The organism is Jatrophihabitans fulvus, assembly GCF_054781375.1.
In genome coordinates this window covers 57,102-114,029 of the sequence record NZ_BAAGUN010000006.1, presented here as the reverse complement: position 1 = coordinate 114,029, position 56,928 = coordinate 57,102, and the positions used below count along the sequence as shown (strand labels likewise).

The window sequence follows — 56,928 nt, the reverse complement described above, 5'->3', positions numbered from 1 at the left end:
GCGAACGAGATGGAGTGCGACTCGGCGAAACCGAACGAGGCGAAGGCGCTGATGCGCTCGAAGATCTGGTCGGCGACGGAACCCTCGATGCCGTTGTTCTCCATGCCCCGGTAGAGCCGGGCGCGCATCTTCTCGATCTTGTCCTTGCCGCGCTTCGAGCCCATCGCGCGGCGCAGCGTGTCGGCCTCGGCGGGGGTGAAGTCGGCGACGCCGACGGCGATCTGCATCAGCTGCTCCTGGAACAGCGGGATGCCGTACGTCCGTTCGAGCGCCGGTTTCAGGCGAGGGTGCGGATAGGTGATCGGCTCCTCGCCGTTCTTGCGCCGGATGAACGGGTGCACCGAGTCGCCCTGGATGGGTCCGGGGCGGATGAGCGCCACCTCGCAGGCGAGGTCGTAGAAGCAGTCGGGTTTGAGGCGCGGCAGCGTGGCCATCTGCGCGCGGGACTCGACCTGGAACACGCCGACCGAGTCGGCGCGCTGCAGCATCGCGTACACGCACGGCGCTTCCTTGGGGATGGTCGCCAGCTCGTAGGTGACGCCGTGGTGCTCGGTGATCAGGTCGAAGCAGTAACGGATCGCCGAGAGCATGCCGAGGCCGAGCAGGTCGAACTTCACCAGACCGATGTCGGCGCAGTCGTCCTTGTCCCACTGCAGCACCGAGCGGCCGGCCATGCGTCCCCACTCGACGGGACACACCTCGATGACCGGACGGTCGCACATCACCATGCCGCCGGAGTGGATGCCCAGGTGGCGCGGGCTGTTCTGCAGTTCGGCGGCCAGCTGCAGCACCCGGGGTGGGATGTCGGCGGGGATCGGTTCGGACGCCGCACCCTCCCTGTCCGGCAGTGCCGTGGGTTGGGGCGCCTGCAACGGATCGGCCTGCGGGTGGCTGGGGGTGTAGGCCCAGTAGTAGCCCTGCTCGATCTCCTTGCTCCACGCGTCCTGCTGGCCCTGCGAGTACCCGAGCGCCTTCGCGACGTCGCGCACGGCGGATTTCGGCCGGTAGGTGATCACGTTCGCGACCTGGGCGGCGTGCTCGCGTCCGTGCTGCCGGTAGACGTACTGGATCGCCTCTTCGCGGCGGTCGGACTCGATGTCGATGTCGATGTCCGGCGGCTCGCCGCGTTCGGGGGCGAGGAAGCGCTCGAACATGAGGTTGTAGAAGACCGGGTCGACGGCGGTGATCTGCAGCGCGTAGCAGACGGCCGAGTTCGCGGCGCTGCCCCGGCCCTGGCAGAGGATGCCGTTCTCGCGGCAGAAGCGGGCGATGTCCCAGACGACGAGGAAGTACCCGGGGAAGTGCAGCTGCTCGATGATGTTCAGCTCGTGCTCGATGATCTCGTACGCCCGCGCCTCGTGCGGCTCGCCGCCGAACCACCGGCGCGCGCCCTCGTAGGTGAGCTTGCGCAGGTACTCCATCTCGGTGAGGCCGCCCTCGCAGGGGAACGGCGGCAGGTCGGGGGCGATGAGCCGCAGCTCGAAGCCGGTCTCCCCGGCCAGCCGGGCCGACTCGGCGACGGCGTGCGGCCACCGCGAGAACCGTTGCGTCATCTCGGCGCCGCTGCGCAGGTGCTGTCCCGACCACGAGGGCAACCACCCGTCGATGTCGTCGAGACTGCTGCGTGCGCGGACGGCCGCCAACGCGGTGGCCAGTGGTCGTCGCGGCGGACCGTGGTAGTGGGCGCCGGTGGTCGCGACCAGCGGGAGCCCGAACTCGTCGGACAGTTGCGCGAGCACCTCGTACCGCTCGTCGGCCAGCGGGTCGAGTTCGTGGATCAGCTCGACGGCGACGTTGTCGCGGCCGAACACGCCGACGAGCTCGTCGAGTGCCCGCCGGGCCGCGCGCTCCCCACCGAGGTCGAGGGCCCGGCGCACCGAGCCCTTGCGACAGCCGGTGAGCACCAGCCAGTGCCCGTCCGCCGCCGCGCCGAGCTCTTCGAGCGACGGGTAGGACGGACGGCCCTTGTCGCCGCCGGCGAGGTGCGCCTGGCCGATCGCGCGCGACAACCGGGCGTAGCCGTCGGGGTCGCGGGCCAGGGCGAGCAGATGGGTACCGGGTGGGTCGGGAATTCCTACCCGCGTGGCGATCATCGCCTCGGAGCGGGTGCGTGCAACGGGCACGTCGAGGCTCAGCTCGGCCCCGAACGACGTGCGCAGGCCGTGGGCCCTGGCGGCCTCGGCGAAGCGGACGACGCCGTACACGCCGTCGTGGTCGGACAGCGTCAGCCCCTCGAGCCCGAGCCGAACGGCCTCCTCGACCATCTCCTCCGGCGAGGACGCGCCGTCGAGGAAGCTGAACGACGAGTGCGCGTGCAGTTCGGCGTACGGGACGGCGGCATCGGGACGGTCGACGGGCGTGGCGGGTTCGTACGCTTCGCGCTTGCGGGACCACGCCGGGGAGTCGCCGCCGTCGCCGTGCACCGGCGTGCCGACCGGCAACCGGGTGGGTGGCGCCGGGCGCCCGGACAGGCGGCGTTCGAGTTCCCGCCAGGGGATCTCGGGGTTGTCCCAGCCCATCAGGACGCCAGGCGGCGCAGCCGCCGGTGGGCCTGCGGCCAGAGCAGGTCGATGCGGGGCGACCGGCGTCTCGGACGGGTGCGAGGGCCGGGTGGTCGGGGTGGGTGGCTGAGGTAGCGGTGGCCGGTGGGGGTGGTGGTGATGATCGTGCCGGTGCCGAGGGTGTCGTCGGCGCGCAGGTGCCAGCCGGGGGACTCCTTGATCTGGTTGCACGCCTGGCAGGCGGCGCGGCCGTCGGCGACCCGGGTGTCGTGGGTGGTGCTCCAGCCGGTGATGTGGTCGGCGTGGCGCATGGGGGCGTCGCAGTAGGGGGTGCGGCAGGTGGCGTGGTCGCGGGTGCGTAGGTAGTGCTGCTGGGCGGGGGTGAACAGCCGTCGGGTGGAGTCCATGGCGACGAGCTGGGCGCTGTCGGGCGTCAGGTAGAGCCGCCGGATCCAGCGGGTGGCGTTCGGGGTCGCGCGCAGCGCCAGGTCGCGGGCGAGGGGTGCGGGGACGGGGCCGTAGCCGAGCAGGATCGCCGGCTCGTCGGCGTCACCACCGTCGGCGTCGGAGTCGCCGTTGTCGGCGGTGTCGTGGCGGAAGAGGGCGCGGTCGGTCATGACGAGCTGGATCTCGACCGGGGTGTCGCCGGCGGATGCCTGGCCGGTGAGGCGTTCGACGGCGGTGTCGGCCATGACCTGTGCGCGCCCGCGTGGGCTGCCGTCGGCGTTCTCGCCCTGCTCGCCGGTGCCGATGAGGGTGTCGCTGTGGCGGCGCAGGGCGGCGTAGGCGGCGATGCCCTGCGCAGCGGGCGCGACGATCGACAGCCGGCACATCGTGTCGGGCAGCAGGCGGATCGACACGTGCCGGGCGGTGATCGCGACGCGGGCACGGGCGGTCGCGCCGGACGGGTCGAGGCGTTGGGCAAGTCGCCGGGTCTCGGACTCGGCCTGCCGGTCCGACCAGCCCGCCAGGCGTGGCGCCACGATCGTGTCGACCTCGGCGCGCTGCTCGCGGGTCAGGAACACCGTCTCCTTCGCCACCGCCAGCGCGCGGATCTCACCGACGCGCCCGGCGGCCAACTGCGCGAACGTGGCCGGCAGCTCGGCGCGCAGGATGTGGGCGTTGCCCAGCCAGCGGGCCGCCGAGACCGGGGAGCACTGCCGCGCCAACGCGATCTCCGCCGCCGCGCTGCGGGTCTGCTGCCGCGCGGGCAGTTCGCGCACCGCGGCCTGCCGGGCGCGCAGAGCCCTCAGCCGCAGCCCGTCGGCCTGCTGTGCCGCCGCGAGCGCGCCCCGCAGCGCCTCGAACTGTCGGAGCCGCTCGACACACTCGACATCGTCCGCGTCCTCGAGCGGCCGCTCGTCCAGCGCCAGCGCCCCCAACTGCGCCACCAGCCCACGCACCGCGTCAGCGGTCAGCGGGATGGTCGGCTCCATTCGTCCATTATCGCTCTGGCGTTCGAATGCAGCAACCGGCTGTCAAGGCCTGTGGACAACTCACCACGGCACACTCGCAGGGTGACACAGTCGACCGACGACGAGATCCGCGGTCTTGACCCGGCCGGCGGACGGGCTCGTGCTGGTCACCTACCGCATCGTCCGACCGGACGGCTCCGCGAGCCGCCACGCCTCGCTCTGGGACGTCGGTGCCCGCCCGTTCCGCATACGGTTCCACCAGGGCACGCCGATCACCGGTGAGCGTGACGACGTGCAGCTCCACACGCGCATGCGCTGACGGCGGACGCTGGGCTTCCACCCGATCCCTATCGTCGGGTACCTGCGCCGCATCCGAGGGGTAGGCACCTCGATGACCGAGAGAGGAGACCCGCATGTCCGAGCCCGATCACCTGAGTGACGAAGCGCCCGAGGCGGACGTCGCCGAGCAGGCCCGTCCCGCGGTCCACGACGACACGACCTCGCCCCGCACCGACCTGCCGCTCGAGGCCGATCCCGCCGACGCCGCGGAGCAGGACGTGGCCGTCCCGCTGGACGACGACGACCACGACCGGTAGCTACTCCGACGGCTCGTCGGCGTCGTCCGGCTCCGGCGCGGGCTGCGGCGGCTGCTGGGCGGCGCGGTAGACCCGCGGCCGGAACGCGATGCGCTGCATGCGCGGCCGGTCGGACGGAGGGTCGGCCGCCGGCGTCGTCCCGTCGCCGTGGGCCGCGCGGAAGATGCGCGGCCGGAAGCGCAACTGCTGCATCCGCTCCCGCGGCGGCTGCTCGTCCTGCGATTCCTCCGGTGGACGCAGCGGGCGGGGCGCGAACGCCACCGGCATGAAGGCGTCCTTGTCGGCCGGGACGTCGGCGACGGACGGGCGGCGCTGGTCCGCTTCGGGGTCGTACACCGGGCCGGTCGAGGGCCGCATGTCGGCCCATGGCGGCGGCGATGCCGGCGCCGCCGTCGGCGCCGCTACCCCCGGCGAAGCCGCCGATGCCGCCGATGCCGCCGATGTCGGCGATGCCGCCGATGCCGGCGATGCCGCCGATGTGTGCGAGGTGGGAGCGGACCCCCTGTCAGCGACCCGGAAGGCGTCCGCGCCCATGTGCCCGTCGAGGAAGTCGAGGTGGACGTTGAGGCCCGGGTCGACCTCGACCCAGCTCGTCGCGTCCTTGCCCAGCGGTGACGTGCTCAGCACCCGCACCGGCTCGTCGACGAACACGCTGAGCCAGTTGCCGGACGGGTAGTGCGCGACGATGCGGCCCTCGGCCAGCACCTCGAGCGCGGAGTTCTTGATCACGTACCGGTCGGCCGCGGCCAGCACGTCACGACTGGTGGGCGCGCCGACGTCGTCGCGATGGGTCACGACGGTGATCGGCACGCGCGCAGACTACCTGCGGAGGAGAGCCCCTGCTCAGAATCGGATGACCTCGAACGGGACGCCGAACGTCGTTCCGAGGCGCGCTCCGACGGGGCGTGCCTGCGCCTCGAGAAATTCGCGCGGGTCGCTCATGGCGTCTTCGCCGAGCCCGCGCAGGTAGGCCGCGTGCGCCGCCAGCGACGCGACGCCGGCGTCCAGATGGTCGGAGACGTCGACGGCACGGTCGGCGTACGGGCTGGCGCCGACGAGCACGGTCGACACCGTCACCGGTTCGAGTCCCTCGTCGAGCAGGTCCCGGAACACCCACCGGTTGCCGGCGTCGCGCACGCCGTCGAGCACGGCGCGGCCGAGCGCGATGTGGTCGGCCTGGTTCGGCGCGCCCGGACCCCAGTGGTCGTGGTGGTTGCTCGTGATCACGACGTCCGGACGGTGCCGCCGCACCGCCGCCGCGATCGCGCGGCGCAGGGGCAGTCCGTACTCGAGCACGCCGTCCGGGAAGCCCAGGAACTCGACGCTGTCGACGCCGACCACCGCGGCCGACGCGCGCTCCTCGGCCTCGCGCAGCGGACCGCACTCGGCCGGGTCGATCGCGTCGATGCCCGCCTCGCCGCTCGTGGCGAGGACGTAGGCGACGCGCTTGCCCTGCGACGTCCACCGCGCGATCGCCGCCGCGGTGCCGTACTCGAGGTCGTCCGGGTGGGCCACGACCGCGAGGGCGGACGTCCACGACTCGTCGACCGGGGCGAGTGACTCCTGGGTCATCGTTGCCCCTCAGCAGCTGCAGTCGCAGCCGCAGTCGCAGCAGTCGCCACAGCCGCCGTCGCAGCAATCGCAGCAGTCGCAGCAGTCGCAGCAGTCACCCAGTCCGCCGCAGCGTTCCTTCTGCTGCCCGTCCTCCGCGTTCTGGTTGCGGCAGGCCTGGCAGGTGCCACAGGCGACGAGCGAGGCGAAGCACCCTGCGATCGCGCCCTTCTTGGTGTCGTCGCCGCCGCCGGGCAGGGTCGGGTCCCACCCGGGCGGACGCTGACCCGGCGGGTGCTGGCCGGGCGGCGTGTGACCCGGGGGCGGGCCGGGCGGCGGCCCGCCCGGCGCGCCCGGGGGCTGCGCGGGCGGAGGTCCCGGTGGCGGCCCGGCCGGACGGTTCGGCTGCCCCGCGCGGACGAAGCCGCGGCGCACCGCGTTCTCGAGCTCGTGGCCGAGCAGCTTGTGCACCAGCCGGTCGTCGTCGAACGTCACGTCCTTCAGCGCCAGCCGCACGCCGAGGACGGCGTCGTCGCAGTGGGCGCGTACCTCGTCCGGGGTGAGCCCGAACGCCGCGATGGGATTGAGCACGCCGGCGGCGAGATCGGCCTCGAGGTCCTCGACGGCGTCGAGCAGGTGGGCGACCCGGCCGAACAGGCGGCCCGCCTCGGCCAGCGGCTCCTCGTTCTCCGGCCGTCCGGCCAGCACCGCGGTGTGCCGGAACGCCAGGGACGCGGCCGCCTCGGTCGGGGCGGTCATGTCGAGGATCGTCCGCGCGCCGGCCTCGGCGTCGCGCTGGCCCGCGGCCGCGTCGAGCAGTGCGACCGTGTCGAGCGAGAGCGTCGAGCCGGTGGCGGTGCCGGCGTGCGCCAGCCGGGACGCGACCCGTCCGGCCAGACGGCTGCGGACGGCACCGTGCACGTCCCCGTCCGCGACGTTGTCCGACAGCTTCGCCGACGCCAGCAGCAGCGAGGTCGCCGCCGCGAGCCGCGCACCGTCGCCGGTGGCCACGGGCGCCGGCTTCATGCCCCGCAGCGCGCACGGCCCGGCGTGGCGGCGACCGGGCGCGGACGCCCGCTGCGCCTCGACGAGCGCGGACACGACGATCGCGTCGTAGTTGGTGACGAGGCGGGCCGCATGGCCGTGCTCGTCGCGCAGGGCGAGGCACATGCCGCACAGGTGCGCCATCCACGTGGTGCGCAACTCGTCGCCGAGCAGGTTGCGGCACGGCTTGATGATCCCGAACACCCGGCGAATCTAGCGGCGCGTGACGAGGTACGCAGCACTTCCTGCGATCGCCACGCCCGCCCCGGTGACCACCGAGGTCAGGGGCAGATTCGCTGCGAGCGTCAGACATCCCGCCAAGCCGACGACCGGCACCCAGCCGCCCGTCCGCCCTGACCCGAGCCTCGCCGCGCTCGCGTTGGCGAGCGCGTAGTAGAGCAGCACGCCGAACGACGAGAATCCGATCGCCGAGCGCAGGTCGACGAACAGCACCAGGACGATCACCGCGCAGCCGACCGCCACCTCCGCGTGCCGGGGCACGGAGCGTGCCTCGTCGACCGCGGCGAGCAGCCGCGGCAGGTGCCGGTCGCGGGCCATCGCGAGGGTCGTGCGCGAGACCCCGAGCAGCAGGGCGAGCAGCGCTCCGAACGCGGCGATGACCGCGCCGCCCCGGACGGCCGGCTCGAGCCAGCCGGCGCCCACCGCGCGGACGGCGGTGCGCAGCGGCGCGGGTGAGGCGGCCAGCGCCGACGGGCCCGCGGCCGCCAGCGCGGCGACCGCCACGCACGCGTAGGTCACCAGGGTGATGCCGAGCGCCGTCCGGACGGCGCGGGGGATCGTCACCGCGGGCTCGCGCACCTCCTCGCCCAGCGTGGCGATGCGCGCGTACCCGGCGAACGCGAAGAACAGCAGACCCGCTGCCTGCAGCACGCCGTGCGCGTCGGCGTGCACCCCGGCGCCGCCGATGCGCTCGACGCCCGGGGCGCCGGCGAACGCCGCGACCACCACCGCGGCCAGCACGAGCAGCACCAGCACGACGACGACCCTCGTGACGGCGGTGGTCCGCTGCACCCCGGCGAGCGCGAGCGCCGTCGCCCCCGCCGCCGCGACCGCCGCGACGGGGCGGGCGTGGTCCGGGCTGACGTAGCTGCCGATCGTCAGGGCCATCGCCGCGCAGCTCGCGGTCTTGCCGACCACGAACGACCAGCCGGCGAGATGGCCCCAGAACGGCCCGAGCCGCTCGCCCGCGTAGACGTACGTGCCGCCGGCGCGCGGGTGGCGGGCGGCGAGCCGTGCCGACGACGTCGCGTTGCAGTACGCGACGAGCGCGGCGGCGGCGAGCCCGAGCAGCAGCCACGACCCGGCGGCCCGCGCGGCCGGTGCGACCGCCACGAACACCCCCGCGCCGAGCATCGCCCCGAGCCCGACGACGGTGGCGTCCGACGTGCCCAGGCTGCGGCGCAGCGAGCCGGAGGCGGGGGCGGTCACGCGCGCAGTGTGCCGTCCGCAGGTGAACGGCGGGCGCCGCGTGGATCGGACGCAGGCGACGAACATGATCGAAATGCGCGATTCATGACGTCATGCCAGTCACCGTCGTCGGTGGCGCGCACGGCCGTCCGGCGATGATGGACGGATGGCCGTGCTGCTCGTCGTCCACCACACGCCGTCGCCGGCGACGCACGAGCTGCTCGACGCCGTGCTCGCCGGCACCCGGGCGGACGGCATCGAGGGCGTCGAGGTCCGCACCCGGGCGGCGCTCGTCGCGTCGCCGGTCGACGTGCTCGAGGCGGACGGGTTCCTGCTCGGCACCCCGGTCAACATCGGGTACCTGTCCGGCGCGCTCAAGCACTTCTTCGACGGCGTCTACTACCCGACGCTGACCGAGAAACCCGGTGCGCCGTACGGGCTGTGGGTGCACGGCAACAACGATGCGCAGGGCGCGGTGCGCGCGGCCGAGTCGATCACCCAGGGCATGGGCTGGCGCAAGGCGGTCGAGCCGCTGGTGGTCACCGGGCCGGTCGACAAGGACGTCCGCGAGGCCGCCTTCGAACTGGGCGGGACGCTGGCCGCCTCGCTGATGTCGTGACCGTGCGCCCATGACCGTCCACATCGTCGTCGAGCAGGACCTGCCCGCGTCGTGCGAGCGGGTGTTCGACACCGTGCACGACTACGAGCACCGCCTCGAGTGGGACACCCTGTTGCGCAGGGCGTGCACCGTCGACGGCGCCGCCCCCGCGAAGGGGGTCGTCGCGGTGTGCACCGCGAAGTGGTGGCTGGGCGGGTACGCGTTCCGCACCCGCTACGTGAGCTTCGACCGGCCGCGCGTGGCGGCGATCAAGCTCGAGTCCAGGCCGCCGTTCTTCGCGTCGTGGGCGGCGTCGATCCGCCACGAGCCGCTCGGCGAGCACCGGTCGAGGGCGACGTACACGATGACGTTCACGGTGAAGCCGCGATGGCTCGCGTTCGCGATCGAACCCGTCGCGCGGTTCCTCTTCCGGCAGGAGACCCGCCGCCGGCTGCGGGCCCTGGCCGGCCACCTCTCCGCTCAGTCGTAGACCGCCTCGACCTGCCAGCTGGGCGCGGTGTCCGCCATCTCGCCGGTGACCAGGTAGGCCCGGCCGTGGACGTCGACGACCTGGCAGCGCACCACCCGCCGCGGCCCGCCGTCGCCGGTGTCGGGTGCCCACCAGCGTTCGTCGACCGGCCAGGGGCCGGCCCACGAGCTGATGGCCGACACCTCCCGTCCGAGGCCGAAGTACGCCGGGGCGGACGGCACCGCGCCGCGCTCGGTGACCACCACCGGACGGCGCGCGGCGTCGAGGAACTGCGCCGGCCGGGGCGGGTCGAGCAGCACCGTGGGGGCGGGCGCGGGCAGCTGCCCCGGCCACGGCTGCTCGGGCGAGCGCAACGGCAGCGGCTCGTCGCCCCACGGCACCAGCCGGGTGCGCTGCCCCGGGTCGCGGCCGCCTTCGACCACCGGCGCCAGCACCGAGCCGTGACCGAGCAGCGTCTGCACCCGGGCCAGCGCGCGCGCGGCGCGCTCGTCGTCGTCGCCCTGCCCGCCCCACAGTGCCTGCTGATGGGCACCGGTGGGCACGACCTCGACGGGCACGAGCACGACCCGGATCACCCCGGCGGACGGCCGGTTGGGCCCGGACAGCCACCCCTCCAACTGCCAGCGCACCCGGTCGAGGACGTCGGCGGCGCCCAGCACCCCGGCGTGCCGCCAGCGGCGCACGGTCTCCTCGCCGTTCTCGCTGAGCGCCTGCAGCTCGAGGCAGGTGCAGGCGAGCCCGTGCGCGGCGAGGTCGCCGACGAACTGCTCGGCCAGCCCGCGCGCGGAGAACGCGACGGTGTCGACCCGGTCGACGGGCGGTTCGAGGTCGAGGGTGGCGGTGAACTCGACCGGTGGCCGCCGTCCACTGACCGGGTGGTCGTCGGTGCCGGACGCCTGCCGGTGCGCCCACGCGCCGTCGGGGCCGAAGCGGGCCAGCACGTCGCGGGCGGGCAGGGCGGCGAACGCGCCGAGGGTGCGGATGCCCAGCCGCTTCAGCAGGTCGACCAGCGGGGACGTGCCCGCCGGGTCGAGCACCTCGATGGGCAGGCTCTCGAGGAACGCCCCCGAGTCACCGGGCTCGATCACCATGCCGCGGCGGGCCGCCTGCTCGGCAGCGAACGAACCGTCGGCGATGCCGATGAGCAGGTCGGCACCGTGCAGGACGGGGATGTCGGCCACCCCGCGCGACAGCGCCTGCAGCACCCCCGTCTCGCCGCCGAAGTAGCGCGTCGGCCCGCGCACCCCGATCGCCGCCAGCCCCGGACGGGCGATCTCGACGCCGGGCGCGATCGCCTCGAGCGCCGCCACCACCGGTTCGAACACCCGCGCCTCGGCCGCCTCGTCGCGGCCCAGCACGACCAGCGACGGGCAGCGGCCCTGCGCCTCGCGCCGCCGCAACCCGCGGCGGACGCCGTGGTCGCGCGCCGTCTGCGAACACGCCACCACCCGGTTGGCGGTGACGACGGCGATCGGCTCGTCCGCGGCGTGACCGGCCTCGACACGGGCGGTCGTCACCGGCCAGTCGGGGCACCAGACGCTGATGCGGCGCGGGGCGTCGGCGAGCTTCACCGCCTCAGCCCGCTTCGGCGACGGAGCCGTAGGCGGGCCCGTTCTCGTACTCGACCACGGGGGCGAGGTCGGTGATCGCGCTCGAGTACGGCTCGACGCCGCCACCGGCGGCGGGCAGCCACAGCGTGGTCGAGCGGGGCCGGGCGGCCGCGCCCTTGCCGCCCGCGGCGACCTCGACGCGGCGCGCGCGCAGCCGTCCGCTGCCGAGACCGATGCCGGTCCACTCGCCGGGACGGGCGGTGAGCCGGACGTCGGCATTCGGCCAGTCGGACGCTGCCGTCGTGGCGGTGCCGGTCGCGAAGGGGACGAGCACGGCGTCCTTGCTGCGGGCGCGCGCAGCCAGCCGGCGGACGTCGCCGGGCACCAGCCGCTGGCGGCCCGCGGGCGGGCGGACGGCCACGACGTCGACGGCGTCGAGCAGGGCGCCGACCGCCGTCGTCCACCCCGTGCCGGGCTCGGGCACGAGCGCGAGCCGCCGCAGGTCGACGCCGTACTCCTGCGCCGACTCGGCGCTCAGGCGCGGGAAGCCGACCAGCGCGCACCACGCCCCGTCGGCCGAGGCCGCGCCGAGCAGGGCGAACAGCAGCGACAGCGACCCCGTGACCGACACGGTGCTGCCGCGGCGCAGCCCGTCGGGCAGGATCGGGTGCAGCGCCTCCGCGACCGGCAGCGGGGGAGCGGTGCGGACGCCGACGTGCTGCCAGTCGACGGCGGAGGTGCCGTCGGCTTTGCGGATGGCGACGTCGAGCATGCCTCGATTCTCGAACGCCAGTTCGATTTAAGTCAATCCGGGTCCGGCGCGTCGCCCAGCCGGGTTACGCTCCCGGCATGGCAGCACGTCGCACCTGGTGGCCGTCCTGACGGACGGCCCGACCCGACGCATCCCAGCCTCGACCACAGCCGCCCGTCCGGGCGGCTGTCGTGTTCCTGCGGGCGGCCCGTGCGGGCCCGACCCGGAAGGGCACCACCATGACCACCACCGAGACCACCACCGAGACCACCACCCGCGAGATCGAACTGTCCGGCATCACCCCGTCCGGACCGCTGACGCTGGGCAACCACCTCGGTGCGCTGCGCAGGTTCGGTGACCACCAGGAGCACTGCTTCTACTTCGTCGCGAACCTGCACGCGCTGACCACGCACCACGACCCGGACCGGCTGCGACGGCTCACGCTGTCGACGGCGGCGCTGTTCCTCGCCGCCGGTGTCGACCCCGACCGCGCGACCGTCTTCGTGCAGTCGGCCGTGCCGGCGCACGTCGAGCTCAACTACCTGCTCGAGTCGACCGCCCACGTCGGCGAGCTCGGCCGCATGATCCAGTTCAAGGAGAAGGGCGGACGGCCCGGCACCCGCGCCTCGCTGTTCACCTACCCGTGCCTCATGGCCGCGGACATCCTGCTCTACGACGCCCGCACGGTGCCGGTCGGCGGTGACCAGTCGCAGCACGTCGAGCTCGCCCGCGACCTCGCGGAGCGGTTCAACACCACCTACGGACCCACGTTCACGGTGCCGCGACTCGCGCCCGCCGCGCTGGCCTCGCGGGTGCGCGACCTGGCCGACCCCGCGCGCAAGATGAGCAAGTCGGCACCGGACGACGCGTCCGGCGTGATCCGCATGCTCGACGACCCGGACACCATCCGCCGCAAGCTGCGCCGCGCGGTCACCGACGGCGAGAACGTCGTGCGCCACGACCCCGTCCGGCAGCCGGGCGTGGCCAACCTGCTCGAGATCCTGGCCGCGCTCCAGGGTTCGACCCCCGAGCAGGTCGCCGACCGGCACAGCAGCTACGGCGCGCTCAAGTCGGCCTGCGCCGACGCCGTCGTCGCCGAACTCGACCCGATCCGTCGCCGGCACGACGAACTGCTCGCCGACCCGGCCGAGCTGCAGCGGGTGCTGGCGCGCGGGGCCGAGCGGGCCTCGGCCGTGGCCGGCCGGGTGGTGCGGCGGGCCCGCGAGGCCATGGGCGTGCTGACGGGCGGGGCCGGTGCCTCGGGCTGATCGGGGGAAGGCTGCACGTATGCGCGTCGCCGTCGTCTCGGACACCCACTCGCCCCGGCGGTGGAAGGGGTGCCCGCCCGCGGTCGCCCGGGTGCTCGACGGCGCGGACGCGATCCTGCACGCCGGCGACGTGTGCACCGCCGACACCCTCGACGAGCTCGCAACGTTCGCGCCGCTGCACGTCGTGCTCGGCAACAACGACGGCCCGGACGTCGCGCGCTGGGGCGCCCCCGAACGGCTCGAGATCGACCTCGGCGGGCTGCCGGTCGGCATGGTCCACGACAGCGGGCCCGCGGGCGGACGGGCCGGCCGGTTGCGCCGGATGTTCCCGTCGGCCCGGCTCGTCGTCTTCGGCCACTCGCACATCCCGTGGGACGAGACCGTGGACGGTCAGCGGGCCTTAAATCCCGGCTCGCCCACCGACCGGCGTCGGCAACCGCGGGGGACGGTCGGCGAGCTCGAGATCGTGGACGGCGACCTCGTCACCGCCCGGATCGTGCCGGTCACTTGACGCCTACCTGGCGTCCGACCTGCGTCGTGGTGCCGCCCGGCGGGTAGGGCCTGTGTCGTGACCGAGCCGACCGACCAGGACATCCCGCGCGAGCCGCACGACGGCATCGACGCCTTCGCCAACCCCGACGCCCAGGCGGCCGAGGACCGCATCCAGCCGCTGCAGCGCGCCAGCGGCGAAGGGGCGCCGCCCACCGACGCCCCGCCCGCGAACACCGCGCCCGAGGTGGCGGGCACCGGAGCCGGCGACCCGCTCGCCGGCGTCCGCATCGACGACGAGGACGCGGCCCACGCCGTCCAGCCCGAGGACGGGTCCGGGCGCGCCTGAACCCGCTGGTGGCACCTCACTAGCCTGGACGGAGTGTCCGCCCCGCCGTCCGTCGCCGAGCTGAGCGACCGTCTCGGCGACGGCGGCGGGCTGACCCTCCGCGACGCCGACCGGCTGCGGGGCCGGCTGCGGCAACTGCGCCGCAGCGCGAGGCCGACCAACCTCGAACAGGTCGCCGCCCAGTTGACCCGCGCCGAGGCGCTGGTCGAGACCCGGCGGCTCGCCGTCCCCGAGATCACGTATCCCGACCTTCCGGTCAGCGCGAAGCGCGACGACATCGCCGCCGCGATCCGCGACCACCAGGTGGTGGTCGTGGCGGGCGAGACCGGGTCGGGCAAGACCACCCAGCTGCCCAAGATCTGCCTCGAGCTCGGCCGCGGGGTGCGCGGCACCATCGGCCACACCCAGCCGCGGCGGCTCGCCGCCCGCACCGTCGCGCAACGCATCGCCGACGAGGTGAAGTCGCCGCTCGGCGACGTCGTCGGCTACACCGTCCGCTTCACCGACGAGGTCAGCGACCGCACGCTGGTCAAGCTGATGACCGACGGCATCCTGCTCGCCGAGATGCAGCGCGACCGCCGCCTGCTGCGCTACGACACGCTCATCCTCGACGAGGCGCACGAGCGCAGCCTCAACATCGACTTCCTGCTCGGCTACCTCAAGCAGCTGCTGCCCAGGCGTCCCGACCTCAAGATCGTGGTCACCAGCGCCACCATCGAGCCCGAGCGGTTCGCCGCCCACTTCGCCGACGCGGCAGGCACGCCCGCGCCGATCGTCGAGGTCTCGGGACGCACCTACCCGGTCGAGATCCGCTACCGCCCGCTCGAGGTGCCGGTCGAAGGCGACGGCGATGATCCGGACGATCCGGATCACGACGTCATCCGCACCGAGACCCGCGACGTCACCGAGGCCATCGTCGACGCGGTGAACGAGCTCGAGCACGAGAAGCCGGGCGACGTGCTCGTGTTCCTCAGTGGCGAGCGCGAGATCCGCGACACCGCCGACGCGTTGAGCGGGCTGCGCAACACCGAGGTGCTGCCGCTGTACGCGCGGCTGTCGACGGCCGAGCAGCAGAAGGTCTTCCAACCTCACACCGGACGCCGGGTGGTGCTCGCGACCAACGTCGCCGAGACGTCGCTGACCGTGCCCGGCATCCGCTACGTCGTCGACCCCGGCACCGCCCGCATCTCGCGGTACAGCAGGCGGACGAAGGTGCAGCGGTTGCCCATCGAGCCGGTCTCGCAGGCCTCGGCGGCGCAGCGCGCCGGCCGGTGCGGACGTGTCGCCGACGGCATCTGCATCCGGCTCTACGGCGAGGACGACTTCGACACCCGCCCGCGCTACACCGACCCCGAGATCCTGCGCACCAACCTGGCGTCGGTGATGCTGCAGATGTCGGCGCTGCAGCTCGGCGACATGGTCGACTTCCCGTTCCTCGACCCGCCCGACCGTCGCAGCGTGCGCGACGGCGCGCAGCTGCTGCAGGAACTCGGCGCGTTCGACGCCGAGGGCCGCATCACCCCTCTGGGACGGCGCCTCGCGCAGCTGCCGCTCGACCCCCGCATCGGACGGATGATCCTGGCCGCGGCGGACGAGGGCTGCGTGCGCGAGGTCCTCGTGCTCGCTGCGGCGCTGTCGATCCCCGACCCGCGCGAGCGTCCCGCCGACCGTGAGGACGCCGCGCGCCAGAAGCACAGCCGTTTCGCCGACGAGCACAGCGACTTCGTGTCGTTCCTCAACCTGTGGCGCTACCTGCGCGAGCAGCGGCAGGAACGCTCGGGCAACGCGTTCCGGCGCATGTGCCGCGAGGAGTTCCTGCACTACCTGCGCATCCGCGAGTGGCAGGACCTCGTCGGACAATTGCGCACTATCGCGAAAACACTCGACATCGTGGAGCAGGACGAGCCCGCACCGCCGGACCGCGTGCACGCGGCGCTGCTCGCCGGGCTGCTCGGCCACGTCGGCGTCCGCGAGGGGGACGGTCGCGACTACCAGGGCGCGCGCAACTCCCGGTTCGTGCTCGCGCCCGGCTCGGTGCTGACGAAGAAGCCGCCGCGCTGGATCGTCGTCGCCGACCTCGTCGAGACGTCGCGCCTCTTCGGACGGGTCGCGGCCCGTATCGACCCCGACACCGTCGAGCGGGTCGCCGGCCCGCTCGTGCAGCGCACGTACAGCGAACCGCACTGGGACGCGCAGCGCGGTGCCGTGATGGCCTACGAGCGGGTCACCCTCTACGGCCTGCCGCTCGTGCCGCGCCGGCGCGTCGGCTACTCGACCGTCGACCCCGAGGAGGCGCGCGAGCTGTTCCTCCGGCACGCGCTCGTCGAGGGCGACTGGACGACCCGCCACCACTTCTTCCGCGACAACCAGGCGCTGCGCGAGGAGCTGGCCGAGTTCGAGGAACGCGCCCGCCGCCGCGACCTGCTCATCACCGAGGACGAGCTGTTCGCCTGGTACGACCAGCGGGTGCCCGCGAGCGCGGTGTCGCAGCGTCACTTCGACGCGTGGTGGAAGAAGCAGCGCCACACGACGCCTGACCTGCTGACGCTCACCCGCGACGACCTGCTGCGCCGCGAGGACGAGCCCGAGACGATCGACAGCTGGCACGCGGGCGACCTCGAACTGCCGGTGACGTACCGCTTCGAGCCCGGAGCGGACGACGACGGCGTCACCGTGCACGTGCCCGTCGACGTGCTCGCCCGGCTCGGTGGGGAGGACTTCGCCTGGCAGGTGCCCGCCCTGCGCGAGGAACTCGTCGTCGCCCTGCTGCGCTCGCTGCCGAAGGACATCCGCCGCACCTTCGTGCCGGTGCCCGACACCGCCCGCGCGGTGCTCGCCGCGCTCGATCCGGGCCAGGACGCGCTGCTGCCCGGCATCCAGCGCGAGCTGCAGCGCCGCACCGGTGTGCTCGTGCCGCTCGACGCGTTCGACCTCGACAAGCTGCCGTCGCACCTGCGGGTCACGTTCGCCGTCGAGAACGCGGACGGCGAGGTCGTCGCCACCGGCAAGGACCTGACCGTGCTGCAGGAGCAGCTGGCCGCCCCGGTGCGCGCGGCGGTCGCCGCCGCGGTCGCCGGGGAGCTCGAGCGGACGGGCCTCACGGACTGGCCGGACGACCTCGACGAGCTACCCGTGTCCGTCGAGCGGCGAAGCGGCGCGCACACGGTGCGCGGCTTCCCCGCCCTCGTGGACGAGGGCGGCGCGGTCGCCGTCCGGGTGTTGCCCACTGCCGCCGAGGCCGACGCCGCCACCCCGCTCGGGCTGCGCCGGCTGCTGCGGCTGTCGTCGCCGTCGCCGGTCAAGCACGTCGAACGCGCTCTCGGCACGCGCGACCGGTTGGTGCTGGGCACCAATCCGGACGGCTCGCTGGCCGCGTTGATCGAGGACGCCGCCGACGCCGCGGTCGACGCGCTCGCCTCCCCGGTGCGGCGCCGCGACGACTTCGCGCGGTTGCGCGACACCGTGTCGACGCAGCTGGTCGCGGCCACGCTGGACGCCGTCCGCAGGGTCACCCCGGTGCTCGCCGCGGCCCACGAGGTGCGGCTGGCGCTGCCGTCCGACCCGCCCAGGGTGCAGGCGGACGCGGTCGCCGACGTGCGGGAGCAGTTCCGGCGCCTGTTGCCCGCGGGCTTCGTGGCCCGCATCGGCATCGCGCACCTGGCCGACGCCGCCCGCTACGTCACCGCCATCGGGCGCCGTCTCGAGGTCCTGGCCCGCGACCTCGACGTCGATCGCGGACGCATGGCGCGGGTGCACGCCGTGCAGGACGCCTACGACGAGCTCGTCCGTGCCCTGCCCGCGACCCGGGCCGCGGCGGCCGACGTCCGGGACATCGCGCTGCTGATCGAGGAACTGCGGGTCAGTCTCTGGGCGCAGCAGCTGGGCACCGCCCGTCCGGTCAGCGAGAAGCGCATCTACCGCGCGATCGACGCCGTCGAACTCTGACCGGAAGTTTTTTCCACCGGCTGTCGATACGGTGTCGGCTCGTTCGACGCAGGGGTGAGGCAGGGCAGCAGGCCCCGCCCGAGGAGAGGACCTTCAGATGCGCGTGATGGTGATCGTCAAGGCCAGCGACGACAGCGAGGCCGGCCGCATGCCCACGACCGACGAACTGAACGAGATGGGCCGCTTCAACTCCGAGCTCGTCGAGGCCGGCATCATGCTGGCCGGCGAGGGCATCACCCCGAGCTCGAAGGGCAAGCGGGTGCGCTTCAACGACCGCAAGGCCACCGTCGTCGACGGCCCGTTCGCCGAGACCAAGGAGCTGGTCTCCGGGTTCTGGATCTGGCAGGTCGCGTCGATGGACGAGGCCATGGAGTGGGCCTCGCGGGTGCCGTTCGTCGAGGGCGAGGTCGAGGTCCGTCCCGTCTTCGAGCTGGAGGACTTCGGCGACGCGGCCACGCCCGAGATCCAGGAGCACGAGCAGAAGCTGCGCGACCGCATCGAGTCGCAGCACCAGTGACGGTCGGTGCGGGGAGTCTCGAGCGCCGGATCGCCGCGATCTGGCGGATCGAGGCCGCCCGCATCGTGGCCGGGCTCGCCCGCACCGTCCGCGACGTCGCGCTCGCGGAGGACCTCGCCCAGGACGCGCTCGTCGCCGCGCTCGAGCAGTGGCCGGCGACGGGCGTGCCCGACAACCCGGGCGCGTGGCTGACGTCGGTCGCCCGCCGCCGCTGGGTCGACGGGGTGCGCCGCGACGTCACGTACCAGCGCAAGCTCGCCGAGATCGGACGTGACCTCGACGAGGCCACCGACCCGATCGGGGAGCTCGACATGACACCTGTGGTGCAGGACGACGTGCTGCGGTTGATGTTCACCGCCTGCCACCCGGTGCTCGCGCCGGAGGCCCGCGTGGCGCTGACGCTGCGCATGGTCGGCGGCCTGACCACCGAGGAGATCGCCCGCGCGTTCCTCGTGCCGACGGCGACGATGGCGGCGCGCATCACGCGGGCGAAGAAGGCCGTCGCCGCCGCCGGGGTGCCGTTCGAGACCCCCGAGGGCGACGAGCTGCGGGAGCGCCTCGCGTCCGTGCTCGAGGTCGTCTATCTCGTGTTCAACGAGGGGTACGCGGCGTCGTCGGGCACCGCCTGGACCCGTCCGGTGCTGTGCGAGGAGGCGATGCGGCTCGGCCGCATGCTCGCCGCGCTCGCCCCCGACGAACCGGAGGCGTCCGGTCTCGTCGCGCTCATGGAGCTGCAGGCGTCGCGGCTGCGCGCCCGCGTCGCCGCCGACGGCACACCGGTGCAGCTGCTCGACCAGGACCGCGGACGCTGGGACCGCACGCTCGTCGCCCACGCCCTCGGCGCGCTGGCCCGGGCCGAGGAACTGGCAGGCGACGGCCCGTACGTGCTGCAGGCGGCGATCGCCGCGTGCCACGCCCGCGCGGGCCGGGCGTCCGACACCGACTGGGCGCGCATCGCCGCGCTCTACGACCGGCTCGTCGACGCCACCGGCTCGCCCGTCGTCGAACTCAACCGGGCCGTCGCCGTCGCGATGGCCGGCGACCCGCACGAGGCGCTGGCCATCGTCGACGATCTCGTCGCCGAGGACCTGCCCGCGCTGCGCGGCTACCACCTGGTCGCCGCCGTCCGCGGTGACGTGCTCGCGCGCCTGGGACGGCGCGGCGAGGCGGCGGTCGAGTTCCGCCGGGCGGCCGCCGAGTGCGACAACGACGTCGAACGGGCGGTCCTGCTGGGCCGGGCGGAAGGCATGGCAGCCGCGACCGGTTGAGGTGGCACCACCCCCGTCCCGGGGGACGATCCGGGTGAGGGTTCTCGTCATGACCACCACACCCGCCCCCGTCTCCGCCCGGAAGGGCCCGCGCCCCACCGGCACCACCGGGCAGGTGCTGCAGATCGTCGGCGCCAAGCTGTCGATCGCCGCCCTGCTGCTGCCGATCGGCTGGTACGGCGGGCTCAGCTACGACGACATCGGCGACACCCTGGCCGACGCTTACCACCGCGACGTCACGGCGCTCTGGTTCTCCGGGCTCGCCTTCGTCGGGGTGGCGCTCGCCGTGTTCGCGGGCCTCGGCGCGACGATCCCGTCCAGGTTCACGCGGATGTTCCAGGCGCTGGGGGTCCTGCTCGTGTCGGCTTCCACCGCCCTGACGGTCCTGATGACGACCCGGCTCGAGGACGTGACCGGCGGGTTCGGACCTGCCCTCTACCTCGCGCTGGCCGGCCACCTCGTACTGTTCGCCGGCGTCGTCGTCGGGCCCTGGCGCAAGGACGGCTACCGCGGCCCCGAACAGGAGTGGACGGACGAGGAGATCGCGCGCGAGAAGGGGTGGGCCCGCGGCCTCGCCGGGCTGTGACCCGCCGCGGGCGACGCGGCGGTGAATTCTTCGGGTCGCGTTCCGTCCGAAGGCTGGACGGGAGCGGCCCGGCGCGTCACCCTGGCACTCCCGCAAGGACTCCGGCAGGAGGTGCCCCGTGGAACCCAGTGGCAGCACCGAGAACGCCCGCACCGCGACCGAGAACGCCGAGCTGGAGGCCGTCCGCCTCAGACGGGCCGAACTGCGCGGCACCCTGAACTACCTCGAGATCACCCTGGCCGCGCCGGCCTACGGGCGCTCGGTCGTGTGGGGCGAGAACGTCCACGACGCGCTCGTCATCCTCGCCGGCGACTTCGCCGCGCACGTCGAGGTCACCGAGGGCGCCGACGGGCTGCACCTGGCGATCCTCGTCGCGGACGCCCGCCTGGCGAACGCCGTCGACCGGCTCACCGCCGAACACGTCGAGCTGGCCGCCGAGATCGCGGGGCTCGTCGCCGCGAGTGACGAGCCGTGCACCGAGGAGCGCGTCGGTGAGCTCCGCGAGGCGGCGACGCGGCTGCTCGGCCACCTGATCCGGCACCGGCAGCGCGGCGCCGACCTGGTGTACGAGGCCTATCAGACCGACATCGGCGGCGCCGGGTAGCTATTCGGCCAGTTCCTCGTCGAGGTCGACGTTCTTGGCGTGCACGCGGTCCGGGTGCAGGAAGACGAACCGCTTGTAGGCCCAGAAGCGGAACAGCGTGCCCAGCCCGATGGTCGCGATGTTCACCGCCAGCACGGTGCCGCTCTCGTGGTCGAACCCGAGCGGGTAGACGAACAGCGCGATGACCAGAAGCGAGAACGCCAGCGTCAGCAGGTTGATGCCGAAGAAGTACGCGGTCTCGCGGCCCAGACCCGTCCGGGCCCGGTGCGAGAACGACAGGTGCCGGTTGCCGAAGTAGGCGAACGTGGTCGACACGAGCGTCGACACCGTCTTCGCCTTCAACGCCCCGTACGAGGCGAGGGCGGCGAACAGGCCGATGTCGATGACGAAGGCGACGGCGCCGATGACGCCGAAGGCGGCCAGTTCCTTGGCCAGCACCCGGTACGACCCGCGCAGGCGGTCGCGCAGGGACGGGGGCCGGGTGGTCGTCATGGTCCCCGCAGGTTACGCGTCACGGGCCCCGGACGGCGCTACCGTCCCCAGCCGCCGCCCAGGCTCGACCGGACGTCCGCCTAAGCTTCGGGACGTGGACGAGCGCACCGGCCTGCCCGTGGTCGGCATGGTCGGGGCGGGCCAGCTGGCCCGCATGACGCACCAGGCGGCGATACCGCTGGGACAGTCGCTGCGGTTGCTGGCCGACTCACCGGACGACGGGGCGGCGCTGGTGGCGCCCTCGGTGACCGGCGACTACCGCTCCCTCGACGACCTGCGCGCGTTCGCCGCCGGCTGCGACGTCGTCACCTTCGACCACGAGCACGTGCCCAACGAGCACCTGCAGGCGCTCGAGGCCGAGGGCGTGAACGTGCAGCCCGGGCCGTCCGCCCTGCGTTTCGCCCAGGACAAGCTCGCCATGCGCACCCGGCTCACCGAGCTGGGGGTGCCGTGCCCGCGGTGGTCGGCCATCGACGACCAGGACGCCCTGCGCGCGTTCGGCGACGAGGTCGGCTGGCCGCTCGTGCTCAAGGCCGCCAGCGGCGGGTACGACGGCAAGGGCGTGTGGGTGGTCGACTCGCTCGACGACGCCGCCGAGGTGCTCGGCTCCGGCATCCGCCTGCTCGCCGAGGAGAAGGTGGCGATCGTGCGCGAGCTCGCGGCCGACGTCGCCCGCTCGCCGTTCGGGCAGGGCGCCGCGTGGCCCGTCGTCGAGACCGTGCAGCGCGACGGCATCTGCGTCGAGGTCATCGCTCCCGCGCCGCGCCTGGACGAGGAGACGGCCGAGGGCGCTCAGGCCCTCGCGTTGCGCATCGCGCGGGAACTCGGCGTCACCGGCGTGCTCGCCGTCGAACTCTTCGACACCGGCCACGGCCTGCTCGTCAACGAGCTGGCGATGCGGCCGCACAACTCGGCGCACTGGACGATCGAGGGGTCGCTGACCTCGCAGTTCGAGCAGCACGTGCGCGCGGTGCTCGACTACCCGCTCGGTGCGACCACCCCCACCGCCCCGTGGACGGTGATGGTCAACCTGCTCGGCGGCCCCGCGGACGTCCGCCCGTCCGGTCTCGACGAGCGGGTCCACCACCTCATGGCCCACTGGCCCGACGTCAAGCTGCACCTCTACGGCAAGCAGTTCCGTCCGGGTCGCAAGGTCGGGCACGTGACCACCGTCGGCGACGACCTCGCCGCGCTGCGCGAGCGGGCCGGTGCCGCGGCCGACTACCTGATGTACGGAGGCGACCTGTGACGACCGTCGGCGTGATCATGGGGTCCGACTCGGACTTCGACGTCATGGGTGCGGCCGCCGAGGCGCTCGCCGAGTTCGGCGTCGCGCACGAGGTGCGGGTCGTGTCGGCGCACCGCACGCCGACCGGCATGGTCGAGTACGCCCAGCAGGCCGCCGGGCGCGGCCTGAAGGTGATCATCGCCGGCGCCGGGGGAGCGGCCCACCTGCCCGGCATGGTCGCCTCGCTCACCACGCTGCCGGTCATCGGCGTCCCGGTGCCGCTGAAGTACCTCGACGGCATGGACTCGCTGCTGTCGATCGTCCAGATGCCGGCGGGCGTTCCCGTCGCCACCGTGTCGATCGGCGGGGCGCGGAATGCGGGGCTGCTGGCCGTCCGCATGCTCGCCGCCCACGACCTGGAACTCGCGGGCAGGATGGCCGCGTTCCAGGACGACCTCGCCGCCACCGCCCGGGCCAAGGACGCCGCGCTGCACGAGCGACTTCACGGCTGACCGCACCGGGTGAGCTTCGGGGTCGCAACCCGGGTTCACCCCGACGTCACCACACATGTTCCGTCCGTACGCTGACCGGATGAAGCTGGGAGCACTTCCCGAGCGGATGCGTTCCCGGACCACAGCGGTAGTCCTGGTGATCGTGCTCGCTGCCGCGGGACTGATCGTGGGCCTGTCCGTGGCCAACTCCGAACCGTCCGTGTCGAGCCGGTCGCAGTTCCTCACCGGCACGCCCGAGCCGGGCGGGCAGAAGGTCCGGCTCGACACCACGCTCTACCTGCCCGAGACGACGCCGGCGCCCGCGGTCCTGCTGACGCAGGGCTTCGGCGGCGACAAGGACGGCCTGCGGGCCGACGCCGAGCGCTTCGCCCGGGCCGGCTACGTGGCGCTGGCCTACAGCGCCCGCGGGTTCGGCGACTCGGGCGGCAAGATCCACTTCGCGTCGCCGCGCTACGAGGTCAACGACGCCAAGCTGCTGGTCTCCTACCTCGCCGGGCTCGACCAGGTCGAGAAGAAGGACGGCGCCCCGCAGGTCGCGGCAGCCGGGTCGTCCTACGGCGGCGGCATCTCGCTGCTGCTGTCGGCCTACGACCAGCGCATCAAGGCCGTCAGCGCCGACATCACGTGGAACGACATCGCGAACGACTTCTTCCCCAACGGCGCGGGCAGCGCGCCCGGGCCGTTCAAGAAGCTCTGGGTCGGGCTGCTGTTCGGCAACGCATTCGACGACCGCGGCGCGCTGGAGCGGCTGCTGCGCGACCAGCGCGAGGGGCCCACGCCCGGCACCCCCAGCTGCGGACGCTTCGCCGCCGACGTGTGCGCCGCCTACCAGGCGTCCGCGGCCAAGGGGTCGCCCACCGCGGCGATGACGAAGCTCATGCGCGAGGCCAGCCCGGCGTCCGTCATCACGCGCATCAAGGCGCCGACCCAGCTGACGCAGGGTGTGCAGGACTCGCTCTTCCCGCTGAGCGAGGCCGACGCCAACGCTCGCGGCATCTCGGCCAACGGCACCCCGGTGTCGGTGTCGTGGCGGCCCGGTGGTCACGACAACTCCGCCGCCGGTGGCGGTGTGGCGGTGGGCAACGCGATCACGTGGTTCGGCAAGGTGTTCGCCGGTGACGACCTGAAGGGCGCGCAGCCGTTCACGTTCGCGTCGCAGGCGACGACCGTGTCCGCCGACTCCGGCGACGTCGACCAGGAGGTGCAGCGCGCCGACGCGTACCCCGGCATCCAGGGCACCGACCGGGCTCGTCAGCGCATCCCGCTGAACACTCCGCCGCAGACGATCGGCTCGCCCGCCGGCGGCGTCCCGTCGGTCATCACGAGCATCCCGGGCCTCGGCGGCATCAGCGGCCGCTTCGACCGCGCGCTGTCGGTGCTGCCGAGCGCGCCGGGGCAGACGGCCCTGTTCGTCTCCGAGCCGCTCGACGACGCGGTGTCGATCGTGGGTCAGCCGACCGTCCGCGTGAGCGTGCAGTCGAACAAGTCCGGTGACGCCGTCCTGTTCGCCGGGCTGCGCGACGTCAGCTCCGACGGGTCGTACACGCTGCCGTCGCAGCTCGTGTCGCCGCTGCGCATCACCGGCCTGCGGGCGGGTGAGGCGCGCACGGTCACCGTCCGGCTGCCGACGATCGTCCAGGACGTCGCCGCCGGCCACCGGGTCGCGCTGTCGCTCAGCGCGTCCGACTTCGCCTACGCCGGGCCGGCGGACGCCCGCACCTACCGCATCTCGCTGCCGTCCGGGGCGGCCGTCGCCGCGCCCACCCTCGACGGTTCGACCGTCTCGGGCGGGTTCCCGCTCGGCTGGCTGCTCGCCGGCTTCGCGGCCTGCCTGCTCGTCGCCGCTGCCGTCGGCGCCGTGTTCGTGCGCCGCCGCCGCACGCTCAAGCCGGACCCGTCGCTGAAGGACGTCCCCGTCAGCGTCCGCGGTCTGGTGAAGGAGTACGCGGGCGGTTACCGCGCCGTCGACGGCATCAGCTTCCGGGTCGAGAAGGGGCAGGTCGTCGGCCTGCTCGGACCCAACGGCGCCGGCAAGACTACCGCGCTGCGCGTGCTGGTCGGGCTCATCACGCCGACCGAGGGCGAGCTGCACGTGTTCGGCGAGCCCATCTACCCGGGTGCGCCGGTGCTGTCGCGACTCGGCTCGTTCATCGAGGGTCCCGGCTTCCTGCCGCACCTCACCGGACGGGAGAACCTGCGGCTGTACTGGGCGAGCACCGGCCGTCCGGACTCCGAGGCGGAGTTCCAGGTCGCGCTCGACATCGCCGGGCTCGGCGGGTCCGTCGACCGGCGGGTGCGCACCTACAGCCAGGGCATGCGACAGCGGCTCGGCATCGCGCAGGCGATGCTGGGCCTGCCGGAACTGCTCGTGCTCGACGAACCGACCAACGGACTCGACCCGCCCCAGATCGCCGAGATGCGTGAGGTCATGAAGCAGTACGCCGAGACCGGGCGGACGGTCGTGGTGTCCAGCCACCTGCTGTCCGAGGTCGAGCAGACCTGCACGCACGTCGTCGTGATGCACAAGGGACGGGTCGTGTCGGCCGGGTCGGTCGACGAGATCTCGGGGACGGACGGCGCGCAGCTGGCCGTGTCCGACCCGGTGCGCGCGGCCGAGATCCTGGCCGCGGCCGGGATGGAGGCCGACCTGGTGCCCGCGCGGCGCTCGCTCGAGGACGTCTTCCTCGAACTGATCGGCGAGGAGGTGGACGTCCGTGGCTGAGTCCGAGACGTCGACGGCGAACGGACGGGCCAACGGGCATGCACCCGCGGGGCTCGGCAGGGCCGGACGGGTCGACGACCGCGAACTGTCGAAGTCGGCGGCCACGTCCCGAGGCGTGCACGACCGGCTGGCCGAGCTCGACCCCGAGCGTCCGCACAGCTACAACCCGCGACGAACGTTGCGGTTCCGGGTCGAGTTCGTCCGCCAGGTGAAGCGGCGGCGCACGCAGATCGCCTTCGGGCTGCTCATCGTGCTGCCGATCGTGATCGCGCTGGCCTTCCAGCTCGGCGGCGCCGACGCGACCGAGGGCGGCGACTCGCCGCAGCTGGTCAGCCTCGCCACGGCGGGCGGCATCAACTTCGCGCTGTTCACGCTGTTCGCGTCCGTCGGGTTCCTGCTCGTGGTGGTGGTGTCGCTGTTCGCCGGCGACACGGTGGCCAGCGAGGCCAGCTGGTCGTCGCTGCGCTACCTGCTCGCCCAGCCGGTGCCTCGGGCGCGCATGCTGCGGCAGAAGCTCGCCGTGGCCGCGGTGCTGTGCCTGGCGGCGAACATCGTGCTGCCCGTGTGGGCGTTCCTCGTCGGGGGCGTGTTCTTCGGCTGGGGCCCGGCGGTGTCCCCGCTGGGCGGGTCCATCGGCGACGGCGGCAACACGCTGCTCTCGATGGTCGTCGTGATCGGGTACGTGACGATCCAGCTGTTCGCGGTCGCCGCGCTCGCGTTCTTCTTCAGCGTGCTGGTCGACAACCCGCTCGGCGCCGTCGGCGGGGCGGTGATGATCACGGTCATCGGCAACATCATCGACCAGATCACCGCCCTGGGCAGCTTCCGCGACTACCTGCTCGCCCACTGGGACTACTCGTGGGTCGACGCGCTGTCGTCCCCGATCGTCTACGACGACATGATGCGGGGGACGGGCGTCGCGCTGGTCTACATCGCGGTCTTCCTCGGCCTGGCGTTCCTGCGTTTCGACCGCAAGGACATCACCAGCTGAGGCGGACGGTCACGGTACGACCGTGACCGTCCGCGCCCGGTTGCCGCGCACGAGACGCAGCTCGAAGGACTCGTGCGCGGCCTCGGCCCGCTCGGCCAGCTCGACGGTCGAACGCAGTGGGTGCCCGTCCCACGCGACGAGGACGTCGCCGCGCTCCACCCCCGCACGGGCAGCCGGGCCGTCCGGCTCGACGCCCGCCACGAGCAGCCCGGGGACGTCGGACAGGCCGACCGCACTGCGCCGCGCGCGTGTCAGGTGCGCGGGCTCCACGCGCAGGCCGAGACGCTCACCGGCGTCGCTGGCCGCGCGTTCGAAGTCGAGATTCAGTCTGCGGAGCAGGTCGGCCAGCTGCAGCCGTTGATCGGATGTGAGGGCCGACAGCAAGCGCTCCTCGTTGGCCAGGTGCGTCGGGGCGATCTCGTCGAACAGCCGCTGACCCTCCTCGGTCAGGGCGATCAGCGAGACCCGGGCGTTCGCGGGGTCCGCCGAGCGCCGCACCACCCCTCGGCGCAACAGCCGCTCGACCCGCACCGACACCGTTCCGCTGGTCAGCGCGAGGGCCTCCATGAGCCGCGCCTGCGGCAGCTCGAACGGCTCGCCCGCGCGACGCAGCGTCACGATGACCGTGAAGTCGGCGGGCGTCAGGTCGTAGCGGGCGAACACGGCGCTCAGCTCGGCGTCCAGCCGGGCCCGAACCCGGCCCATGCGGGTGACGATGCCGACCGGTGAGACGTCGAGGTCGGGCCGCAGCCTCGCCCAGTCGAGCAGCAGATCGTCGACGCTGTCGCGGGCGTGCGCACAGGCGGGAACGCCGTAGGCCCGTCGCGCTCGTCCGTCCGGATGTTCACCCACAGCGGAAGGTTACGCACAGAAGGTGCTTGCACCAATGCTTGATATCAAGCATCGTTATCGAGCAACATTCCATCCCTCGTTCCGGAAGGACTCGCGATGACCGAGCACGAAGCGCACGTCGCCGGTGACACGACCGGTCACCACATGGCCGTCGACCTCGTGAGCAGCACGCCCAAGCGGGTGCTCATGGTCGTCGCGAACCCCACCGTGAGCAGCAACAACGGCTGGCCGGTCGGGTTCTGGGCCGCCGAGCTCACGCACCCCTACTACGAATTCACCCAGCGCGGCGTCGAGGTGACCGTCGCGTCCCCCGACGGCGGGCGGGTGGAGTTCGACAACCTGTCCGACCCCCGGGACCCGTCACGCTGGTCGGCCGACGATCTGATCTCGCTCGGTTTCGTCCACACGCCCGAGCTCCTCGCGTTGCTCGCGGACACGCCGCGCCTGGCCGGCCTCGACCTCGACACGTTCGACGCCCTGTTGATCTGCGGCGGGCAGTCCCCGATGTTCACGTTCCGCGACCACCCCGACCTGCAGGCGACGGTGCGGCACTTCTACGAGGCCGAGAGGATCACCGGCGCGCTGTGTCACGGTGTCTCCGCTCTGGTCGACGTGCGGCTGTCCGACGGCCGGTACCTCGTCGAGGGGCGGACGGTGACCGGCTTCGCGAACGTCGAGGAGGACTACGGCAACGCCGCCGCCGGCGTCGAGATCATGCCGTGGCGGCTCGAGGACGTCCTGCGCGAGCGGGGGGCCAACTACCTTCAGGCGGGGCTGTTCAAGGCGTTCGCCGTGCGCGACGGGCGGCTCGTGACGGGGCAACAGCAGTACTCCGGACGGGCCGTCGCCGAGCAGGTCATCGCCATGCTGGGCCTCTGATCCGCCATGACCACCGGTGAACCCGCGCCGGCCGGTGACCTGCTCACCCTCTCGACCACGCGCGTCGAGGCCTTCAGCGACGGCGTGATCGCCATCGCGGCCACCCTGCTCGTGCTCGAGATCGAGACGCCGAAGGAGGGCGACGACGTCTGGGGCTTCCTCGGCCGGCAGCTGCCGTCGCTCGGCGCCTACGTCGTCTCGTTCCTCACCATCCTGATCCTCTGGGTGAACCACCACGCGCTGTTCCACGCCGTGCGTCGCGTCAGCCGGCCGATGCTGTTCGTGAACGGGGCCCTGCTGCTGGTCATCGCGGTCATCTCCTACGCCACCGCGGTGCTCGACCACGCGTTGCAGGCCGCGCACTACGAACGCTCCGCCGCGGTGTTCTACGCGCTCGTGCTCGGCGCGGCGTCGTGCTGCTTCGTCGCGCTGTGGTGGGCGCTGGACCGCAGCCCCGAACTGCTGACGCCCGAGGCGCGCCCGCGCGTCGCCGCCGCACTGCGGCGATCCGTCGTCGGACCGGCGCTGTACGCCGTGGCCGCGCTCGCCGCGCTCGTGGACGCGCGCGTGTCGGTGGGGATCGCGGCGGCTGTCGCGGTGTACTTCGCGGTCCTGCCCCGCCACCTGCGGCGCGGACGGGTGGGCCCGACCTAGCGGCTGCGCTGCCGGGCGCGGTAGGCGGCGACGTTCGCCTTGTTGCCGCAGCCGAACTCGCAGTAGCGGCGCGACCGGTTCTTCGACAGGTCGACGAGCACGCTCTCGCAGTCGTCGGCGACGCAGACGCGCAGCCGCTCGAGCTCGTCCATGCGGATCACGTCGACGAACGCCATCGCCGCCTCGACGGCCATGCGGGCGGCCAGCGGGGCGTCGGCGTCGGTGGCGTGCAGGTGGTAGTCCCAGTCGTCGTGCGCGACGAGCTGCGGCAGCGCGCGGAACTCGCGCAGCAACTCGTTGGTGATCGCGACGGCCTCGTCCCGCCCGGCGTTCCACACGCCCCGCAACCGCGGACGCAGCGCCTGCACCTGCTCGAGCTCGATCGCCGTGCGCCGGTGCCGGCCGGTCCAGCCCCAGTGCGAGACGAAGCCGGCGAGCTCGGCGACGGAGTCGAGCCCGCCGTTCTCCTCGGTGTTCACCAGCGCGGCGGCGGCCGCGAGCGCGACCTCGGTGTCATGGGCAAAGACCACCTTGACCCCTTTCAGGCCGTCCGGATACTGTCACGAGCATAAGGCGTTGTTACTCATGACGGAGGGGTGACGTGACCGATCGTCGATCAGGGTCGGTGGGGCTCGGCATCGCGCTGTTCTCCGCCGCCACCTTCGGCACCTCCGGGTCGTTCGCCGACTCGCTGCTGCACGCGGGCTGGACGCCGGGCGGCGCGGTCACGGTGCGCATCGCGATCGCGGCCCTCGTGCTCGCCGTCCCCGCAATCGTGCTGCTGCGCGGCCGGTGGACGCTGCTGCGCCGCAGCGGTCGGGCCGTCGCCGCGTACGGGCTGGTCGCGGTCGCCGGCTGCCAGCTGTGCTTCTTCTACGCCGTGCAGTACCTGTCGGTCGGCGTCGCGCTGCTGCTCGAGTACTCGGGCACGTTGCTGGTCGTGCTGTGGATGTGGCTGCGGCACCACCAGCGACCGTCCCGGCTGACGGTCGTCGGGGGCCTCGTCGCCCTCGCGGGCCTCGTGCTCGTGCTCGATCTCACCGGCCCGCAGCGGGTCGAGCCGCTCGGCGTGCTGTGGGGGCTGGGGGCCGCGGCGGGTCTGGCCACCTACTTCGTGGTGTCCGCCCACGCCGAGGACCACCTGCCCCCGGTCGCCATGGCCTGGGCGGGGATGACCCTCGGGGCCGGCGCGCTCGGCCTGGCCGCGCTCGTCGGTGCGATCCCGTTCCGCACCACCGCCGCGGACGTCGAACTCGCCGGGCACACGATGAGTTGGCTGGTGCCGGCGCTCGGCGTGGGGCTGGTCGCGACCGTGCTCGCCTACACCAGCGGAATCGCCGCCGCCCGGCGGCTCGGGGCGCGGGTCGCCTCGTTCGTCGGCCTCGCCGAGGTGCTGTTCGCGGTGCTGTTCGCCTGGCTGCTGCTCGCGCAGCAACCGGGCACGATCCAGCTGGTCGGGGGCGTTGTCGTGGTCGCGGGCATCGCCCTGGTGCGTCTCGGCGAGCGTCCCGAGGCCGACGAGCCCGGCGCGGCGACGCTCGAGATCCCGCTGGCGGGGGCATCCTCCTGACGTGCCGCCGCCGTCCGACGCCCGCCGGGTGACGGTCGCCGCCGAGCGGTTGGCCCGCTGGCTGGCGGGCTTCGACGAACGCCACGGCGGCTCGTCGTCCGTCGTGGCGGACGGGTGGGTCGAGCTCACCGGTGCGGACGGCGACCGCGCCTGGATCGAGGTGCCGTTCCCGCCGCTGTCGGGTGACCTCGTCGACCACGTCACCCGCAGCCGCCGCATCGGGGTGCTCCTCGTGCGCCGCGGCGGGTACGCGGCCGGATTCTTCGACGGCACGACCCTCGTCGCGTCCAAGACGGGGTCCAGCTACGTGCAGGGCACCACCAAGAAGGGCGGCTGGTCGCAGCAGCGCTACGCGCGTCGCCGCGCGAACCAGGCGGACGCCGCCTTCGCGTCCGCCGCCGACGGGGCCGCACGCGTTCTCGCCGACGCCGAGCTGGACGGGTTCGTCGCCGGGGGTGACCGTGACGGCGTGCGTGCGGTGCTCGCCGACCGACGGCTCGCCCATCTCGAGCCGACCGGCCCCTGGCTCGAGGTCAAGGACCCGCGGCTGCGGGTGCTGCAGGCGACGCCGGATCAGTTCCGCGCGGTGCGCATCGGCCTCGTCCCGTAAGCCCGACCCCACTCCGATCCCGGGTTTGGCGTGTTCCCCCGGCATGCCGGGGAAACACGCCAAACGTAGGTGTCAGGGGCGGCCGAGCGCGCGGTACTGCCAGCCGGCGGCCCGCCACTGCTTCGGGTCGAGCACGTTGCGGCCGTCGACGATCTTGCGCTGGCCGACCAGCTTGCCGACCACACCCGGGTGCATGTAGCGGAACTCGTCCCACTCGGTCAGCAGGAACACGATGTCGGCGCCGTCGAGGGCGTCCTCGAGCGACGTCGCGTATTTGAGCTCCGGATGCTTGGCCTTCGCGGTGTGCAGCGCCTGCGGGTCGTAGATCATCACGTCGCCCTCGCGCCGGCCGATGGCGGCGGCGACGTCGAGCGCGGGAGAGTCACGGATGTCGTCCGAGTTCGGCTTGAACGCCGCGCCCAGGGCGGCCACGCGGCGGCCGCGGTACGACCCGTCGAGCAGGTCCAGGCCGAGTTCGACCGTGCGGGCCCGGCGCCGCTGGTTGATGCTGTCGACCTCGTGCAGGAACGACACCGCCTGGTCGACGCCGAGCTCGCCGGCGCGCGCGATGAACGCGCGGATGTCCTTCGGCAGGCAGCCGCCGCCGAAACCGAGGCCCGCGCTGAGGAACCGGCGGCCGATGCGGGCGTCGTAGCCGATGGCGTCGGCCAGCTGGGTGACGTCCGCCCCCGTCGTCTCGCAGATCTCGGCCATGGCGTTGATGAACGAGATCTTGGTGGCCAGGAACGAGTTGGCCGCGACCTTGACCAGCTCGGCGGTCGCGAAGTCGGTGACGACGACCGGCGTGCCCGCCTTGATGACCGGCTCGAACGCCGCCCGCAGCTGCTTCTCGGCCCATTCGCTGTTCACGCCGAGCACGAGCCGGTCGGGACGCAGCGTGTCCTGCACGGCGAAGCCCTCGCGCAGGAACTCGGGGTTCCACGCCAGCTCGGCGCCGGTGTCGGGCGACAGCTCGTGCAGCAGCGTCTCCATCCGCGCCGCCGTGCCCGCCGGGACGGTCGACTTGCCCACGACCAGTGCCTTGCGGGTCAGGTGCGGAGCCAGCGAGCTGAAGGCGGCCTCGACGTAGCTGACGTCGGCGGCCAGCTCGCCCTTGCGCTGCGGCGTGCCGACGCAGACGAAGTGGACGTCCGCGAAGTCGGCAACCTCGCGGTAGTCGGTGGTGAAGTGCAGGCGGCCGCTCTCGAGATGTTTCGTGAGCAGCTCGGGCAGTTCGGGTTCGAAGAAGGGCACCTCGCCGGCGCGCAGCTTGTCGATCTTGGACTGGTCGACGTCGAGGCCGATCACCTCGAACCCGAGCTCGACCATGCACACCGCGTGGGTGGCGCCCAGGTATCCCGTGCCGATGACCGACAGCCTCGGCCGGTCCCCGTGTCGTTCCGTCACCGGCACAGGCTAGCTGCCGCCGGCCGGGCCCGGGTCGGGTGCGGGCGGGTCTGGTACGCATGGGCTATGGCGATTCCCACAGCGGGCAAGCTGACCCCGTGGCTCCTACCGTGACCGACCCGAACCCCCTTCCCGACCGCCCCGCCTGGCAGGCGCTGCGTGACCACCACGCCGCCGTCGCCGGCACCCACCTGCGCGACCTGTTCGCCGAGGACGCCGACCGCGGCGAGCGCCTGGCCGCCGAGGCGTGCGGCATCTACCTCGACTACTCCAAGAACCGCGTCACCGACGAGACCGTCCGGCTGCTGCTGCAGCTCGCCGACGAGTCGGCGTTGCGCGAGCGCATCGACGCGATGTTCGCCGGCGAGAAGATCAACATCACCGAGGACCGCGCCGTGCTGCACGTGGCGCTGCGCGCCCCGTCCGGCGAGCGCATCCGGGTCGACGGCGTCGACGTCGTGCCCGCGGTCCACGAGGTGCTCGGACGCATGGCCGAGTTCGCCGAGAAGGTGCGCTCCGGCCGCTGGCTCGGCCACACCGGGCAGCCGATCCGCAACATCGTCAACATCGGTATCGGCGGGTCGGACCTCGGCCCGGTCATGGCCTACGAGGCGCTGCGGCACTACTCGCAGCGCGACCTGACGTTCCGGTTCGTGTCCAACGTCGACGGCACCGACTTCGCGGAGGCCACCCGCGACCTCGACCCCGCCGAGACCCTGTTCGTCGTCTCGTCCAAGACGTTCACGACGCTCGAGACGATGACGAACGCGACGACGGCCCGCGAGTGGACCCTCGCCGCCCTCGAGGACGAGTCCGCGATCGCCAAGCACTTCGTCGCGGTGTCGACGAACTCGAAGGCCGTCGGCGAGTTCGGCATCGACGTCATGAACATGTTCGGGTTCTGGGACTGGGTCGGCGGCCGCTACTCGATGGACTCCGCCATCGGGCTGTCGACGATGATCGCGATCGGTCCGGACGGCTTCCGCGAGCTGCTCGCCGGCTTCCACGAGATGGACGAGCACTTCCGCACCGCGCCGTTCGAGCGGAACCTGCCGGTGCTGCTGGGCCTGCTCACCGTCTGGTACGCCGACTTCTTCGGCGCGCAGACGCAGGCGGTGCTGCCGTACGACCAGTACCTCAAGCGGTTCCCGGCCTACCTGCAGCAATTGACGATGGAGTCGAACGGCAAGCACGTCACCCTCGACGGCCGCACCGTCGACTACGCCACCAGCCCGGTCTACTGGGGCGAGCCCGGCACGAACGGTCAGCACAGCTTCTACCAGCTGATCCACCAGGGCACCGAGCTCATCCCCGTCGACTTCATCGGGTTCGCGCACTCGCTCAACCCGCTCGGCGACCACCACGACCTGCTCAACGCGAACGTCTTCGCGCAGGGCGAGGCGCTCGCGTTCGGCAAGACCGCCGAACAGGTGCGTGACGAGGGCACGGACGACTGGCTCGTGCCGCACCGGGTGTTCGAGGGCAACCGTCCGTCGAACACGCTGCTGCTCGACCGGCTCACCCCCCACACGCTCGGCCTGCTGGTCGCGCTGTACGAGCACAGCGTGTTCACCCAGGGGACGATCTGGTCGATCAACAGCTTCGACCAGTGGGGTGTCGAACTGGGCAAGGTGCTGGCCAAGAAGGTCGCGGGTGAGCTCTCGTCCGACGACGAGCCCGACCTCGCGCACGACAGCTCGACCAACGCGCTGATCCGCCGCTACCGCGCGGCACGGGACAACCGGAAGGATGCCTGACATGCAGCTCGGAATGATCGGCCTCGGACGCATGGGCGCCAACATCGTGCGGCGCATCATGCGCGACGGCCACACCGCCGTCGCCTTCGACACCAACCCCGACACGGTGAAGCAGCTCGCGGACGAGGGCGCCATCGGTTCGGACTCGCTCGAGGACTTCGTCCAGAAGCTCGACAAGCCCCGGGTCGCCTGGGTGATGATCCCGGCCGGCATCACCGACAAGGTGGTGGAGCAGCTCGCCGACCTCATGGACGAGGGCGACATCATCATCAACGGCGGCAACTCGAACTACCGCGAGGACTACGACCGCGCGGCCGCGCTCGCCGGGCGCGGCATCCACTACCTCGACGTCGGCACGAGCGGTGGCGTCTGGGGCCTGGAGCGCGGCTACTGCCTGATGATCGGCGGCAACACCGAGGCCTTCGAGCACTGCGAGCCGGTCTTCGCCTCGATCGCCCCGGGCGTCGGCGACATCGAACGGACGCCCGGACGCGAGGGCGACCCGGCCCCGGAGGAGCAGGGCTACCTGCACTGCGGTCCCGCCGGTGCCGGCCACTTCGTCAAGATGGTCCACAACGGCATCGAGTACGGGATGATGGCCGCCTACGCCGAGGGCCTCAACGTCCTGCACAAGGCGAACGCGGGCAAGACCGAGAAGACCCACTCGGCCGAGGAGACCCCGCTCGACCAGCCGCAGTACTACCAGTACGACCTCGACATACCCGCCATCACCGAGGTGTGGCGCCGCGGGTCGGTCGTCGCGTCCTGGTTGCTCGACCTCACCGCAGGCGCGCTGCACGGCGACCGCGATCTCGAGCAGGTCGCCGGCCGCGTCAGCGACTCCGGCGAGGGCCGCTGGACGATCAAGGCCGGCATCGACGAGGGCGTGCCCACCCCGGTGCTCGCGGCGTCGTTGTTCGCCCGCTTCTCCTCCCGCGGCGAGGCGGTCTACGCCGACAAGCTGCTGTCGGCGATGCGCAAGGCGTTCGGCGGCCACAACGAGCTGCCCACAGGCGAGTGAGCCGAGCGGAGCCGAGCTTGCTCGAGCTCCCGAGGCGATCGAGCCTGTCGTAGCGGCGAAGCCGCGAACACAGGCGAGTGAGCCGAGCGGAGCCGAGCTTGCTTGAGCTCCCGAGGCGATCGAGCCTGTCGTAGCGGCGAAGTCGCGAACACCGAGGAGTAGCCGTTACACCGGGTCGGTCCACTCGGCCCGGTTGATCACGTAGTCGGCGAAGCCGGGGATGGTGAACTCCAACCGTCCCCGGCCGGCGGGCTGCACGAGCCCCTTGTCGATCAGCCGCGCGCGGGGCACCGACAGCTCGGCCGTGGTCGCCGACAGCCGGGTGGCGATGTCGGCCCGTTGTGCCGGACCGTCGCCACCGAGTTCGGCGACGGCGCGCAGCATGCGCCGTTCGCCCGGGGTGGCGTTCTGCCATCGCGAGCGGAACAGCGCGTCGAGGTCGGCCCGCATCGCCACGTCGCCGGCGCGGACGTGCTCGACGGTGAGGGTGGCGCCCCGGTCGGGACGCCCGGCGGCCGTCCACGTGGTGTCGCCGATGAGCTGCACCGAGTACGGGTAGCCCTGCGCGATCGGGTGCGCGGCGGCGAGCGCGTCCGGGTGCCACTCGACCCCGAGTTCGCGGGCCGGCCCGACGAGGGCGAGGGCGGACGCGTCGGCGTCGAGCCGGTCGAGGGAGCGGTAGGCGAACCGCTCGCTGAAGGTGACGACCTGCGCGATGGTCTCCGGGGTGGTGGCCAGGCCCGCCGCGAACACACCGGCGGGCAGGCCGACGCCTTCGCTCTGCAGGTGCTGCCACGCGTAGGCGAGGGTGCGCAGGCCGTCGGGGTCGGCGGCCTGGATCTCGTCGACGAACAGCACGAACCCGCTGTGCTCGTGCTTGAGCGCGCCCGCGACGGTGTCGCGGACGAGCTGTTCGAACTCCCGCACGCCGTGGGCGGACGGCGGCCGCCGCGCCGCCGCGCTCGCCTCGACCTGGGCGACCCCGGGCACGCCGAGGGTGAGCGTCAGCCGGCCGAGGGTCTCGCGCAGCCGCTTGCGGGCCGCGCCGTGCCAGGTCGCGCTGGCCCGTTCGAGCTCGGCGGCCACGGCGGCCAGCAGGCCGCCGGTCTCGCCCGCCGTCACCCACGCGGTGAGGGCGCCGCGCTCCTCGGCGCGACGCTGCACCGCCCGCAGCAGCGAGGTCTTGCCGATGCCGCGCGCGGCGACGTCGATGTGGATGCGTCCGAGCAAGCGGCGCAGGTCGACGAGGTACGCCAGGCGCTCGTCGGCCTCGGCGAGCTGGACGTTGCGACCGACGACGACCCGGGCCACCTCGCCCGGCGTGTAGGGACTCGGCTGCATGCCGCACCCACCTTGTTATAGATCCGAAGTTCTATAGCAAAGCGTATCGAGAGGGTCCGACAGTTCCGTCCGTACCGGACCGGGCGCTCAGAACGTCGGGCGCTGCTCCGGCGGACGGGGCGAGGGATACGGCGCGGGAGACGGCGACGGGTAGGGCGACGGCGACCCCGCGGGCGGCACGGCTGCGTGGGGAGCCGCCGGCGGCGCCGCGTACGGGCTCGTCGGGTACGGCGAGGCGTAGGGCGTCGACGAGTGGTGGTCGTCGACCGGCGCGCTCGGACCCGCGGCGGCGGGGGCCGTGCTGTGGGAGTACGGCTCGGGATACCGCTCGGCCCGGGGCTCCGGAAGCGGGTCGGCGTAGCCGTACGGTTCCGGCTGCGGTTCGGCCGGCGCTAAGGCCTGCGGTTCGGTCCGGGCGGACGGCGCGTAGGGGTCGACGACCGGCAGCGGGTCGGGCTCGACCTGCGGCGGACGCAGGTACGCCGGCGGCTGGTGCGGCGGCGCGCCGGGCGGCTGGGACAGGTGCGCCGGCGGCAGCGCGGCGCGGTGACGGGCGTCGCCGTCCGGGGTGCGTTCGGTGATGCGGTTGCGGACCGGCCCGGAGTCGCCGTCGAGCCGGGACGTCGAGACCGGCGTGGGCGGGAAGACGACCGGCTCGGCCTGGCGCGCCGACCGCTGCGCCAGCACGAGCACCTGGTCGTTGGGACCGAAGCGCAACGGCGTCGACTTGGGCGGGTTCAGCACGACCGGCGCGTTGCCGATGCGGTAGCCGAGGGCGCTCGCACCGCGGGCGGCCGCCGTCGCCACGACGTGCGCGAACGTGGTCTCGGCGGTGCTCGTGTACCCGTGAGCGGGGTGCAGCGACACGAACGAACCCTCCGGGGCGAACAGCTCCCCGAACACGTCCTGCAGGTCGAGGCGCTCGGACAGCTGCGCCATCATCAGGCTCGACAGCTCGTCGCTGATGACGAAGTCGTCGATGCTGGTCGTCTGCGCGATCGGCACGCTGGAGCGGTCGAGCATCTCGGCGACGACGCGCGGCCGGTTGCTGCTGCCGGCCCACGCCCGCTGCATGGCCAGCAGCGTGAGCATCGAGCGGGCGTCCGCCTCGCCGGCGGACATGCGGTCGCGGTAGCCGAGCACGATCGCCTGGTCGTAGTCGGCGCGGTCGAGCGCGCGGATGAGCGGGATCGCGCCGGGCGAGACGCCGTGGACGGCCAGCCGGCAGCGGGTCGGCGGCAGGCTCACGGCCCCGCTGTCGAACAGGGCGCGGTCGACGAGGATGTCGATGAGCGAGTCGGCGGTGAGGAAGCGGTCGAGCTCCTCGATGACGGTGACGCCCAGCCCGCTCCAGCCGATGATCGCGATGCGCTGGCGGCGCTCGGCGAACTCGCGGTCGCGGGCGGTGAAGTCGGGGCGGACGTCCGACCGGAACCCGGTGAACAGCACCGTGTCGTCGTCCTGGGCCACGGCGATGATCTCGTCGTCGGCCTCGACGACGGTGTGCGGCGGCGGGTTGAGCCGGGTGACGCCGTTGCGGCAGATGCCGATGACGCTGGCGTTCTCGAACGCGAGCTGCACGTGTGCGTACGCGACGCCGGCCGTCTCGGGCACCCGGGTGAAGTAGATCTCGTCGCCGTCGAAGTCGAGCAGGTCGCGGAAGACGGCGGCCAGACCGCCCTGGTGGCACGCCTGCGCCGTGACCTGCGCGATGACGTCGTCGGCGCGGACGGTGGCCACGCGGTGGTTCGTGACCTCGCGCAGCGTGATGGCTGTGTCCTCGCCGGACATCTCCGCGACGACCCGGATGCGGGAGAACTCGGGGTCGATGCTGCGCAGGGCGAGGACGGTCTTGATGACCCCGGCGTCGCCGCTCTCGGTGGCGAGCACGATGACCGAGCGGGCGTCCTCGACGTTGACCAGCTTGAGGTCGTTGACGTCGCCGACGTCGCCGGTGCGGCACACCACGCGGGTCGTCCTCGTGTCGGGGACGAGCCGCTTGAGCTCGTCCTCCATCTGCTCCTTGGGGCAGTCGGCGAGGACGACGAAGTTGCGGCCCTTGTGGTTCGAGTTGGCCTCGACGATCTCGGCGAGGATGGACGGCAGCCGCGGCGACCAGCCGAGCACCAGGGTGTGGTTGTGCTCGAGCACCAGGCTGCGGCCCTTGCCCAGCCGCTCGATGCGCTGGTCGACGGCGTTGGCGATCAGACCGATGAGCGAGCCGGCCAGGAAGATGCCCGACAGGGTGACGACGAGGCTGAGCACACGGGTGGGCCAGTCGCGGTCGCTGGCGAAGGTGCCGGTGTCGAGCACCCGCAGCAGCGACTGCCAGAACGCCTCGTCGAAGCGCAGGCCGCCGCCGCCGTTGATGCCGCTGAGGTTCAGCACGGTGAGGATCGAGGCCGACACCACGATGACGCCGAGCATCATCAGCGCCAGCCAGCCGATGACCACGACGGGCCCGCGCGACAGCGCCAGGTCGAAGCGGTAGCGCCACCGGCGCGCGAAGCCGTCGGAGTGCCCGGCGCGGTCGCGATCGGGTCCGGTGGAGCTGCCGGAACGGCGGCTGTCGCGTGTCACGCGCGGAGACTAACCCCCGCCTTCACTCCGGCGAAACGTCCGAACGGTCCGCCAATCGTCCCGTCCTGGTCGAACTCAGGCGTCGTGTTCCCGGCCGTCGCCGGCCCACTCGACGTGGTACGAGCCCTCGGCGTCGACCCGCTTGTAGGTGTGGGCGCCGAAGTTGTCGCGCAGGCCCTGGATGAGGGCGGCCGGCAACCGGTCGCGCCGCAGGCCGTCGAAGTACGACAGCGACGACGCGAACGCCGGGACGGGCAGGCCGGCCAGCGACGCCTTCGACACCACGCGGCGCCATGCGTCGACGCCGTCCTTGACGGCATCGGCGAAGTAGGGCGCCGTGAGCAGGGACGGCAGGTCGGCGTTCTCGCCGTAGGCGTCGTGGATGCGGTTGAGGAACCGGGCCCGGATGATGCAGCCGCCGCGCCAGATCATGGCCATGGCGCCCGGGTCGACGTGCCAGTCGTACTCCTCGGACCCGGCTTTGATCTGGTCGAAACCCTGCGCGTACGCGACCACCTTGGACGCGTAGAGCGCCTTGCGGACGTCCTCGACGAACGCGTCGCGGTCGTCGACCGCGAGGTCGCCCACCTCGCTGCCGAACGCGTCCTGCGCCGGTCCGCGCTGCTCGGCGTGGCCGGACAGCGCACGCGCGAACGTGGCCTCGGCGATGCCGGTGATCGGGACGCCGAGGTCGAGCGCGCTCTGCACGGTCCAGCGGCCGGTGCCCTTCTGCTCCGCCTGGTCGAGGACGACGTCGACGAACGCGCCGCCGGTGCGGGAGTCCTGCTGGGCGAGCACCTGGGCGGTGATCTCGATGAGGAACGACTCGAGGTCGCCCTCGTTCCAGCCCCGGAAGATCTCGGCGAGCTCGGCGGGGGAGGCGTCCAGGCCGTGGCGCAGCAGGTCGTAGGCCTCGGCGATGAGCTGCATGTCGGCGTACTCGATGCCGTTGTGCACCATCTTCACGAAGTGTCCGGCGCCGTCGGGGCCGACGTGCACGCAGCACGGCTCGCCGTCGACCTCGGCGGCGATGGACCGGAAGATCGGCCCCAGCTTGTCCCAGGCGTGCTGCGAGCCGCCGGGCATGATCGACGGCCCGTTGAGGGCGCCCTCCTCGCCGCCGGAGACGCCGCAGCCGACGAAGTGCAGGCCCTGGTCCGACAGCGCGGCCTCGCGGCGGCGGGTGTCGGCGTAGTGGGCGTTGCCGCAGTCGACGATGATGTCGCCCTCGTCGAGCAGCGGGACGAGTTCGTCGATCACCGCGTCGGTCGGGTCGCCGGCCTTGACCATGATGATGATGGCGCGCGGCTTCTGCAGCGACGCGACGAAGTCCTCGAGCTTCTCGGACGGGACGAAGTCGCCCTCGTCGCCGTGCTCGGCCACCAGCTTCTCGGTGCGGGCATGGGTGCGGTTGTGCAGGGCGACGGTGTGGCCGTGCCGGGCCAGGTTGCGCGCCAGGTTGCGGCCCATGACGGCCAGTCCGGTGACGCCGATGGTGGCGGTCGCTTCACTCATGCCTTCGAACCTAGCCACCTCGCGGACGGGTCTCACCGTCCGGACCGTTCCGCGGGCGGCGTGAGGGGTGTCCAGGGACTTCCGTCCCTCCGCTGGCGCGGAACGACTTCTTGATGCTAACTTCACACCGCGGGATGTCGTTGACCGGTGGGGCCGGTCGTCGAGGCGAGAGGCACCACCCCATGGCCGCCCGCATCTACCCGACCATCGCTCAGGCCAAGGCCGCCGCGAAGCGCACGGCCGTGGCGCCCCTGGTCTGGGATCCCAACACCCACCTGCTGTCCCGCTTCTCGTTCGGGCCGACCATCGCGGGTCGCACCTGGCTGGCGAGGAACGGCCCGGACAAGTGGTACGCGATGATGGTCGAGCGGGCGCGCACCTATCCCGGCTACTCGGCAAGCAAGGCCGTCGCGGCGGCCGGTCCGCTGCTCACCAAGACGCCCTACGACGCCCGGCAGTGGCTCAAGAGCAACAACCGCGAGTACGGCTGGGACGTGATGGACCAGCTCACCCGCGTGACGCTGGGGCTGCAGGCGTGGAGCCCGTCGCAGCTGTCCGAGGTGCTGGTCGACTTCTTCAGCAACCACCTCAACGTGCCCAACCACAACGGCGACATGTGGGTGACGCGGCACGCCTACGACCGGGACGTCATCCGCAGGTACGCCACCGGCTCGTTCACCAACATGCTGCTGGCCTCGTCGAAGCACCCGGCGATGCTGACCTACCTCAGCCTGAAGGACTCGACGAAGACCGCGGTCAACGAGAACTACGGACGGGAGCTGCTCGAGCTGCATACCGTCGGGCTGAAGTACAGCGAGAGCGACGTCAAGAACGCCGCCCGGCTGCTCACCGGCCGCACCGTGACCGACAACAGCTTCCACTACGTCTTCGACGACTACATCCACCCGACCGGCAAGGTCACCGTCCTCGGCTTCACCCACGCCAACGCCAGCGCGGCCGGCGGCGAGAAGGCCGGCGACGACCTGCTGCGCTACCTGGCCTCGCACCGGTACACGGCGCTGAACCTGGCCCGGAAGATGTGCGTGCGCTTCGTCTCGGACACCCCGTCCCAGGACCTCGTGAACGCCGTGGCCCAGGCGTATCTCGACAACCGCACGCAGATCCTGCCGATGGTGTCGACGATCCTGCGCTCGGTCGAGTTCTGGCAGAGCCGCGGCAGGAAGGTGCGCCGTCCGGCGGAGAACCTGATCGCGACCGTCCGGATCCTGGGAATCGGCGTCACGAAGATGGCGGACGCGCTGAACACGCTGACCTGGACCAGCGGCGGCATGGGCAACACGCCGCTCGACTGGCCCGCCCCGAACGGCTACCCGGACGTCGCCACCGCCTGGCGTTCGGCCGGGACGTTGCTGGACACGTGGGAGGCCCACCTCGGCCTGGCCGGCGGGTGGTGGGGCGGGCTGACGAAACCCGACCCGACGACGCTCTACGCGGGCGCCAAGACCAGCGGTCAGGCGGTGGCGATGCTCGCGCAGCGCCTGACCGGCATGGCGTGGTCGGCCACGCACCTCGCGACGTTGCAGACGTTCCTCGGTGAACCGGCGTCGACGGCGCTCGACCGTTCGGTGCTGCGCTGGCAGACCGTTCCGCTCGCCGCCGTGATCCTCGACGGTCCCCACTTCGCCCTGCGCTGACCCCACCGAACGGATCCCGCGATGACCGACACGACCAGCCCCCTGGCCGATCTCGAATGCGCCCTCGAGGCGAAGGCGGCGCGCGTGAGCGCCGAGCTCGCCGCCCAGGACGCCGCCTGGTCCGGCGGATGGACCCGCCGCCGGTTCCTCGCCGGCGCCGGCATGGTCGGCGTGGCCGCGATGGGCACCCAACTGGTGACCGCCCGCGCTGCCTATGCCGCCAGCCCGTCGACGTCCGACCGGACCCTGATCGTGATCTTCCTGCGCGGCGCGGCGGACGGCCTGCGCATCCTGCAGCCCAACACGTCCGACCTCGGGCTCGACCACCTCAAGCAGGTGCGGCCCTCGCTGGTGCTCGGGCCCTCGCAGCTGGTGGCGCTCGACGGCACCGCCGGGTGGGGCCTCAACGCGAAGCTCAAGCCGTTGTACGACGCGCTGTGGTCGACGGGGGAGCTCGCCTTCGTTCCCGGCTGCTCGCAGCCCGGCGTCTCGCGCAGCCACTTCCAGGCGCAGGCGTGGCTGGAGAAGGGCGGCTCGGACACCGCGTCGAGCGGCTGGCTCGAGCGGGTCCTCGAGGGCATCGGGTCCGGCACGACGTTCCGCTCGCTCGCGCAGGGCTCGGCGCTGCCGATGTCGCTGGCCGGCCCGGTGTCGTCGCTCGCGATGAACTCGATCAACGACTTCCAGTTCCCCGGCTGGGACGGCATCCGCGCCCAGTCGGCGGCCGCGGTCAAGGCGCTGTACCGCGGGGTGGGAGGCACGCTCGGCGAGGACGTGCCCACGACGATCGCGGCGCTCGACACCGCGACGTCCATCCGGGCCATGCCGGCCACGTCGGTGCCCTACCCGAACGGCAACCTGCCCGGCCAGTTGAAGAACCTGGCCCGCATCCTGCGCGCCGAGGTCGGCCTGCAGGTCGCCACCGTCGACGTCGGCGGGTGGGACACCCACACCGACGAGGCCTCCGACCTGGACAACAACCTCGACCTGACCGCCCGCTCGCTCAAGGCGTTCATGGACGACCTGGGGCCGGAGCGCCGCAAGCGGGTCACCGTCGCGGTCATGACCGAGTTCGGACGCCGCGTGGCCATGAACGACAGCGGCGGCACGGACCACGGCCACGGCAGCGTCATGTGGCTGCTCGGCGGCGGCCTGGCCGGCAGCGGCGTCTACGGCAAGTGGACGGCGCTGTCGAACGCGACCGTCAACCAGGGCGCCTTCTCCGGCGACGTCCCCGGTGTCAACAACCCCTTCGACGTGCTCGGCGAACTCGTGCAGAAGCGGTTGAACGCGGGCTCGCTGACCCGCATCTTCAGCAACTACTCGCCTTACCAGCTCGGGGTGGCCACCAGCCTCTGAGACCGCCAGGAGCAGGCCGCCCCCTGACGGGCGCCGGGTGATCGCAGGATGGGGTCGATCACCCGGCGCCCCCCTCGTGCGCCGCGCTGCGTTCGGCGAGCGCGCGCAGCGTCCGCAGTTGCTTGCGCATCATCACGAGATCGCCGAGCACCAACGGCGTCGACAGCATCCGGCCCAGCCGTCCCCGCGTCTCGAAGGCGATGCGGCCGAGCAGCCGGCACCCGCCGTCCGTCGCGACGACGCGGTAGGTGAGGGCGACGCGACCACCGCCGAAGCGACCCGCTGCCGTGACGTGCTCGTCCGTCGCGAACGACCGGATGCGGAACACGACGCCGAAACGCTGGCCCACCTCGAGCCGGTCGAGGCCGGGCGTGAGCGTCCGCGGGCTGCGGCGGCCGAGGTTGTCGACCAGGTCGTAGCTGTAGGGCGCGACGCGCACCTGGCACACCCAGCGGAACACGACGGACGGCGGCGCGGCGACGTCGACGCCGCGGGTCGCGACGACGGGGTCGCTCAGCAGCTCGTCGCACGGGTACGTGGCGGCGTGCTCGGCGGTCGTCACGCCCCACGCCTCGCCGAGTCGCGCCATGCCCCGAACCTAGCCAACCGCCTAGTGTCGGGTTCATGCCGATTCCCCGTTCTGCCAGCGTTGCCGTCGTCCACGGCCGGGTCGTCACCGGAGACGGTGCCGTCCACGAGGACGGCACCGTCCTCGTCGAGAACGGCCTGATCACCGCCGTGGGCCCGGACGTCGCGGTTCCGGACGGGGTCGACACGGTCGACGCCACCGGACGATGGGTGCTGCCCGGTTTCGTCGAGGCGCACGCGCACGTCGGCATCGACGAGGAGTCGCAGGGCTGGGCGGGCGACGACACCAACGAGATGACCGACCCGAACGGGGCGCGGTTCCGCGCGCTCGACGCGATCAACCCGGCGGACGAGGGCTTCCGCGACGCGCTGGCCGGCGGCATCACGTCCGTCGTCGTCAAGCCCGGTAGCGGCAATCCGATCGGCGGGCAGACGGTCGCGCTCAAGACCTGGGGACGTGTCGTCGACGAGATGGTGATCAAGGCGCCCGCGTCGGTGAAGAGCGCGCTCGGCGAGAACCCGAAGCGGGTCTACGGCGAGCGCAAGCAGACGCCGTCCACCCGCCAGGGCGTCGCCGCGATCATCCGCGACGCGTTCACGCAGGCGCAGGACTACGTGGCGCGCCGCGACCACGCGGCGTCCGAGGGCAAGCCCTTCGACCACGACCCCACCTGCGAGGTGCTCGCGCAGGTGCTGGCCGGCGAGCTGTCGTGGAGCCAGCACTGTCACCGCGCCGACGACATCGCCACCGCCGTCCGGCTGTCCGAGGAGTTCGGCTACAAGCTCGTGGTCAACCACGCCACCGAGGGTTTCCTGCTCGCCGACGTGCTCGCCGAGAAGAACATCCCCTGCGTCGTCGGGCCGATGTTCACCAGCCGCTCGAAGGTCGAGCTCCGCGAGCGGACGATGGCCAACCCGGGCCGGCTGGCCGCCGCCGGCGTCGAGGTCGCGATCATCACCGACCACCCGGTGGTGCCGATCCACTTCCTCGTGCACCAGGCGACGCTGGCGGTCAAGGAGGGCATGACCCGCGACGCCGCCCTCGCCGCGATCACGATCAACCCCGCCCGCATCATGGGCATGGACGACCGGGTCGGGTCGCTCGCGCCCGGCAAGGACGGCGACGTCGTGATCTGGGACGGCGACCCGCTCGACGTGATGAGCCGCGCGCTGCGCGTGTTCGTGTCCGGTCAGCCGGTGTACCAGTGGCACGACGGGGTCGGCTCGACCCTCAGTCCCTACGCCTGAGCGCCGTCGTCCCCGATCAGCGCGGCCGGAAGAACCGGCTGCTCGGCCGCGCGAGCAGCAGCACCACGATGCCGACGGCGAGCAGCGCCCCGGCGACGTCGAGCATGCGGGTCGGCACGGGCTGATGCCGGCCGAGCCGCGAGAACGTGGTCACCAGGCTGATGCCGGCGAGCAACCAGGTCGCGAGCCGCGCCCAGTTGCGTCCCTGGGTGACGTGCCGGGCGAGCAGCGGGAACAGCAGCAGGAAGGACACGTACCCGACGACGGTGACCCGGACCGCGGTGTCGACGCTCGCTTCGGGTGGCGGCGGCGTCACGTCGCGCAGCAGCCGGCGGAACTCGTCGAGTTCGAGCAGCAGCACGACCAGTGACACCAGGCTGACGGCCGCGGCCGCCACCATGAGGCGGGCGGCGTGCACGACCGCACGGGGCCGGCCGAGGGCCCGCTGCGGTGCCGTGTCGAGCATCGTTGCGCCCCGATCGCCGCTGGTGCCGCGAGCGTAGGTGCTGCGGGGCCCCGGACGTGGGAGGCCGGACGGGCCGTAGCGTCGGCGTGGTGACCACGGGACCGGACGCCGACGACCGCCCGCGCTACCCGCGTCGCACCGTCCGGGTGTTGCTCGTCGCCGGCGACCGCCTGCTGCTCGTGCACGACAGCGACACCGGCAACGGCTACTCGTGGTGGATGACACCGGGCGGCGGCATCGACCCCGGCGAGGACGTGCCCGCCGCGGCCGTCCGCGAACTCGCCGAGGAGACGGGTCTGCGCATCACCCGCGGCGACGTGCTCGGCCCAGTGGCGCACGTGCACGTCGTGCACGGCTACAGCGACAAGATCATCGACCAGGACGACGTGGTCGTCGTCGTCCGCACCGAGGTGTTCGACGTCGACACGTCCGGGTTCACCGACGACGAGAAGAACACCGTCCTCGGCCTGCGGTGGTGGACCCGCGCCGAGCTCGCGGCGACGGAGGACCCGGTGTGGCCGGTACGGCTGCTCGGGCTCTGGGACGCCGCCGACGACCCCTCGACGTGGCCGCTCGCGCTGGCCGACGTCGAGGAGTCGAGCGTTCCGGTGCGGCCCGCCTGAGGGCTCAGCCGAGGTCGAGGCCGGGGTAGAGCGGGTTCGCGGTGAGCAGCTCGTCCGCCGCTGCCTGCGTCTTGGCCGCGACCCCGTCGGCGATCGTGTACTTGGCCTTCGACGCGCCGCCGCTCGCGGCCGCGGTCGGCTCGGTGGCCGTCAGGACGTCGACGATCAGCTCGGCGACGCGGTCGAAGTCGGCGGTGTCGAACCCGCGCGACGTCAGCGCCGGCGTGCCGATGCGGACGCCCGAGGTGTACCAGGCGCCGTTCGGGTCGCGCGGGATGGCGTTGCGGTTGGTCACGATGCCGGAGTCGAGCAACGCCGACTCCGCCTGGCGTCCGGTGATGCCGAACCCGCTGACGTCCAGCAGCACCAGGTGGTTCTCGGTGCCGCCGGTGATCAACCGGACGCCGCGCTTCGCGAGGCCCTCGGCGAGCGCGACGGCGTTGTCGGCGACGGCCTGCGCGTAGGTGCGGAACTCGGGGCGGCGGGCCTCGGCGAACGCCACCGCCTTGGCGGCCATCACGTGCCCGAGGGGACCGCCCAGCACCATCGGGCATCCGCGGTCGACGGCGTCGGCGAACTCGGGCTGGCACAGCACCATGCCGCCGCGCGGGCCGCGCAGCGACTTGTGCGTGGTGGTGGTGACGATGTGCGCGTGCGGCACCGGGTCGTAGTCGCCCGTGAAGACCTTGCCGGCGACGAGCCCCGCGAAGTGCGCCATGTCGACCATGAGCACCGCGCCGACCTCGTCGGCGATCTCGCGCATCGTGGCGAAGTTGACTTTGCGCGGGTACGCGCTATAGCCCGCGATGAGGACGAGGGGCCGGAACTCGCGGGCGGTGGCGCGGACCGCGTCGTAGTCGAGCAGGCCGGTCTCGGGGTCGGTGCCGTAGGACGCCTGCTCGAACATCTTGCCGCTGATGTTCGGACGGAAACCGTGCGTGAGGTGGCCGCCGGCGTCGAGGGACATGCCCAGCGCGCGCTGGTTGCCCATCGCCCGGCGCAGGGTCTGCCAGTCGGACTCGCTCAGGTCGTTGACGTGCTTCGCGCCGGCGTCGGCCAGCGCCGGGGCCTCGAGCCTGGTGGCCAGGATCGACCAGAAGGCGACGAGGTTGGCGTCGATGCCCGAGTGCGGCTGCACGTAGGCGTGGGGGGCGCCGAACAGGGCCTTGGCGTGGTCGGCGGCCGCCTGCTCGACGGTGTCGATGTTCTGGCAGGCCGCGTAGAAGCGGTGCCCGACGGTGCCCTCGGCGTACTTGTCGGACATCCACGTGCCCATCGTCAGCAGCGTGGCGGGCGAGGCGTAGTTCTCGCTCGCGATCAGCTTCAGTGACGAGCGCTGGTCGGCGAGCTCGCCGCGGATCGCGCCCGCGACGGTCGGCTCGACCGACTCGATGACCTGCAGGGCGGCCCGGTAGGCGCGCGAGGCGGCGTCGGCGTCGAACGGCTGGGACATGTGGGCCTCCGTCGGTCGTAGCGGTGGGCCCAGGCGCGCGGCGGTGTCGTCCGGACCGCTCCCCGGTGGTCGGCCCACCTCTGCAGCGCCAGTCACGGCCCGCCGCGAGATTACCGCACCGGCGCGGAGGCGGTGTCCCTCAGCGCGTCCCTCAGCACGTTCCTCAGCACGTCACGCTCCAGGGCCGCGGCGGTCGTGGCCTCGTCGCGGGCCGCGGACCACAGGTAGCCCTGCGCGCGGCGGCAGGACGTGCCCGCCAGCCACCGCGCCTGGTCCTCGTGCTCGACGCCCTCGGCCACCACCGTGAGGTCCACCGCCGACCCGATCGACACGACGGCGGCGGCCACGGCCGCGTCGTGCGCGTCGCGCGTGACGTTGTCGAGGAACGACTTGTCGATCTTGAGCGCGTCGACCGGCAGCGTCCGCAGGTACGACAACGAACTGAACCCGGTGCCGAAGTCGTCGATCGCGATGCGGATGCCGTGCTCCCGCAGCACCCGCAGGTGGTCGGTCACGGCCTCGATGCCCGTCGCCAGGGTGCTCTCGGTGATCTCGAGCACGAGCGACGCGGCGGGGAAGCCGGTGAGTCGCAGGACGGCGAGCACGTCGTGGGTGAAGCCCGGCCGCACCAGCTGCTGGACGGTGATGTTCACGGACATGTCCAGCGGACGTCCCGCGAGCGCGTGGAACCGCACACCCGCACGGCAGGCGTCGGTGAGGACGGCGCTGCCGAGCGCGTGCACGAGACCGGTCTGCTCGGCGACGGGCACGAAACGGGACGGGGGAACGGCGCTGCCGTCCGACCGGGTCCAGCGCGCGAGCGCCTCGTACCCGACCACGTCGCCGGAGTCGAGGTCGATCACCGGCTGGAAGTGCGGGACGACGAGCCCGTCGTCCAGTGCGGCCTGCAGCTCGGCGCGCAGCGCGAGCCGGTTGAGGGTGTCCTCCTCGAGCGTCCCGTCGTAGACCTGCACGGTGCCGCGGCCGCGGTTCTTCGCGAGGTACATCGCCACGTCCGCGGTGCGCAGCAGCTCGACGCCGTCGGAGTCGTCGGCGGCGATCGCCGCGACTCCGACGCTGACGCCGAGGCAGACCATCTGGCCGGCGACGTCGATCGGACGGCCGAAGGCCGCCAGCAGGTCCTCGGCGATGGGCAGCGCCGCCGCGGCGTCGAGGTCGTCGAGCAGCACCGCGAATTCGTCGCCACCGAGGCGCGCGACGGTGTCACCGGGGCGGACGACGTCGACGGCGCGCCGGGCGAACTCCTGCAGCACGGTGTCGCCCACCCCGTGACCGAGGCTGTCGTTGACGGCCTTGAAGTCGTCGAGATCGCAGAAGAGCACCGCCACGTGGCGCCCGGCCTCGTCGCGCCGGACCTGCAGGGCGTGGGCGAGGCGGTCGGAGAACAACCGGCGGTTGGGCAGGCCGGTGAGGGCGTCCTGGAACGCCTGCCGGGTCAGCTCGCGCTCGAGCTGCACGCGCCGCGTGACGTCGCGCAGCGTGATGACGGTGCCGCCCACCGCGGGGTCGTCGGTGCGGTTGGCCACGGTGCCCTCGACGTCGAGGGTGTTCCCGTCGGCGTGCAGCAGGCGGGCCGTCACGGTGGCATCGACCCCCGGGCGGATCAGCTCGGCCACGAGACCCAGCTCGACCCGGTCGTCGCGGACGAGCAGATCCGTCCACACCGTGCCCACCAGCTCGGCCGGAGCGACGCCGAGCAGGGCCCGCGCCGAGGGGCTGGCGTACGTCACGACACCGTCCGCGTCGGCCACCAGGATGAGATCGGCCGAGCGCTGCACGAGCGCGGCGAGCCGCTCGGCGCCGTCCGCCGTCGCCTTCTCGGCCGTCAGCAGGTGCTCGACGCGGCGGTGACGGCGGACGAGTCGCTGGAACCACAGCGTCCAGCCGATGGTCGCCAGGGCAAGCAGCCCGGCGTAGAGCACGTCCGCGATCGGCGTGGAGCGCACCTGGACGTGGATGGCGTGCAGGATCACGAACTCGCCGGACACGACGGCGGTCACCGTCGTCCACACCAGCCACGGGGCGAGGAAGCCCGTCGTCCGCCCACCCGCGCGCCGCTCCGGGGCGGACGGGGCGGACGGGGCGGACGGCGCGGGGTGCGGGGCGGCGCTCGTGGCGGTGACGGCACCCGTGCCCGCAGCGGTGCCACGCGAGCCGGCGCCGGGCCGGGATGCCGCCGGGCGCGGTAGTGGTGCGATCGCGGTCATGAGGCCCTCCGTGGCCAACTCGTTCGCATTTAGCTAACACGGATTTGACGCGATGCGCAATCGGGACGCCGCCCGAGCACCCGGAACCGGAACCGCTAGGACGTCCTACTATCTGAGGTATGAGCATCGGGAATCCGGACTTCGACCAGTACCAGCTCACCGACGAGCAGCGGATGCTGCGGCAGGCCGTCCGCGAGCTCGCCGACGACCGCATCGCGCCCCGCGCCGCGGAGATCGACGAGACCGCCGAGTTCCCGCACGACGTCAACGACGCGCTCGTCAAGGCCGGCTTTCACGCCGTGCACGTGCCCGAGGAGTACGGCGGCATGGGGGCGGACGCGATCTCGTCCGCCATCGTGATCGAGGAGGTGGCGCGTGCCTGCGCGTCGTCGTCGCTGATCCCGGCCGTCAACAAGCTCGGCTCGATGCCGGTCATCCTCAGCGGTTCCGAGCAGCTGAAGAAGGAGGTGCTCGCGCCGCTGGCCGCGGGCGAGGTCATGTTCAGCTATGGGCTGAGCGAGCGCGAGGCCGGGTCGGACGCCGCCTCGATGCGCACCCGCGCGGTGCAGGACGGCGACCACTGGGTGCTCAACGGCACCAAGGCGTGGATCACGAACGCGGGCGTGTCCAGCTACTACACCGTCATGGCCGTCACCGAGCCCGGCAAGGGCGCGAACGGCATCTCGGCCTTCGTCGTGCACAAGGACGACCCGGGCTTCTCCGTCGGCACCCCCGAGCGCAAGCTCGGCATCAAGGGCAGCCCCACCTGCGAGCTGCACTTCGAGGACTGCACCATCCCGCTCGACCGCATCGTCGGCGAGCCCGGCACGGGTTTCAAGACCGCGCTGAAGACCCTCGACCACACGCGCCTGACGATCGGCGCGCAGGCGCTCGGCATCGCGCAGGGCGCGTTCGACGCAGCCCGCGCCTACGTCAAGGAGCGCCATCAGTTCGGTAAGGCGATCGCCGACTTCCAGGGCGTGCAGTTCATGATCGCCGACATGGGCATGCGCATCGAGGCCGCACGCCAGCTCGTGTACTCGGCCGCCGCCCGCGCCGAGCGCAACGAGCCGAACCTGACCTTCACCTCGGCGGCCGCGAAGGTGTTCGCGTCCGACACGGCGATGTCGGTGACCGTCGACGCCGTCCAGCTCTTCGGCGGCGCCGGCTACACCAAGGACTTCCCGGTCGAGCGCATGATGCGCGACGCGAAGATCACCCAGATCTACGAGGGCACCAACCAGATCAACCGCATGGTCATGGCGCGCCAGCTGCTGAAGTAGCGCGCAGGGACTGTTCCATCGGTCAGGCGCTGTCGCGCGGCGGCGGCCGAGCGCCAGGTCGCGCCCGACGAACGGCGTGCGAACCATCGCAAAGTGATGCGCTCGAAAGCGGCCGTTCGGCGCTCGCCATAGCCACGGTGGCCGCCTGCTCGTCGAACGGGAGCACAGAGGACGGGCCGACCCTGCGGGCCATCAAGCTCGGCGGCGACAACGGTGTGGCCGCGCCGTCCACCAAACCGGGGACCTCGCTGATCCTGCTGCTGGAACCCCTCTGCACGACCATCCACTACGGCGACGGCAAGACCGAGTTCGCTCAGCTCGACTACGCGGTCTGCACCTACGCGGCCTGCGACGTGGCGGGTACTAGATCACGGGCGGTAGCCGTTCACCCGGCGAAGTGGCGCTCGATGCCGGTCCAGACGGCGTCGTAGTCGGGCTGGCGTTCCCGCGCGGCCATGGCCTGATCGGTGACCACGATGGGCAGCCGCGTCTCGAACATGAACGCGAGCGTGTCGTCGACCTTCTGCGGGGCGAGCTCGACGGTGCTGGCCCGGTCGTACGTGGCGCGGTCCGGGCCGTGCGAGGTGAAGCAGGTGTGCAGGCTCGATCCGCCCGGCACGAAGCCCTCGGCCTTGGCGTCGTAGGCGCCGTGCACGAGTCCCATGAACTCGCTCATGACGTTGCGGTGGTACCACGGCGGACGGAACGTGTCCTCGCCGACGAGCCAGCGCGGCGGGAAGATCACGAAGTCGGCGTTGGCCGTGCCCGGAACCGTGTGGCTCGGCGAGGTCAGCACGGTGAAGATCGACGGGTCGGGATGGTCGAACGAGATCGTCCCCATGGTGTTGAAGCGGCGCAGGTCGTACTTGTAGGGCACGAGATTGCCGTGCCACCCGACGACGTCGAGCGGTGAGTGGTCGTAGTCGGCGGCCCACAGGTGGCCGAGGAACTTCTGCACCAGCCGCACCGGCCGGTCGTCGTCCTCGTACGCCGCGGTCGGGGCGAGGAAGTCGCGGTGGTTCGCGAGGCCGTTGGCACCGATGGGGCCCAGCTCGGGCAGCGTGAACATCGCGCCGTAGTTCTCGAGCACGTACCCGCGGGCGGAGCCGTCCGGCAACTCGACCCGGAAGCGCAGCCCGCGCGGGACGACCGCGATCTCGTTCGGCTCGACGAGCAGCACGCCGAGCTCGGTGACGAGGCGCAGCCGGCCCTGCTGGGGCACGATGAGCAACTCGCCGTCGCTGTCGACGAAGTAGTCGTCGACCATCGACGCCGTGGCCGCGTAGAGGTGGACCGCGACGCCGTCCTGCGCGCGCACGTCGCCGGTGCCGCCCATGGTGAACAGCGAGCGGACGAAGTCGACCGGCTCGTCCGGCAGCTCGAACGCGTCCCAGCGCAGCCGGTTCGGCTCGGGCGCGTCGTTGCGGATCGGGCTCGCCTGCAGGCGGCCGCCGTCGACGCGCCGGTACGACGGGTGCGCCGCGGACGGGCGGATGCGGTACACCCAGGTGCGCCGGTTGAGGTGCCGCGGCGCGGTGAACGCCGTGCCCGACAGCTGCTCGGCGTACAGGCCGAGCGGCGCCTGCTGCGGCGAGTTGCGACCGACGGGCAGTGCCCCCGCGACGGCCTCGCTGTGGTGCTGGTTGCCGAACCCCGCCAGGTACCCGAGCTCGTTGCCCATGCAGCGGACGCTACGCGCGGCCCGATATGCGTGTAAAGATGTGCGATATCCGAACGAGAGTGAGGTGGTCGGATGGCGACGACCAGCTGGGTCCCCGGGGCGACGGGCAGCGGGTACGACACCGACCACCTGCCCTACGGGGTCTTCTCGACGTCGTCCGATCCGTCGCCCCGCGTCGGCGTGCGGGTCGGCGACCACGTGGCCGACCTGTCGGCGGCGGCGCGCGACGGCCGTCCGCAGTGGTCCGACCTGCTGGGCGCGCCCGCGCTGAACCCGCTGCTCGCGGCCGGCCCCGACGTGTGGGCCGCCGTCCGTGCGTGGGCGCGGGACCTGCTCACCGACCCGGCGCAGCGCGGGCACGTCGAGCTGACCCCCGTCGCCGACGCGATCATGCGGCTGCCCTTCGAGGTGGCCGACTACGTCGACTTCTACGCCTCCCTCGACCACGCCACCAACGTCGGGCGCATTCTGCGTCCCGACAGCGAGCCGCTCAAGGAGAACTGGCGCCACCTGCCCGTGGGCTACCACGGACGCGCCGGGTCGGTGGTCGTGTCGGGCACCGTGATCCACCGTCCGCGGGGGCAGCGCCGGGACCCCGGTGCCGCCGGCCCGGTCGTCGGCCCGAGCGTGCGGCTGGACATCGAGGCCGAGCTCGGCTTCGTCGTCGGCCGGGCCGTGCCGCTGGGCCGCAGCGTGCCGACCGCCGAGTACGAGCGGACGGTCTTCGGTGTCGTCGGCGTCAACGACTGGTCGGCGCGCGACATCCAGGCCTGGGAGTACGTGCCGCTGGGCCCGAACCTCGGCAAGTCGTTCGCCACGTCGGTGTCGGCGTGGGTGACCCCGCTCGCCGCGCTCGAGGGTGCGCGGGTGCCGCTGCCGCCGCAGGAGCCGGCGGTCAGCGACTACCTGCGGCAGGACGGCGCCTACGGCTACGACATCGCCGTCGAGGTCGAGATCGGCGGTCAGGTGGTGGCCCGTCCGAACTACCGCACGATGTACTGGTCACCGGCCCAGATGCTGGCCCACATGACGGTCAACGGCGCGTCGCTGCGAGTGGGTGACCTGTACGCGTCCGGCACGATCTCCGGACCGCAGCGGCACGAGCGCGGGTCGCTGCTCGAATTGTCGTGGGGCGGGGCGGAACCGTTCGAGGTGGCGGGACAGCCGCGCACCTTCCTGCTCGACGGCGACGAGGTGGTGCTGCGCTACTCCGCCCCGTCGACCGGCGGCGGCACCCTCGCGCTCGGCGAGGTGCGCGGCCGCGTGCTGCCCGCGCACGACCCGGCCGGCGGTTAGGCCGTGCCCGAGATCGCGCAGACCGCCGACCACGCGCTGCGCATCCTCGAGGAGCTGGGTCGCGGCGCGCCGCTGACGGCGGCGCAGCTGGGCGAGCGGCTCGCGCTCAACCGCACCGTCACGCACCGGCTGCTCACCACGCTGGCCGCGCGCGGCTTCGTGCTGCGCCGCGACGGCGCCTACCGGCCCGGTCCGACCCTGGCGCGGCTGGCGGGGACCCCCGAGCCCGACCTGCGTGCGGTCGCCCGTCCGGTGATGGCGCAGCTCGCGGGGACGGTCGGGGAGACGGTGACGTTGCACGTGCTCGACGGCGGCCAGGCGGTCGTCCTCGACCAGGTCGTCGCGGACGGTCACGTGGTGCGGGTGAGCGAGCGGGTCGGCGCTCGGCACGGGCTCGACGTCAGCGCCAGCGGACGGGTCGTGCTGGCCTTCCTTCCGCCCGCGGTCGCGGACGCGATCGTGCGGCGCGCGTCGAGTCCGGACCGGCTCGAGCGGACCCTGCGTGCGGTGCGCCGGCGCCGCTACGACACGTCGCGCGACGAGCTGCAGAACGGGGTGCACGGGCTCGCCGTGCCGATCCTCGGGCCGGGCGGGTCGGCGCTCGCGTCGCTGGCCGTGCTCGTGCCCAGCAGTCGCGCCCGGTCGTTGCCGGGGGCGCGGGACGCGCTGTGGCAGGCCGCCGAACGTATCGGGACCCGGCTCGGACCGGGATAGGTCAGGCGGCGCGGTGGCCGGGCATCTCGGAGCCGGCGTCGGGCACCGTCATGGCGCGGGCGTAGGCGACGGCGAAGGGGCGCACCGCGCCCGGGTGGTGCGTGGCGGGGTCGACGACGGTGCGCCAGACGGGATCGTCCTCGGGGCCGGTCGCGGTCCGGGGCTGCGCGGACGGGGCGGGACGGCGCACCTCACGAGTGCGGTTCTCGCGGAACAGCAGGCTCGCGAACGCGACGAGCAGGAGCATCGCGACGGCCGTCGCGGCAATGACGAGCACGAGATCCCACATGGCTTCCCCCGGTGATCCGGACGCCCCCGCAGCCCGTCTCAGCCCTTGATCCTGCCATACCTCTCGAGCGCGACCTCGCGTTCGTGCTTGTGGTCGACCAGGCGTGTCGGATACCCCTCGGGGACCCCGTCGGGCAGGTCCCAGGGCTCGTGGGCGGCCTTGCCCTCGACGTCGCGCAGCTCCGGGATCCAGCGGCGGACGTACGCGCCGTCGGGGTCGAACTTGAGGCCCTGCGTGATCGGGTTGAAGACGCGGAAGAAGGGCGAGGCGTCGGTGCCGGACCCGGCCGTCCACTGCCAGCCGTGGTTGTTGGACGCGAGGTCGCCGTCGACCAGGTGCTGCATGAAGTGCCGCGCGCCGTGGGTCCACTCGATGTGCAGGTCCTTGACCAGGAACGACGCGACGATCATCCGGACCCGGTTGTGGATCCAGCCCTCGCCGAGCAGCTGTCGCATGCCCGCGTCGACGATCGGGAAACCCGTCCGCCCCTCACGCCACGCGTCGAAGCCCTCGTCGAAGGCCTTCGTCCCGGCGCGGGTGTAGTCCATCTTCGCGAACTGCGGCTGGTAGTACTCCCGCGCCGACTCCGGGAAGAAGTGCAGGATCGTCGCGTAGAACTCGCGCCACGCGATCTCCTTGCGGTACGTGTCGTCGGCGAGGTCCTTGACGTCGGCGAGGATCGTCCGCGGGTGGATGCAGCCGTACTTGAGATAGACCGACATGCGCGACGTGCGATCGAGGTCCGGACGGTTGCGGTTGTCGTCGTACTTCGACAGCAGACCCTTGTCGCGGTACGCCTTCCAGGCCGCGAGCGCGGCGTCCTCGCCCGGGTCGGGCAGCTCGAGGTCCTTCGGCAGCGACGGGTCCTTCGGGATGTCGGTGCTCTCGAGACCGGTGTGCCACTCGACCCGGCCGGCCTTCGTCGCCGCGGGGTCGCGCCAGCCGTGCTCGAGCCACGCGCGGT

At 72.7% G+C, this 56,928-nt stretch carries 52 protein-coding genes and 1 riboswitch (2 of these 53 running past the window's edge); of the genes, 30 read left to right on the top strand and 22 right to left on the bottom strand.

What is annotated here, in order from left to right; translation table 11 throughout:
• Both ACYVP9_RS18450 and ACYVP9_RS18445 read right to left on the bottom strand, forming a co-directional pair.
• Positions 1-2,519 carry the 5' portion of an error-prone DNA polymerase gene (locus tag ACYVP9_RS18450; protein WP_460606395.1) on the bottom strand. Its footprint begins 937 nt before the window's first position, so the window shows 2,519 of its 3,456 coding nt (coding positions 1-2,519); the start codon lies at positions 2,517-2,519; its stop codon lies beyond the left edge, outside the window.
• Complete coding sequence (locus tag ACYVP9_RS18445) at positions 2,519-3,937, bottom strand: DUF222 domain-containing protein (RefSeq protein WP_460606394.1); 1,419 nt, start codon at positions 3,935-3,937, stop codon at positions 2,519-2,521. Before ACYVP9_RS18445 ends, ACYVP9_RS18450 begins: the two co-directional genes overlap by 1 nt.
• Positions 3,938-4,052: 115 nt before the next feature.
• On the opposite strand from ACYVP9_RS18445, the gene ACYVP9_RS18440 reads away from it, so the two are divergent.
• Entirely contained in the window at positions 4,053-4,235 is a 183-nt protein-coding gene (locus ACYVP9_RS18440) for a hypothetical protein (RefSeq protein WP_460606393.1), read from the top strand.
• 94 nt (positions 4,236-4,329) lie between these two features.
• Positions 4,330-4,512, top strand: coding sequence for a hypothetical protein (locus ACYVP9_RS18435; RefSeq protein WP_460606392.1), 183 nt, complete (start codon positions 4,330-4,332; stop codon positions 4,510-4,512).
• Here the strand turns inward: ACYVP9_RS18435 and ACYVP9_RS18430 are convergent, their stop codons facing one another.
• From ACYVP9_RS18430 to ACYVP9_RS18415, 4 genes are read right to left on the bottom strand one after another with little or no spacing between them, the layout of a single operon-like run.
• Positions 4,513-5,322 carry a hypothetical protein gene (locus ACYVP9_RS18430; RefSeq protein WP_460606391.1) on the bottom strand — a complete coding sequence of 270 codons (810 nt, stop codon included), beginning with the start codon at positions 5,320-5,322 and terminating at the stop codon, positions 4,513-4,515.
• A gap of 33 nt (positions 5,323-5,355) precedes the next feature.
• A complete protein-coding gene (locus tag ACYVP9_RS18425) occupies positions 5,356-6,084 on the bottom strand; it encodes a PIG-L deacetylase family protein (protein ID WP_460606390.1) in 729 nt (242 codons plus the stop codon).
• 9 nt (positions 6,085-6,093) lie between these two features.
• Positions 6,094-7,311 carry a DUF5685 family protein gene (locus ACYVP9_RS18420; protein WP_460606388.1) on the bottom strand — a complete coding sequence of 406 codons (1,218 nt, stop codon included), beginning with the start codon at positions 7,309-7,311 and terminating at the stop codon, positions 6,094-6,096.
• A 9-nt stretch (positions 7,312-7,320) separates the two neighbouring features.
• Positions 7,321-8,556, bottom strand: coding sequence for an APC family permease (locus ACYVP9_RS18415; protein WP_460606387.1), 1,236 nt, complete (start codon positions 8,554-8,556; stop codon positions 7,321-7,323).
• Between the two features lie 145 nt (positions 8,557-8,701).
• Here ACYVP9_RS18415 and ACYVP9_RS18410 point away from each other — a divergent pair, with 145 nt between their 5' ends.
• Positions 8,702-9,154: a flavodoxin family protein gene (locus ACYVP9_RS18410; RefSeq protein WP_460606386.1), complete on the top strand. Its 453-nt coding sequence runs from the start codon at positions 8,702-8,704 to the stop codon at positions 9,152-9,154.
• A gap of 10 nt (positions 9,155-9,164) precedes the next feature.
• Positions 9,165-9,623 (top strand): SRPBCC family protein, encoded by a 459-nt coding sequence (locus ACYVP9_RS18405; protein ID WP_460606385.1) that lies wholly within the window; start codon positions 9,165-9,167, stop codon positions 9,621-9,623.
• Here ACYVP9_RS18405 and ACYVP9_RS18400 read toward each other — a convergent pair.
• Both ACYVP9_RS18400 and ACYVP9_RS18395 read right to left on the bottom strand, forming a co-directional pair.
• A complete protein-coding gene (locus ACYVP9_RS18400; RefSeq protein WP_460606384.1) occupies positions 9,614-11,194 on the bottom strand; it encodes a DNA polymerase Y family protein in 1,581 nt (526 codons plus the stop codon). The genes ACYVP9_RS18405 and ACYVP9_RS18400 overlap by 10 nt on opposite strands.
• 4 nt (positions 11,195-11,198) lie before the next feature.
• Positions 11,199-11,945, bottom strand: a complete 747-nt coding sequence (locus ACYVP9_RS18395) for a hypothetical protein (protein ID WP_460606382.1) — start codon at positions 11,943-11,945, stop codon at positions 11,199-11,201.
• A 218-nt stretch (positions 11,946-12,163) separates the two neighbouring features.
• Between ACYVP9_RS18395 and trpS the strand changes: the two genes are divergently transcribed.
• From trpS to ACYVP9_RS18355, 8 genes are all read left to right on the top strand, one after another.
• Positions 12,164-13,192 (top strand): tryptophan--tRNA ligase, encoded by a 1,029-nt coding sequence (gene trpS / locus ACYVP9_RS18390; RefSeq protein ID WP_460606381.1) that lies wholly within the window; start codon positions 12,164-12,166, stop codon positions 13,190-13,192.
• A 19-nt stretch (positions 13,193-13,211) separates the two neighbouring features.
• Entirely contained in the window at positions 13,212-13,703 is a 492-nt protein-coding gene (locus ACYVP9_RS18385; protein WP_460606380.1) for a metallophosphoesterase family protein, read from the top strand.
• A 57-nt stretch (positions 13,704-13,760) separates the two neighbouring features.
• On the top strand, positions 13,761-14,030 hold the full coding sequence (locus tag ACYVP9_RS18380) for a hypothetical protein (RefSeq protein WP_460606379.1): 270 nt from the start codon (positions 13,761-13,763) through the stop codon (positions 14,028-14,030).
• Between the two features lie 33 nt (positions 14,031-14,063).
• Positions 14,064-17,975 carry an ATP-dependent RNA helicase gene (hrpA, locus tag ACYVP9_RS18375; protein WP_460606378.1) on the top strand — a complete coding sequence of 1,304 codons (3,912 nt, stop codon included), beginning with the start codon at positions 14,064-14,066 and terminating at the stop codon, positions 17,973-17,975.
• 97 nt (positions 17,976-18,072) lie between these two features.
• On the top strand, positions 18,073-18,492 hold the full coding sequence (locus ACYVP9_RS18370) for a YciI family protein (RefSeq protein ID WP_460606377.1): 420 nt from the start codon (positions 18,073-18,075) through the stop codon (positions 18,490-18,492).
• The gene (locus tag ACYVP9_RS18365) at positions 18,489-19,760 is read left to right on the top strand and encodes an RNA polymerase sigma factor (protein WP_460606376.1); all 1,272 of its coding nucleotides are present in this window, start codon (positions 18,489-18,491) and stop codon (positions 19,758-19,760) included. The genes ACYVP9_RS18370 and ACYVP9_RS18365 overlap by 4 nt, the downstream gene beginning before the upstream one ends.
• Positions 19,761-19,809: 49 nt before the next feature.
• The gene (locus ACYVP9_RS18360) at positions 19,810-20,346 is read left to right on the top strand and encodes a hypothetical protein (RefSeq protein WP_460606375.1); all 537 of its coding nucleotides are present in this window, start codon (positions 19,810-19,812) and stop codon (positions 20,344-20,346) included.
• Between the two features lie 118 nt (positions 20,347-20,464).
• Complete coding sequence (locus ACYVP9_RS18355; RefSeq protein WP_460606374.1) at positions 20,465-20,950, top strand: hypothetical protein; 486 nt, start codon at positions 20,465-20,467, stop codon at positions 20,948-20,950.
• Here ACYVP9_RS18355 and ACYVP9_RS18350 read toward each other — a convergent pair whose 3' ends face one another.
• Complete coding sequence (locus ACYVP9_RS18350; protein ID WP_460606373.1) at positions 20,951-21,442, bottom strand: GtrA family protein; 492 nt, start codon at positions 21,440-21,442, stop codon at positions 20,951-20,953.
• Positions 21,443-21,536: 94 nt separating this feature from the next.
• Here ACYVP9_RS18350 and ACYVP9_RS18345 point away from each other — a divergent pair, with 94 nt between their 5' ends.
• The 4 genes from ACYVP9_RS18345 to ACYVP9_RS18330 all read left to right on the top strand — a co-directional run bounded on the left by ACYVP9_RS18345 (position 21,537) and on the right by ACYVP9_RS18330 (position 26,895).
• On the top strand, positions 21,537-22,691 hold the full coding sequence (locus ACYVP9_RS18345) for a 5-(carboxyamino)imidazole ribonucleotide synthase (RefSeq protein ID WP_460606372.1): 1,155 nt from the start codon (positions 21,537-21,539) through the stop codon (positions 22,689-22,691).
• 17 nt (positions 22,692-22,708) lie between these two features.
• Entirely contained in the window at positions 22,709-23,182 is a 474-nt protein-coding gene (gene purE / locus ACYVP9_RS18340; protein ID WP_460606613.1) for a 5-(carboxyamino)imidazole ribonucleotide mutase, read from the top strand.
• Between the two features lie 79 nt (positions 23,183-23,261).
• Positions 23,262-25,904, top strand: coding sequence for an ATP-binding cassette domain-containing protein (locus ACYVP9_RS18335; protein ID WP_460606371.1), 2,643 nt, complete (start codon positions 23,262-23,264; stop codon positions 25,902-25,904).
• Positions 25,897-26,895: an ABC transporter permease gene (locus ACYVP9_RS18330; RefSeq protein WP_460606370.1), complete on the top strand. Its 999-nt coding sequence runs from the start codon at positions 25,897-25,899 to the stop codon at positions 26,893-26,895. The genes ACYVP9_RS18335 and ACYVP9_RS18330 overlap by 8 nt, the downstream gene beginning before the upstream one ends.
• A 9-nt stretch (positions 26,896-26,904) precedes the next feature.
• On the opposite strand, the gene ACYVP9_RS18325 is transcribed toward ACYVP9_RS18330, so the two are convergent.
• Positions 26,905-27,747: a MarR family winged helix-turn-helix transcriptional regulator gene (locus ACYVP9_RS18325; protein WP_460606369.1), complete on the bottom strand. Its 843-nt coding sequence runs from the start codon at positions 27,745-27,747 to the stop codon at positions 26,905-26,907.
• A 96-nt stretch (positions 27,748-27,843) separates the two neighbouring features.
• On the opposite strand from ACYVP9_RS18325, the gene ACYVP9_RS18320 reads away from it, so the two are divergent.
• Together ACYVP9_RS18320 and ACYVP9_RS18315 are read left to right on the top strand one after the other, a co-directional pair.
• Entirely contained in the window at positions 27,844-28,626 is a 783-nt protein-coding gene (locus ACYVP9_RS18320; RefSeq protein WP_460606368.1) for a type 1 glutamine amidotransferase domain-containing protein, read from the top strand.
• Between the two features lie 6 nt (positions 28,627-28,632).
• Positions 28,633-29,280 carry a TMEM175 family protein gene (locus ACYVP9_RS18315; RefSeq protein WP_460606367.1) on the top strand — a complete coding sequence of 216 codons (648 nt, stop codon included), beginning with the start codon at positions 28,633-28,635 and terminating at the stop codon, positions 29,278-29,280.
• Here the strand turns inward: ACYVP9_RS18315 and ACYVP9_RS18310 are convergent.
• A complete protein-coding gene (locus ACYVP9_RS18310; RefSeq protein ID WP_460606366.1) occupies positions 29,277-29,810 on the bottom strand; it encodes a CGNR zinc finger domain-containing protein in 534 nt (177 codons plus the stop codon). The genes ACYVP9_RS18315 and ACYVP9_RS18310 overlap by 4 nt on opposite strands.
• Before the next feature lie 71 nt (positions 29,811-29,881).
• On the opposite strand from ACYVP9_RS18310, the gene ACYVP9_RS18305 reads away from it, so the two are divergent.
• The gene (locus ACYVP9_RS18305; RefSeq protein ID WP_460606365.1) at positions 29,882-30,850 is read left to right on the top strand and encodes an EamA family transporter; all 969 of its coding nucleotides are present in this window, start codon (positions 29,882-29,884) and stop codon (positions 30,848-30,850) included.
• Between the two features lies 1 nt (position 30,851).
• Positions 30,852-31,460, top strand: a complete 609-nt coding sequence (locus ACYVP9_RS18300) for an acVLRF1 family peptidyl-tRNA hydrolase (RefSeq protein WP_460606364.1) — start codon at positions 30,852-30,854, stop codon at positions 31,458-31,460.
• A gap of 72 nt (positions 31,461-31,532) precedes the next feature.
• Here the strand turns inward: ACYVP9_RS18300 and ACYVP9_RS18295 are convergent, their stop codons facing one another.
• Entirely contained in the window at positions 31,533-32,867 is a 1,335-nt protein-coding gene (locus ACYVP9_RS18295; RefSeq protein WP_460606363.1) for a UDP-glucose dehydrogenase family protein, read from the bottom strand.
• Positions 32,868-32,965: 98 nt separating this feature from the next.
• On the opposite strand from ACYVP9_RS18295, the gene pgi reads away from it, so the two are divergent.
• Positions 32,966-34,624, top strand: a complete 1,659-nt coding sequence (gene pgi, locus ACYVP9_RS18290; protein WP_460606362.1) for a glucose-6-phosphate isomerase — start codon at positions 32,966-32,968, stop codon at positions 34,622-34,624.
• A gap of 1 nt (position 34,625) precedes the next feature.
• Positions 34,626-35,645 (top strand): NADP(+)-dependent, decarboxylating phosphogluconate dehydrogenase, encoded by a 1,020-nt coding sequence (gene gnd, locus ACYVP9_RS18285; protein ID WP_460606361.1) that lies wholly within the window; start codon positions 34,626-34,628, stop codon positions 35,643-35,645.
• Between the two features lie 165 nt (positions 35,646-35,810).
• Here gnd and ACYVP9_RS18280 read toward each other — a convergent pair whose 3' ends face one another.
• The 3 genes from ACYVP9_RS18280 to gndA form a co-directional block, all read right to left on the bottom strand.
• A complete protein-coding gene (locus ACYVP9_RS18280) occupies positions 35,811-36,986 on the bottom strand; it encodes an ATP-binding protein (RefSeq protein WP_460606360.1) in 1,176 nt (391 codons plus the stop codon).
• 87 nt (positions 36,987-37,073) lie between these two features.
• Complete coding sequence (locus tag ACYVP9_RS18275; RefSeq protein WP_460606359.1) at positions 37,074-39,566, bottom strand: CASTOR/POLLUX-related putative ion channel; 2,493 nt, start codon at positions 39,564-39,566, stop codon at positions 37,074-37,076.
• 75 nt (positions 39,567-39,641) lie between these two features.
• Positions 39,642-41,081 (bottom strand): NADP(+)-dependent, decarboxylating phosphogluconate dehydrogenase, encoded by a 1,440-nt coding sequence (gndA, locus tag ACYVP9_RS18270; RefSeq protein WP_460606358.1) that lies wholly within the window; start codon positions 41,079-41,081, stop codon positions 39,642-39,644.
• 182 nt (positions 41,082-41,263) lie between these two features.
• Here gndA and ACYVP9_RS18265 point away from each other — a divergent pair, with 182 nt between their 5' ends.
• Both ACYVP9_RS18265 and ACYVP9_RS18260 read left to right on the top strand, forming a co-directional pair.
• On the top strand, positions 41,264-42,736 hold the full coding sequence (locus ACYVP9_RS18265) for a DUF1800 domain-containing protein (RefSeq protein WP_460606357.1): 1,473 nt from the start codon (positions 41,264-41,266) through the stop codon (positions 42,734-42,736).
• Positions 42,737-42,757: 21 nt separating this feature from the next.
• Positions 42,758-44,095 (top strand): DUF1501 domain-containing protein, encoded by a 1,338-nt coding sequence (locus ACYVP9_RS18260; protein WP_460606356.1) that lies wholly within the window; start codon positions 42,758-42,760, stop codon positions 44,093-44,095.
• 58 nt (positions 44,096-44,153) lie between these two features.
• Here ACYVP9_RS18260 and ACYVP9_RS18255 read toward each other — a convergent pair whose 3' ends face one another.
• Positions 44,154-44,684, bottom strand: coding sequence for an SRPBCC family protein (locus ACYVP9_RS18255; RefSeq protein ID WP_460606355.1), 531 nt, complete (start codon positions 44,682-44,684; stop codon positions 44,154-44,156).
• Positions 44,685-44,719: 35 nt separating this feature from the next.
• Here ACYVP9_RS18255 and ACYVP9_RS18250 point away from each other — a divergent pair, with 35 nt between their 5' ends.
• Positions 44,720-45,931 carry an amidohydrolase gene (locus ACYVP9_RS18250; protein ID WP_460606354.1) on the top strand — a complete coding sequence of 404 codons (1,212 nt, stop codon included), beginning with the start codon at positions 44,720-44,722 and terminating at the stop codon, positions 45,929-45,931.
• 16 nt (positions 45,932-45,947) lie between these two features.
• Here the strand turns inward: ACYVP9_RS18250 and ACYVP9_RS18245 are convergent, their stop codons facing one another.
• Positions 45,948-46,397, bottom strand: coding sequence for a hypothetical protein (locus ACYVP9_RS18245; protein WP_460606353.1), 450 nt, complete (start codon positions 46,395-46,397; stop codon positions 45,948-45,950).
• 89 nt (positions 46,398-46,486) lie between these two features.
• On the opposite strand from ACYVP9_RS18245, the gene ACYVP9_RS18240 reads away from it, so the two are divergent.
• Positions 46,487-47,020 carry an NUDIX hydrolase gene (locus ACYVP9_RS18240; RefSeq protein ID WP_460606352.1) on the top strand — a complete coding sequence of 178 codons (534 nt, stop codon included), beginning with the start codon at positions 46,487-46,489 and terminating at the stop codon, positions 47,018-47,020.
• A gap of 4 nt (positions 47,021-47,024) precedes the next feature.
• Here ACYVP9_RS18240 and ACYVP9_RS18235 read toward each other — a convergent pair whose 3' ends face one another.
• Together ACYVP9_RS18235 and ACYVP9_RS18230 are read right to left on the bottom strand one after the other, a co-directional pair.
• A complete protein-coding gene (locus tag ACYVP9_RS18235) occupies positions 47,025-48,473 on the bottom strand; it encodes a serine hydroxymethyltransferase (RefSeq protein ID WP_460606351.1) in 1,449 nt (482 codons plus the stop codon).
• A gap of 20 nt (positions 48,474-48,493) precedes the next feature.
• A riboswitch (ZMP/ZTP riboswitch) is annotated at positions 48,494-48,579 on the bottom strand.
• A gap of 4 nt (positions 48,580-48,583) precedes the next feature.
• Positions 48,584-50,701, bottom strand: coding sequence for a putative bifunctional diguanylate cyclase/phosphodiesterase (locus tag ACYVP9_RS18230; RefSeq protein ID WP_460606350.1), 2,118 nt, complete (start codon positions 50,699-50,701; stop codon positions 48,584-48,586).
• A 119-nt stretch (positions 50,702-50,820) separates the two neighbouring features.
• On the opposite strand from ACYVP9_RS18230, the gene ACYVP9_RS18225 reads away from it, so the two are divergent.
• Positions 50,821-51,984 (top strand): acyl-CoA dehydrogenase, encoded by a 1,164-nt coding sequence (locus ACYVP9_RS18225; protein ID WP_460606349.1) that lies wholly within the window; start codon positions 50,821-50,823, stop codon positions 51,982-51,984.
• 137 nt (positions 51,985-52,121) lie between these two features.
• Positions 52,122-52,415, top strand: coding sequence for a hypothetical protein (locus ACYVP9_RS18220; RefSeq protein WP_460606348.1), 294 nt, complete (start codon positions 52,122-52,124; stop codon positions 52,413-52,415).
• Here the strand turns inward: ACYVP9_RS18220 and hmgA are convergent.
• Positions 52,370-53,665: a cupin domain-containing protein gene (gene hmgA, locus ACYVP9_RS18215; RefSeq protein ID WP_460606347.1), complete on the bottom strand. Its 1,296-nt coding sequence runs from the start codon at positions 53,663-53,665 to the stop codon at positions 52,370-52,372. The genes ACYVP9_RS18220 and hmgA overlap by 46 nt on opposite strands.
• Positions 53,666-53,737: 72 nt before the next feature.
• On the opposite strand from hmgA, the gene fahA reads away from it, so the two are divergent.
• Positions 53,738-54,961 carry a fumarylacetoacetase gene (fahA, locus tag ACYVP9_RS18210; RefSeq protein ID WP_460606346.1) on the top strand — a complete coding sequence of 408 codons (1,224 nt, stop codon included), beginning with the start codon at positions 53,738-53,740 and terminating at the stop codon, positions 54,959-54,961.
• A gap of 3 nt (positions 54,962-54,964) precedes the next feature.
• On the top strand, positions 54,965-55,675 hold the full coding sequence (locus ACYVP9_RS18205; protein ID WP_460606345.1) for an IclR family transcriptional regulator: 711 nt from the start codon (positions 54,965-54,967) through the stop codon (positions 55,673-55,675).
• Position 55,676: 1 nt separating this feature from the next.
• Here ACYVP9_RS18205 and ACYVP9_RS18200 read toward each other — a convergent pair whose 3' ends face one another.
• Complete coding sequence (locus ACYVP9_RS18200) at positions 55,677-55,964, bottom strand: hypothetical protein (protein ID WP_460606344.1); 288 nt, start codon at positions 55,962-55,964, stop codon at positions 55,677-55,679.
• A gap of 38 nt (positions 55,965-56,002) precedes the next feature.
• Positions 56,003-56,928 carry the 3' portion of a cryptochrome/photolyase family protein gene (locus ACYVP9_RS18195; RefSeq protein ID WP_460606343.1) on the bottom strand. 490 nt of this gene lie beyond the right edge of the window, so 926 of the gene's 1,416 nt are visible here — the last part of the coding sequence; the start codon falls outside the window, past its right edge — the gene reads right to left on this strand; it ends in the stop codon at positions 56,003-56,005.

Coding starts and splice junctions, on each gene's coding strand:
- ACYVP9_RS18445 (WP_460606394.1), bottom strand. CDS start 3,937: ATGGAGCCGACCATCCCGCTGACCGCTGACGCGGTGCGTGGGCTGGTG.
- ACYVP9_RS18435 (WP_460606392.1), top strand. CDS start 4,330: ATGTCCGAGCCCGATCACCTGAGTGACGAAGCGCCCGAGGCGGACGTC.
- ACYVP9_RS18425 (WP_460606390.1), bottom strand. CDS start 6,084: ATGACCCAGGAGTCACTCGCCCCGGTCGACGAGTCGTGGACGTCCGCC.
- ACYVP9_RS18410 (WP_460606386.1), top strand. CDS start 8,702: ATGGCCGTGCTGCTCGTCGTCCACCACACGCCGTCGCCGGCGACGCAC.
- ACYVP9_RS18405 (WP_460606385.1), top strand. CDS start 9,165: ATGACCGTCCACATCGTCGTCGAGCAGGACCTGCCCGCGTCGTGCGAG.
- ACYVP9_RS18395 (WP_460606382.1), bottom strand. CDS start 11,945: ATGCTCGACGTCGCCATCCGCAAAGCCGACGGCACCTCCGCCGTCGAC.
- trpS (WP_460606381.1), top strand. CDS start 12,164: ATGACCACCACCGAGACCACCACCGAGACCACCACCCGCGAGATCGAA.
- ACYVP9_RS18385 (WP_460606380.1), top strand. CDS start 13,212: ATGCGCGTCGCCGTCGTCTCGGACACCCACTCGCCCCGGCGGTGGAAG.
- ACYVP9_RS18370 (WP_460606377.1), top strand. CDS start 18,073: ATGCGCGTGATGGTGATCGTCAAGGCCAGCGACGACAGCGAGGCCGGC.
- ACYVP9_RS18360 (WP_460606375.1), top strand. CDS start 19,810: ATGACCACCACACCCGCCCCCGTCTCCGCCCGGAAGGGCCCGCGCCCC.
- ACYVP9_RS18350 (WP_460606373.1), bottom strand. CDS start 21,442: ATGACGACCACCCGGCCCCCGTCCCTGCGCGACCGCCTGCGCGGGTCG.
- purE (WP_460606613.1), top strand. CDS start 22,709: ATGGGGTCCGACTCGGACTTCGACGTCATGGGTGCGGCCGCCGAGGCG.
- ACYVP9_RS18335 (WP_460606371.1), top strand. CDS start 23,262: ATGAAGCTGGGAGCACTTCCCGAGCGGATGCGTTCCCGGACCACAGCG.
- ACYVP9_RS18320 (WP_460606368.1), top strand. CDS start 27,844: ATGACCGAGCACGAAGCGCACGTCGCCGGTGACACGACCGGTCACCAC.
- ACYVP9_RS18315 (WP_460606367.1), top strand. CDS start 28,633: ATGACCACCGGTGAACCCGCGCCGGCCGGTGACCTGCTCACCCTCTCG.
- gnd (WP_460606361.1), top strand. CDS start 34,626: ATGCAGCTCGGAATGATCGGCCTCGGACGCATGGGCGCCAACATCGTG.
- ACYVP9_RS18280 (WP_460606360.1), bottom strand. CDS start 36,986: ATGCAGCCGAGTCCCTACACGCCGGGCGAGGTGGCCCGGGTCGTCGTC.
- gndA (WP_460606358.1), bottom strand. CDS start 41,081: ATGAGTGAAGCGACCGCCACCATCGGCGTCACCGGACTGGCCGTCATG.
- ACYVP9_RS18265 (WP_460606357.1), top strand. CDS start 41,264: ATGGCCGCCCGCATCTACCCGACCATCGCTCAGGCCAAGGCCGCCGCG.
- ACYVP9_RS18260 (WP_460606356.1), top strand. CDS start 42,758: ATGACCGACACGACCAGCCCCCTGGCCGATCTCGAATGCGCCCTCGAG.
- ACYVP9_RS18255 (WP_460606355.1), bottom strand. CDS start 44,684: ATGGCGCGACTCGGCGAGGCGTGGGGCGTGACGACCGCCGAGCACGCC.
- ACYVP9_RS18250 (WP_460606354.1), top strand. CDS start 44,720: ATGCCGATTCCCCGTTCTGCCAGCGTTGCCGTCGTCCACGGCCGGGTC.
- ACYVP9_RS18245 (WP_460606353.1), bottom strand. CDS start 46,397: ATGCTCGACACGGCACCGCAGCGGGCCCTCGGCCGGCCCCGTGCGGTC.
- ACYVP9_RS18235 (WP_460606351.1), bottom strand. CDS start 48,473: ATGTCCCAGCCGTTCGACGCCGACGCCGCCTCGCGCGCCTACCGGGCC.
- ACYVP9_RS18230 (WP_460606350.1), bottom strand. CDS start 50,701: ATGACCGCGATCGCACCACTACCGCGCCCGGCGGCATCCCGGCCCGGC.
- ACYVP9_RS18225 (WP_460606349.1), top strand. CDS start 50,821: ATGAGCATCGGGAATCCGGACTTCGACCAGTACCAGCTCACCGACGAG.
- hmgA (WP_460606347.1), bottom strand. CDS start 53,665: ATGGGCAACGAGCTCGGGTACCTGGCGGGGTTCGGCAACCAGCACCAC.
- fahA (WP_460606346.1), top strand. CDS start 53,738: ATGGCGACGACCAGCTGGGTCCCCGGGGCGACGGGCAGCGGGTACGAC.
- ACYVP9_RS18200 (WP_460606344.1), bottom strand. CDS start 55,964: ATGTGGGATCTCGTGCTCGTCATTGCCGCGACGGCCGTCGCGATGCTC.